This is a genomic window from Rathayibacter sp. VKM Ac-2835 (assembly GCF_013266705.1).
Taxonomy (GTDB): Bacteria; Actinomycetota; Actinomycetes; order Actinomycetales; family Microbacteriaceae; genus Rathayibacter.
Genome location: NZ_JABSNQ010000002.1, coordinates 55,512 through 113,182 on the forward strand (window position 1 = coordinate 55,512; position 57,671 = coordinate 113,182).

Sequence of the window (57,671 nt, forward strand, 5' to 3'; positions counted from 1 at the left end):
CTGCTTCGCGATCACCGCCGGCGCCTACGGGTTCTCCGCGCTCCTCCTGCTCGGCCTGCCCGCGGTCCGCGGCGCCAGGCGCAGCACTGCGGCCGAGCGCGAGGCCGGACGCCGCGGAGGAGCGGCCCGGTTCGCCCGCGACGTCCGCGAGGTCGCCGCCTTCTGCCGCTCCGACCGGCGGATCCCGGCCCTCCTGCTGGCCAAGCCCGGCAGCCATCTCGGCAACGGCGCCATCGCGCTCTTCCCCGCACTGGCACTGACGATGGCGGCCGACCCCGCCGTCGCCGCGAGCCTCCTCTTCGCGGCGCGCGGCGCCGGCGCCGTGATCGGCCCCCGCGTCGCCCGGTTCGCGGCGGAGCGCTCGGGCGACCTGAGGGGCGGGATCGTCGTCGCCGTGCTCCTCTTCGGCGTCGCCTACGCGCTGGTGTCGATCAGCACGTCGGTCGTCCTCGCGGTCGCCCTCGTCCTGCTCGCCCACCTCGGCGGCAGCATGAACGCGAGCCTCAGCGGCTGCGGCCTGCAGTCGATCACCGCGAACGATCTGCGCGGCCGCGTCTTCGCCGTCGACAACATGATCGCGATGCTCGCCATCGCCCTCAGCCAGGCCCTGGTCGCGCTCGGGATCCTGCTCCTCGAGCCCCGCACGGTCATGGCCCTGTGCAGCGCCGCGGTCCTCGGCTCCGCGGCGCTCTGGTGGTCGGCGACCCGCCGCACGCCCCTGCGCACCGGCTGACGCCCCGACGGCCGGATCGGCCCTCCAGAAGTCGTCGCGCCCGAGCTCCCGCTGCGACGACTCTCGAGGAGCCGCCCGCCTAGCAGGCCCGGAGCCTGCCGACCGCGGCCGACAGCGTCGGAGTCCCGCCGAGGATCGTCACGTAGTCGAGATCCTGCCTCCGCATCGCCGTCTTCGTCGCGCCGGGAAGGCAGGTCGGCTCGCTGAGGTAGAGCGGCGCCCCGCGCTCCGCCGCCGCGGGACCGGCGGCCAGGGCGTCGGCGAAGCTCGTCGCCGAGGCGACGAAGGCCTCGTCGATCAGCTCCGACGGCGGATAGAGGGCGTTGAGCAGACGACTGGTGTCGTGCCGATCCGTCCCCGCCACCCGGTGGACGGACTCGACGAGGGTCGACGCGCGCAGGGCCGACTCGATGCCGGCGCTGATCGACGGGGTTCCGCCGAGCAGCTCGCCCGACTGCGCCGAGAGGCGGCGGATCGCGTTCCGCGTCGCGTTGTCCAGATCGCTCCGGGCGCCGTCGACGAGGAGGACGGGCTCCAGCCGACGCCCGGCGATCGGCGCGGCCGACAGGGCGTCGGGGAAGTCCGTGCCGGTCGCGAGGAAGACCGTCGAGTAGTCGGAGCCGAAGGCGTCGGCGACGATCCGCCGCGACGTCTCGTAGCGGTCCCGGCCTGCGATCCGCACGACCGGAGCGTCGGTCAGGTCGTCCAGGCTCCGCAGGACGGCGTCGCTGACCGAGAGGGCGCTCCCGACCACCACGATCCGGCTCGGCCGCAGGTCCTCGACCTGGCGGGCGACGGTCTCGGGGAGCACCAGCGGGTCGGTCAGGAGGAGGCTGCCGCGCTGGAGCGACGCGGCCGGGCCGGCGGACAGGGCGTCGGGCCAGTTCGCTCCGCTCGCGACGTACAGCGGAGAGCCCTGGTACACGTATCCGGCTCGGGAGACCAGGGTCGCGGTCTCGTAGCGGTCCGCTCCCGCCACGCGCTCGACGTCCGAGTCGTACGCAGTCGGGGTGAAGTCGATGTCCGTGAGGCCCTCGGGTTCGAGTGACTGGTACGCGTACTTGCCGAGGCGCGCCGTCTCCTCGAAGTACTCGTCGTCGTAGTCGGGCACGCCCGCCTCGGCGAGCCGGAAGACGTAGACGCCCGTGGGCAGGCGGTCCGCGCCGCTGAACGAGTAGCGGTCCTCCGCGCCCGGCGTGCCGCTGGTGGACAGCGAGGCGAGCTTGACCAGATCGCCGGACTCGCTCGTGTACCAGGCCTGGATCTCGAAGTCCGTCGTCGTGACCCCCGGCGCCTCCGCCGGTGTCACCCGGCCTGACACGGTGCCGGCGGCGAACAGCAGGATGTCGACGCCCTCGTTCGACGCGGTGAAGCGCTCCGCCTCGCTCTCGACAGGACTGCCGAAGAGGCCGCCCAGAGGGTTGCCGGCGTTCCACGTCGGGTACCAGGTGTCGTCGTCGATCACCTCCGCGCGCACGGCATAGCTCCCGCCCCCGGGAAGGGTGAGCGAGTAGGTCTCGTCCGTGACGATCTCCTCGACCACGGCGCCGGCCGCGTCCACCGCCCGGACCCGGTACGCCTCGCCGACCGGGGCCGGAGTGGCGGCGTCGACGTCCGCGGTTCGGAGGAGTCCCGACACCACGAAGGTCCCGGCCGCCGAGGCCTGCGCCGGCGACCCGGCCGCGACGGCTCCCGCGAGCAGCGACAGGACCGCCCCCGCGGTGGCCAGGAGACGGACGCGGGACCGGGAGCGGGATGCAGGGGACAACGGTGGCCTTCCGGTGCGGCGGAGGCGGCTCGATCGAGACGACGGCTGCCGGGTGCGCCACACGCTAGCGACGACCGCCGACCCGCGCGCCGCAGCGAGACACGGCGTCCCACGGGGGTGATGAGGCGGAGGCGCCGGCCGGGGCCTCCGTGCTAGTGCCCGGCGACCCGCAGCGCGATGTCGCGGCGGTACTGGCCGCCGTCGAGCGTGATCAGGTCGAGGGCGCGGTACGCGCGCTCGCGGGCCTCGGCGAAGTCGGCGCCGCGGGCGACGACGTTGAGCACCCGGCCGCCGGTGGCGACGAAGCGGCCGTCGACCAGCTGCGTCGCGGCGTGCGCGATCGTGACGCCGGGAACCTCGGCCGCCGCCTCCATGCCGCCGAGGACGCGGCCGGTGGCGGCGTTCTCGGGGTAGCCCTCGCTGGCGAGGACGACGGTCACGGCGACCTCCTCCGAGAAGGCCGGCCACGGCACGGAGGCGAGCGCGCCGGTCGCCGCGGCGAAGAGCAGTGCCGAGAGGGGCGAGACCAGGCGCGGCAGCACGACCTGGGTCTCCGGGTCGCCGAAGCGCGCGTTGAACTCGATCACGCGGATGCCGGCGTCGGTCACGATGAGTCCGCAGTAGAGGAGCCCGACGAACGGGGTGCGCTCGCGCTCGAGCTGGCGGACGGTCGGGATCGCGACGGTGTCGATGACCTCGTCGACGAAGGCGCGCTCGCTTTCCCAGCGATCGACGAGCCAGGGGAGCGGGGAGTAGGCGCCCATCCCGCCGGTGTTCGGCCCCTCGTCGCCGTCGGCGAGGCGCTTGTAGTCCTGGGCGGGCGAGAGCGGGACGACGTCGTGACCGTCGGAGAGGAGGAAGAGCGAGACCTCCTGGCCGGCCAGGAACTCCTCGATCAGCACGTCGCCCGACTGCAGCCAGAACTCGGCGTGCGCGACGGCGGCGGTGCGCGACTCGGTCACGAGCACGCCCTTGCCCGCGGCGAGGCCGTCGGCCTTGACGACGTAGGGGGCGCCGAACTCGTCGATGACGCGCGTCGCGTCGACGAGGGTCGAGACGCGGGTCGCCCGGCCGGTGGGGACGCGGGCCATGTCCATCACGCGCTTGGCGAAGGTCTTCGAGCCCTCGAGGGCGGCGGCCGCGCGGTCCGGGCCGAAGGTGGGGATGCGGCGGCGGCGCAGGGCGTCGGCGACTCCTGCGACGAGAGGGGCCTCGGGGCCGATGACGACGAGCTCGATGCCCTGCTCGACCGCGAAGTCGCTGACCAGGCGCGGGCTGTTGGTGTCGAAGTGGATGACCTCGACGTCGCGCGCGATGCCCGCGTTGCCGGGGGCGGCGATGATCTCGTGCGCCTCCTCCTCCGCGAGCAGAGCGGTGATGATGGCGTGCTCACGGGCACCCGAGCCGAGGACGAGGATCTTCACCCTGACAGGATAGGCCCGCCCCGGAGCGGCCCCGCCCGGCCCGCGCCCCGTCGCCGTGCGAACCGCCTCCCCCTCGCGAGATGCCACTTGTGCGCGCTTTCTGCGGCGTGTCGCGCTCACAAGTGGCATCTCGCGGCGGAGCCGGGCGCCGGGAGACGCCGGGCGGCACGGCAGACTGAGGGCATGGCCAAGGGGAAGATCGACGAGGCGACCGGGCAGGACGCTGTGCGGGCGGCGCTCGCCGGCGGGGCCGACCGGAACACGACCGCGACCGCCGTGCGCTTCCTCCTGCAGATCATCGAGACGAACGTCCCCGGCCGGAGCGTCGAGGTCCGCGTGCCGCCGTTCGGTGCGGCCCAGTGCGTCGAGGGCCCGGGCCACACCCGCGGCACGCCCCCGAACGTGATCGAGATGGACGCCGCCACCTGGCTGCCGCTCGCCACCGGCTCCCTCCCCTGGTCGGACGGACTCGCGAGCGGCCGGATCCACGCCTCGGGCGTCCGCGCCGACCTCTCGCCGTTCCTCCCCCTCCTGCACGTCCGCTGACCGACGGCGAGTTAACTTCTCGTAAACGCACCGCCGCCGCCCCGATCGACGTTTGACGGGCAGGCCCGCGTCGGGTTGTCTGGGAAAGTTCCCCCACTGCGGCAGGAGTTCTCTCCGAATCGCCGCTCGATGCTTGGAGACCTCCCACAGATGCGAAGCGATACCCCGGGCCGTCGCGGCCTGACCAGACTCCTCTCCGTCACCGCCGTCAGCGCGGTCGCCGGAGCGGCCCTCCTCGGAGCGGCCCCCGCGAGCGCCGCAGAGGGCGACGTCGCGATCGACATCCTCTCGATCAACGACTTCCACGGCCGGATCGAGGCCGACGGCACGACCGCCGGCGCCGCGGTCCTCGCCGGAGCGGTCGACTCCTACCGCGCCGCCAACCCGAACACGCTGTTCGTCTCGGCCGGCGACAACATCGGCGCGTCCACCTTCACCTCCAAGGTGCAGGACGACCAGCCGACCCTCGACGTGCTCAACGAGATGGGCCTGGACGTCAGCACTCTCGGCAACCACGAGTTCGACAAGGGCCGCTCGGACGTCGACGGCCGCGTGACCGACGAGTCCGACTTCCCGTACGTCAACGCGAATCTCTTCGACACGACGACCGGCGAGCGCGCCTACGACCCGTACTTCATCGCCGACCAGGGCGGCGTCTCGGTCGCCTTCATCGGCGCGATCACCGAGGACCTCGGCACGCTGGTCAGCCCCGGCGGCATCTCGACCCTCTCGATCGAGCCGATCGTCGAGAACGTCAACGAGGTCGCGACCGAGCTCCAGGACGGGGACGCCGCGAACGGCGAGGCGGACGTCGTCGTCCTTCTTCTCCACGAGGGCGCCGACGCCGACGCCGCCGAGACCAACACCCCCGCGGCAGACCCCAAGTTCGGCGCGATCGTCAACGCGGTCGCTCCGAACGTCGACGCCATCGTCTCCGGCCACAGCCACCAGGAGTACAACGCGACGATCGACGCCGGCCGGGCCTTCCCGACCGTCGTCTCGCAGACCGGCAGCTACGCCGAGAACCTCGGCCACATGGCCCTCACCGTCGACCCGGCGACCAAGCAGCTCACCTCGCTCACCAGCGAGGTCGTCCCGCTGACCGTCGTCGCCGACGACCCCGAGTCCGAGGACCCGGCCGACACCATCGACGTCGGCGCGTACCCGGCCGACCCCGAGGTCGCCGCCATCGTCGAGGCCGCTGCCGCGGTCGCCGTCGAGGAGGGCAGCGTCCAGGTCGGCACCATCACCGACGACATCTCGCGCGCCTACCGCGAGGACGGCATCACCACGAACCGCGGGTCGGAGTCGACGCTGGGCAACCTCGTCGCCGACGCGCAGCTGTGGGCGACGAGCGAGCTCGGCACCCAGATCGCCTTCACCAACGCGGGCGGCCTGCGCGACGACCTCGACTTCGCCGCCAGCGCGGAGACCCCGGGCGACGCCGACGGCGTCGTCACCTACGCGGAGGCGTCCGACGCGCAGCCGTTCGCGAACACCCTCGTGACGCTCCAGCTCACCGGCGCTCAGATCAAGGACCTCCTCGAGGAGCAGTGGGTCGGCAGCTCGAGCCACCCGCAGCTGAAGCTCGCGACCTCGGCCGCGCTGACCTACGTCTTCGACCCGGCCGCCGCCACCGGCTCGCACATCTCGGAGGTCTTCTTCGAGAACGAGCCGATCGACCCGGCCGCGACCTTCACGATCGTGACGAACAACTTCCTCTCGACCGGTGGTGACGGCTTCAGCACCTTCACCGAGGGCGTCGGGACGGCCGACTCCGGCCGCATCGACCTCGACGCGTTCGTGTCCTACATCCAGGACCGCGGCACCGTCAGCCCCGACCCGGTCCAGCGCTCCATCGGACTCACCGCGAACCTGCCCGAGTCGGGCGAGTACGCGGTCGGCGACACCATGACCGTCGACCTCTCCTCGCTGCTCTTCAGCACGGGAGCGCCCACCGACACGGTCGTGACCGTCTCGGTCGACGACGCGGTCGTCACCACCGCCGAGATCGACCCGACGCGAGCCGTGACCGACGACTCGACGGGACGCGCCTCCGTGGCCGTGCCGATCGGCGAGAGCCTCGCGGGCGGCACCCACACCGCGAGCTTCGCCCTGGGCGACGCGACCGGCACGACGATCAGCCTCGACTTCGCCGTCGCAGCCGTCGCCACCACGCCCGCCCCGACCCCGGAGCCCACCGAGACCGTCATCCCGACGACCCCGGCGACGACCGCTCCCGCCGTTCCCGGCGCCTCGGGTGGACCGACGAAGCACCTCGCCGCGACCGGCGTCGACGCGACCCCGGCCTTCGCGGCCGGTGCCGCGGCGCTGCTGCTCGGACTCGGCATGACCGTGGCGCGCCTGCGCCGCCGCATCGCCGCGAAGTAGCACGCGCACAGGAGAGGCCCCGCGGTTCGCGCCGCGGGGCCTCTTCTGCGTCTCCCGGGGTGCGCGACCCGGGGGAACGCGAGAACGCCGCCTCCCGCAGGGGGAGACGGCGTTCGGAACGCGATGAGGTGCTGTCGCGGAGCGCGAGGCTCAGTGGCGGACGGGGACCTGACGGTATCCGTCGCGGCTGGCGACGAGCACCGTCGACACCGTGCCCCATGCGGCGACGGCACCGAGGACGACGAGGATTGCGATGCTCATGAGTGTTCTGCCTTTCGTTGCTCCGACGTGTCTGCCAGGTTGGCGATCCATCCGCCGGGATGCTCTGTACAACGTCCACTCTCGGGCTTTGTGTTCCTTAGGACAATCGCACTGTTCTTGGCCTGACGTGTAGCGTTCCTTCATGGACGTGCGACGGCTGGAACTGCTCAGGGAGCTCTCGATGCGGCGCTCGATCACCGCGGTGGCGGCGGCGACGCACCGCACCCCGTCCGCGGTGTCGCAGCAGCTGAAGGTGCTCGAGCGGGAGGCGGGAGTGCCGCTGATCGAGCGCTCGGGGCGCGGCGTCGTCCTCACCGCGGCCGGCCGCGAGCTGGCCCGCAGCGCCACCGAGATCGCGACCGCGCTCGAGCGCGCCGACGCGGTCTGGCAGACCTTCAAGAACAACCCGATCGGCGAGGTGACGATCGCGACCTTCCCGACGGCCGGGCAGATGCTGCTGCCGGATGCGCTGGTCGCGCTGCGCAGCGTCGAGGGGCTCGTCGTGCACTGCGAGGACGCGGATCCCGGGACCGACGAGTTCCTCGACCTCACCGCCGACTTCGACATCGTGCTCGCGCACTCGCCCACCGGCCGCAGCGCCTGGGCCGGGCACGGGCTCGCAATGGCCGAGCTGATGGTGGAGCCGCTCGACATCGCCCTGCCGCTCGGCCACCGGCTCGCCGACCGCGCGACCGTGACGGCGGGCGACCTGGTCGGCGAGACCTGGATCGGCGTGCCCGACGGGTTCCCGTTCGAGCGGATCATGCAGGAGATCGAGACGACCTCGGGCGAGCCGGTGCGGGTCGAGCAGCGCTTCGCCTCGACCCGCGTGACGGAGGCGTTCGTCGCGGCCGGCCTCGGCATCGCGGTGGTCCCGCGCTACACCGCGGGCACGGCCGGCATCGTCGTGAAGCCCCTGCGCGGCGTGAACTCCGTGCGCCACATCGTCGCGCTCATGCGCCCCGACCGCGCGGAGCGGCTCTCCGTGCGGACCGTCGTCCGCGAGCTCCGCGCCCAGGCCGGCCGCCTCCTCCACTCCGTCTGACCGCCGCCGCGGAGCCGCGAGGCGGCGCCCCTTCATGACCGGCCGCGGAGCCGCGAGATGGCGCCCTCTCATGACGGGCCGTGGAGCCGCGAGGCGGCGGCCCCTGCATGCTGGTCGAGCAGCCGCGCAGCGGCGTATCGAGACCCGCCTCTCGATCACGCGCTACCCGATCCGCCGCCCCGTCGCCACTCGGCCCGCGCCCGGCCGCGCACAGGGGACAATGGAGGCATGACCGATCCGCTCGACTCCTCGCCGCGCCCCGACGACGTCGAGATCACCCGCGAGGAGGTCGACGTCCGCCGCTCGCCGCGGGTCTGGCGGATCCTCGCGCTCGGGGCCGGCCTCGGCGCGATCGTCGCATTCGTGCTCACCTTCGCGCTGCCCGAGACGGAGGGCTTCAGCCAGGCCCAGGTCTTCGGCTTCAGCCTGCTGCTGTTCGTGACGATCTTCGGCGGCCTCGCCGCCCTCCTCGTCGTCCTCCTCGATCGGGTCGTCGGCCGCCGCGTCGTCCGCGCCACGGCCGAGCGCACCGTCGCCCGAGAGGCCGACGGCGACGACGAGCCCGCGGACGAGCCGGACGCCGCCCCGGACGAGAACGAGGCGCCCGGCACGGAGCCGGACGCCTCGACGCGCTAGGGACGACGCTCTACACGCTCAGTGGTCAGCGGCGCTTGCGGCTGCTGCGGCTCGTCGAGCGCGCCGCGTTCTGCGTGGCGCGCTTGGCCTTCTGCGACTTCTTCAGGCGACCCGCGATGAACGTCAGGAGCAGGGGCAGCAGGCGGTAGATCACGGGGACTCCTCGTCTCGGGCGCACGGAGCGGCGCCCCACGATCATGGACGCTCCGCCGCCCGCTAGGCACCCGGTTGCGCGCATCCGGGCGCTGTGCCTGCCCGGTGCGCGTGCTCCCAGCGTCAGCTCAGCTGCGTGCGCTCCACCCAGTCGAGGTACTCGGGCGTGACGGTGCCGGTGACGTACTCGCCGGTGAAGCAGCTGGTCTCGAGGTCGGTGACGTCCGAGCCCTCCAGGATCGCCGCCTTCATGTCGGCGACCTCCTGGTAGATCAGGTAGTCGGCGCCGATCGCCTCCGAGATCTCCGGGATGCGGCGGTTGTGCGCGACGAGCTCCTGCCGAGACGGCATGTTGATGCCGTACACGTGCGGGTAGCGCACCGGCGGGGCCGCGGACGCGAAGGTGACGCTGTTCGCGCCGGCCGTGCGGGCCATGTCGACGATCTCCTTCGAGGTCGTGCCGCGCACGATCGAGTCGTCGACGATCAGCACGTTCTTGCCCTTGAACTCGCTCGACATCGCGTTGAGCTTCTGCCGCACGGACTTCTTGCGCACCGCCTGCCCGGGCATGATGAACGTCCGGCCGACGTAGCGGTTCTTGTAGAAGCCCTCGCGGTACGGGATGCCGAGCTTCTGCGCGACCTGCATCGCAGCGGGGCGCGAGGAGTCCGGGATCGGCATGACCACGTCGATCGCCCCACCCGGCGTGTACGCGGCGATGGTGTCGGCGAGGCGGTCGCCGAGGCGCAGCCGGGCCTCGTAGACCGAGATCCCGGAGAGGATCGAGTCGGGGCGGGCGAGGTAGACGTACTCGAACGAGCACGGGATGAGACGCGGGTTCTTCGCGCACTGGCGGCTGGTCATCCGGCCGTCGGGCGTGATGAAGATCGCCTCGCCGGGAGCGACGTCCCGGACGATCTCGAAGCCCTGCGCCTCGAGGACGAGCGACTCGGAGGCGACCACCCAGTCGTCCGGCCCGTTCACGTTGAAGCGGCGGCCGACGATCAGCGGCCGGATGCCGAACGGGTCGCGGAACGCGAGCAGCCCGTGGCCGGCGATCAGCGCGATGGTGGCGTACGAGCCCTCGACGCGCTCGTGCACGCGGGAGACCGCGTCGAACACCTCGTCCGCGTCGAGGTCGCGGCCGGAGATCGAGGCCTGCAGCTCGTTCGCGAGCACGTTGACCAGCAGCTCGGTGTCGGAGGTGGTGTTGAGGTGGCGGCGATCGACGGTGAAGAGCTCCTCGGTGAGCTCGCGCGTGTTCGTCAGGTTGCCGTTGTGGATGAGGATGATGCCGTAGGGCGCGTTCACGTAGAACGGCTGCGCCTCCTCCTCGCGCTCCGCGTTGCCCTTGGTGGCGTAGCGGACGTGCCCGAGGCCCATCGTGCCGAGCAGCGAGCGCATGTCGCGGGTGCGGAACGCCTCGCGGACCTGCCCCGCCGCCTTCTTGATGTGCAGCGTGCTGCCGTCGGCGGTCGCGATGCCGGTCGAGTCCTGGCCGCGGTGCTGCAGGAGGGAGAGGCTGTCGTAGATGGACTGGTTGACCGGTCCGGAGGACACGATCCCAACGATTCCGCACATGCCGGAGGGGCTCCCAAGGGGATAGCAGGGGGGATTGACGGTCCATCCTGGCACGCGGAGGACGCATCCCCTAACGGTTCGCTCCCGGCGGATCCGCCCGGGCGGGGACGTGCGCGGGTCGCGAGGCGGGCGGATCGGCCGGGCGGCGGTCCGGCTCACCGGACGCACGCTCAGCCGCGGCCAGCTGCTCGACGGCCGGATCGGGCCGGCCGAAGATCTCGGCGATCGCGGCGCTCACCTCGACGGCCGTGAAGCCCGTCGTGAAGTGCAGCTCCGGCCAGCGGTGATGGAGGACCGTCGCGCGGAGCAGTCGGCGGACGATTCTCGCGGCAGCCGGGGGCAGCGTCGTGCGGAGACGGCGTCCACCGTGTTGATCCTGTTGGATCTCAACCGGCGTGCTCGGCTCGCTGGGTCCGTCGGTGATCGTCACTTCGACGACGTCGTCGTTCTTGAAATGCGCCTGCTCGCTTCGCGTCAGCATCATCAGCGCGAGCAGTGAGCGCTTCCTCTCGCCGGAGAACTGCAGCTCGTCACGTTGCCACTCGGGCAAGCGCGTCGCTTGAAGGACGATGCCGGCCGCGACGTCGAACGTCTTCCACGAGACGACGACGGTCCGGCCGGTCGTGCAGTCAGCCTCAGTCATCGGGTCCTTCTCTGTGTGCGAAGAGTCGTCCCGAAGGCTCGCTGGAGTCCGAAGGCGGATCTGCAGAATCGGCCGACGAATGGTCGCGTCTACCTTCGCTGGTCAGGTTCACCCCATGATCGCGCGCGATTGCGAAGGAATGGACGATCTCGTTGCTCATGTTCGCACCTCTATTCCTTCTTTTCTGTCGAACGATGCCCTGCTCCGAATGCGCGTTATGCCCCACGATGCCCTGGCTTCAGCAGTGAGTTCAGCTCAACGCTCGAGCAGGACGGTGGTGAAGCTGTACGACCTCACCGGAGAGTTCTCCCAGGCCTGCCCGATCATGCTTGATATTCGTCGGAACGTCTCGCGTTCTCCCGGGTCGTCCGCCAACAGCTCGCTCGATCCGCGAATGAGAATCAGAAAAGAGAAGGCCTGGTACCAGGACAGGTCTCTCATCTGCTCCGCGAACGAGGGCCAGTTCTCGACCCTCCACGGGAACTCCAGCGCACGTCCATAGCAGTCCCAGAGCTGCTCGACGGTCCGCATCCCGCTCGCGTGAAGTTCAATCAGCCCGCCGTCGGTCTCTGTGGCGTCGATCAAGTCTGTCAACTGCAGATCCTCGGTCTCGACGTCGAACAGCCACGGCCTTCCGGTGTAGGGTCTCGGCTTCCTTGCTCCACTGGATGCACGTTCTCCGGCGACCATCATGTCGATCGACCCATCGCTCGGAGCCATATGGCTCGTGCCTCCCGAGGAGTTCGATGGCGACTCCTGGTGCTCGATGGTGTCCGTGAACGTTTCAGAGTTCCAAGAATGTCGGCTCCTCTTTTCCGAAGAGATCGAGGAAGGCCCGCGAGACCTCGTCCGGGCGGGCACCTGCCGTGTACCACAGTTCAGGCCAGCGGTGGTAGATAACGGTGGAGTACAGCAAGTCGTAGAGCTTCGCTGCGAGACCCGCGGGAACACGGACTCCAAGCGTGGTTGTCTCCTGCTCGACGGTGCTGTGCCAGATCTCCTCGCCCCGACTGACGAGCGCTGCCGGCGTATCGCCAACGATGGAGATGAGCACTTCAGATACGTCCCCGACCTCATCGGCGAAACTCCTTGCTCGTTTCACCAAGCTGTAGAAAAATGCGACTTCCTCGTCCTCGATTCCGATCCGTTCGAGAGTCGAATCGGGAAGTTGCCGGGAGTCGGCGAACAGGCTCAACGCCAGGTCGAGCGATCTATACGAAATGTGCTTCACGTCGCCAACTTCGACGCTGGCGCAGATTGTTTCAGAAATAGGATTCTCCATCGCTGGGTTTGAACACCGGTCCACGGTCTCCGTGGTGGATGACTACCATGGTCCTCTCGGCGTCCCAGTGTGCGACCCGCCCCTGGTTGAGATAGTGGGATTCCATTGGGATTTCTCCGTTATGAACGTCGTCAACGTATCGGACGTGACCTGGAAGCCAGAATCCTCGATGTGATGATCGGATTTCCCTCCGATCGCTGCCTCGCAGGCATGTTCTGCAATATTTCGAGCCCACTCGGAGATAGCCTCGCTTGCGCCGTCTTTCTCTTCCATTCTCCGATGACCAGTTCGCTAGAAACGATGCCACTGGCCTTTTAATTCAAGTAGGACTCGCTTGTCTTCCGAGCCCGGATCGATCTCGAGCGCCGACCGAAGGCGCCGAACGATGGTGTCGAAGTAGAACCCTTCCTCCTCTCCGTCTTGCGCAGACAGCTCGCTCGCGTCGGTAGGCCAGATGGACTCCTTTCCGCTTGCCAACTGGACTCGGTACTCCTTTCCCTTTACGCGAACGTTTGTAATGAAGCTCTCGTCCAGTTCCGTCATGTCGTAGTCGTACCCAGCCGCATGCCAGAGGCAGTGCAGCCAGTCCAGCCAGAGGCCGATGTCGTCGGGAACGCCGTTTGCGCGGATGTCTCTCTGCATGCTGAGCAGCAACGTCCAAGTGTCTAGCCCTGCAAACCCGATCATCTTCTCCACGAACTCCGTTAGCGCGATGTCCGCAATCTCGGTTGAGTATTTCATATTTATGCCTGCCATTGATTCAACCCTCCAAATCAGTTTTCGTACGGTAACAAGTTGGCGCCGCCATTCGTGATGATACCGTCCTTTACCTTTGCCCAGAACTGCGGTTGTCCCTGGATGGCTGGGCCGCGATAAAAGGCGACGTCACCGTCCTTTCCCTCCCAATACCGAAAGTTGCTCGGGTCTCGTGTCACGCTTTGAATTGCTTCGCGATTCGCAGGAGTATCTTCGGTAAAATGCCCGCCAGTTCCCTTTCGGAAGATGTGGCTTGTATCCTCTCGAAATCGAGGGTCCTCCTTTGCGGCCGCGTCTTCGGCATTCGAGGACTCTTTCGCTGGAGCCGAGCACTCGACTTCGACTGGTGGACAATCCGAGTGAGAGGCGGGACTGGAGGTAGCTGCTCCGTCCGGATGTCGTTCTGCTCCAGTCGAGTCTCCGGACATCGACAGCACGAGGCCGACGGCGCCCGCTGCGCCGAAGAATCGCCCGGCTGCGGCCCACGGAACGGCAGGGATCTCGACGTCCCATCCGGGCGCCTGCCACGTGGGCGCCATCGGGGGAGCGAGCGTCGTCGCCTTCCCCGCAGGGCCGGAGCGCCGCGCGAGGGAGTCGTCGCGTCGCTGGTCGACGCTCGGGCGGCCCGCGGGCGCGGGAGCTGCGCTCCCCGATTTGGGCTTGGGCTTCGGGGCCGCATTCGGTGCGTTCCCGTAGCCGTTGGCGTTGTCGAACGTGCCGAGGGGTCGCAGGCCGGACGCGTCGGACAGTGTCACGGGCGAGTTCGACGAGTACGAGTATCCGTTGTTCTGCTGCGGTTCGAACGGCGAGAGGACCGGGTCGACGCTGACGAACTTCCCGAGGCCCGGGTCGTACTCCCGCGCCCCGAGATGCGTCAGGCCGCTGGCGGTCGACCTCGGCGCGTTCAGGTACGCGTTGCTCGACGTCCATTCGGATCCGGGCCCTCGGCTGTTGCCGTAGGGGTCCATGAATCGCCGGCGGACGGATCCGGTGGCCTGGTCGACGGAGACGGACGCCGTTCCCACCGTGTCGGTCGCGAGCCAGACGACGGTGCTCACTGCGGGTGCGGCGGCGGTCGTGGTCCGCTCCGCGACGGCGGCGCCGTTGAAGCCGTAGGTGCGGGTCCCGGAGGTGGTCGATGAGCCGGGCTTCCGCTGCAGCACGGTGTCGCCCAGGAAGAGGCGCGCCCCTTCGCCGGAGTCGACGCGCAGCAGGAGGTCGCCCGACGCGTCGTAGACGTTCGTCTGCGTGGCCGGACCCGCCACCACGCCGCTCAGCTTCCCGCGCGCGTCCCAGCTCAAAGTCTGGCCGGGCCGGCTCACCGTGTTTCCCGCGCCGTCGTAGGCGTAGCTGCTCGTCGCCGGCGCTCCGGCTCCGGTGGTCTGCGCCGTCGCGCTCACCGCGTGGGTGTGACCGGCCGTACCGTAGCTGTAGTCGGTGGTCGAGGCGACTCCGCCGCCCGCCGCCGCTGCGGTCGTCTGCTTCGTCCGATTCCCGGTGACCGGATCGACCGTGTAGGTCGTGCGGTAAGCGGCCGACCCGCCGAGAGCGACGCCCTCGCCGCTGTCGCCACACGTCCATGTCCCGTCGGTCGACGCCGGGGTCCACGCGTCCTTCAGGTTCTGCAGGGCGTCGTACGCGAAGCACTGCATCTCCTGCGCGGCCGTGTCCGCGGGGGACGGCGTGACGGTGTCGATGCCGGGATCGCCGATCCTGGTGCGGATCGACGTGATGCCGCCCGCGGGGTTGCGGCCGATCGTGCGGTCCGCGACCGTGAACGCCCCCCGCGTGCCGATGGTGAGGTTGCGGATCGCGGTGATCCGCCCGGTCGCGCCGTCGTGGTCGGTGGTGGTGAACATCTTCGTGTGCCCGGCCGCGCCCGGGTCCGGGTCGCTCTGGAACTGGGCGACGTCGCCGGTGTTGGTGAGGACGACCTTGCTCACGTAGTCGCGGAGTCCGGTCGAGCCGGCGACGAGCCCGAGGGAGTCGTAGCGGGTCTCCACCGTCTCCGCCGGGAGGCCCGGCTGTCCGGGCAGCCCGGCGACGGCCGGGAGGATCGACTTCTTCAGCGCCCCGTCCGGGTAGTACTCGGACCCTTGCGTGTAGCGGAAGCCGGAGAAGGCCGGCGCGCCCTCGGGGATCGAGGTCGTGACGCTGGTCGGCCGGTACCCGGCGTCGATCGCGTCGATGCTCTTCAGGTAGGTCTTGCCGTCGACCGTGCTCGACGAGGCGGCGAGCTGCCCCTTGGCGCGGAGGTCGTAGGTCCAGCCGGCGAGCTGGGCGCCGGCGCCGTCGAGCTGCGCCACCTTCCGGTCGAGCTCGTCGTAGCGGTACGCGAGAGCGACTCCGCGTCCGTCCACCGAGGTGAGCACGTTGCCGGCGTCGTCGTAGGTGAAGCTCGAGGACCCGGTGTCGGGATCGCTGGAGCCGGTCTTGCGTCCGCGGACGTCGTAGCTCCAGGACCAGGTGCTGCCGTTCTGATCCTTCGTGGTCGCCATCCGGCCCTGGGCGGTGTAGCTGTAGGCGGTGGTGATCGGCGAGCCGGAGTCGACGGCTCCCCGCCACTGGACGAGCCGGCTGGTGAGGCCCCGAGCGTCGGTGTAGGTCGTCTGCGCGGTGGCGCCGGCGGGCGGAGTGACGTCGACGCGGTCGACTCCGGAGTACCTGGTCGTGGTCGTCGAGCGGAGGTGGTTGCCGACCTCGTAGAGCGAGCTGGCGGTGATCCTGCCCGCCGAGTCGTAGGAGTGGACGGTGCGGGTCGGGATGTTGTTGGACGAGGAGGCCTGCAGCACCACGGCGCTGCTCGAGTACTCCTTGTTCGCGCCGTACGGACCGTTGGTGGCGATGATCTGCCCGAGGCTGTCGTACTGGCTGTCCGCCACGATCGTGCTGTTCTCGGGCCCCGGGGTCCGGGACTGCACCACCCGGCCGAGGCCGTCGTAGACGTCGAGCTTCTTCAGGACCTGCCCGGCCGAGATCGTCGACGTCTCCACAGTGGAGATCCCGGTCGCGTTGATCGCGTAGCTGAAGCCGATGCTCGGGGAGTCCGGGTTCTCCGTCTTCAGCCGGCCGGGCCGCCAGACCGCCGTCAGCCGGCCGAGGGCGTCGTGGTCGGTCGAGGTGATCCGGCCGTTCGGATCGGTGCTCGTCGTGGCCTGACCGCGGGCGGGGTCGAGCGCGGTGACGGTCTGCCAGCCCTTCGGGTTGGTGACGACGATCTGCGTCGGGGCGCCGGAGCCTGCGGCCGCACCCGCGGCCGGGGTGTACGCGGTCGTCGTGGTGCGCTGCGCGACGTCGGAGACCGAGGTGACACGGCCGAGGGCGTCGTAGCCGGTGGTGCTGGTCCGCAGCCAGGTCGGCGTGTATCCGGAGTACGACGCGGCGACCCAGTTGCCGGTGGCGTCGCCTCGCGACGCTGCGGCGCCGGCCTCCGCTCCGTCGTACGCCGCCCGGGTCCGGACGATGACGTCGTCGGGGTAGCTCGCGTCGACGCCGCAGGCCTTGCCGAGCTTCAGGACCTCGCTGGAGAGCCCGATGATCCAGGCCGACGTGTTCGCGGCGGCGTAGCTCGTGATCGTGCAGCTGGAGAGCTCTCCAGCGGGGGCGACGACGCTGACCGCGGTCGGGTAGCCGTACGTCGGGTCGAAGGCGGTCGTCGTGGTGGTCACCCGGTCGCCGCCGGTGGAGAGGCGCTCCGTGACCTGCACGGTCCCGTCGCCGAGCTTCCGGGACTGCCGGGTGCCGTCGTCGGCGCCGACGGCGGAGGCCCACGGCGTCGTCACCGTGCCGGTGAGCACCGTGTCGTCGACGTACGTCTTCACCTCGCGCACCCGGCCGGCGAGCCACCGGTCGTCGGGTGCCTCGGTGCCGGGGACCATGCGCGTGCCCGGCTTGCCCCGGTCTCCGTTCAGTCCCCGGTAGAAGACGTAGTCGGTCCGGACCCGCTTGTCCGAGGTGCCCGGATCGCCGACCCGGACGCTCAGCTGCGCGTAGCCGGCGTACTCCGACCAGGTGCGCTTCGCTTCCGGCAGCAGGGGGTTCCGGTCGTAGCGCCAGGCCACTCCTCCGCTGTAGTCGTAGGTGGACACCTTCGTCGGATCGACGGCGCCGTCGGTCTGCGGGCTCTCGAGCATCGTGCCGACGACGTAGGCGTTGAAGAGGTCCAGGCGCGGCACCGCCCCGGTGACCTTCGGCGTCCACCACTGCGGGAAGCAGCGCTTCGTGTTCCCGGCGAGATCGCCGAGCACCGCGGACTGGACGGCAGGATCGTCGCACTCGGGAGCGAGGTAGGTGACGCTGATCCCGCCGCCGGTGGGCAGCCGGACCGCGTTCAGCCGCATCTTGTTGAGGAGCGCGTAGCCGATCGCGGCACGTGCCCGGTTCTGGAGCTGCCGGCCGGAGAAGGTCGTCGTCCCCTCCTGCAGCGTGCTCGCGCCACTCCCGCCGGCGTGCGCGATCGAGTCGAGCCAGAGGGCGGGGTCGGTGCCGTCGCCCGTCTCGGGGAAGGAGTGGCCGAGCGTCCAGGTGTCGACGGTGGCGTAGGCGGAGGGGGTGCGGACCTGGGTGGTGACGGTGTCCAGGCGCGCGGTCGTCCAGAAGGTGGGGGAGCGCTGGCCGTCGCAGCTGCCGGTCGTGCAGTTGAGGTCGAACGGGACGTCGGGGTAGACGCTCGCGCTTCCCGCGGCGCCGTCCACGCCCGGTGTCCGGACGTCGCCGCCGAGGGCCAGCGGGGCGCACGCACTCGCGTCGGAGGCGTTGCAGCGGCCGGTGGCGCTGTAGCCGAAGGTCACCCTCCCGGTCGCGGCGTTCGCGGCGTAGACGGTGCCCTCGGTCAGGCCGTAGTCGATGCTCGTCAGAGCCCCGCCGCGCACGTAGCTCGTCGGGCCGGTGCCGGCCGTGGACGTGAAGCGGTTGGTCTCCTGTGCGTAGGAGAAGACCTCGGCGTTGCCGTGCGTGTCGACGACGTAGTCGAGGTTCCAGCGCCACGCCTGCGCGCACGACGACGATGCGAAGGTCGAGCCGTGGCAGGGCTCGCCCGCGTCGTCGCCGAAGACGGGCGCGGTGAAGACCGACTTCGTCTCGGGACTGCCCGGCGACCAGCCCGGGAGGCGGTTCCGGCCGAAGAAGTACTGGGTGCCGTCGGTGGTGGTCATCCGCCAGCACTCGGCGTCCTTCGCGCCGTTGCCGGCGCACTCGGCGGATCCGGTGAGCTTCTCGATCCGGGATCCGTCGTCCTGCTCGAGCTTCCAGAGGTTCGTCGTCCCGTCGTGGACGAGCACGCCGGAGTGGCCGCCGAACGACAGGGTCGCGTTGTCGGTCTTCCAGCAGAGATCGCCGGACGCCTTCGCATCGCGGCCGGCGTCGTCCTCCAGCGCGCAGGGGAGGTAGCTGCGCTCGATGAAGCCGCTGCCGGCCAGGTCCCAGCCCTCGCCGACGACCGAGGTCTGATTGTTCGTGGACGCGGTGCGGCCGTCGACGCTCTGCGAGTCGTAGGCGAGAGCGAGCTCCGGCTGAGGGCCGCCCGCCGGAGGCGGGACGGTGAGCGGGTAGCTCCAGACGAAGGCGCCGGTCTGGGCGCTCACGTCCCAGGTGCTCGACGGCGCGAGCGAGGTCGCCCGGTAATCGCCGTTCCCCGCCGCCGAGCTCGCCGCCGCGGCCGCGGTCACCACGGTCGGCGTCGCGTCCGCCTGCACCCTCATGACGCTCGCTCCGTCGGTGCTCTTCGACACCACCGGTGTCGCCGCGGTTCTGCGGGGAGCGATCGCCGCCGCCGTCCTGATCGCCGACGCAGGCTCCGCTGTCGCCGTCGAGGGAGATTCCGGGATCTGCACCCAGGACACCCGCGAGGCGTAGTCACCGCCGTACAGGGCGGAGGTCAGCTCGTCCGGCACCGACAGCTCGACGACGCCCGCTGCGGTCGTCCCGTCCGTGCGGGACACCTCGAGGGTCAGCCCGGTCGCACCCTTCGCCGCCGCCTCCTCGGCGCTGAGGATCGAGACGGACACCGACTCGACGGCGGGAGAGCCCTCCGCCGGACTCGCCTGGACCGTGATGCCCGTGTCGCCGAGCTCCGTCGGGGACGTGTGCGCGTCTCCCTCCGGATCGTCTGCTGGCGGGAGCACCGCGAGGCGCACCGCCGTCGACGCCGCGGCAGCCGACCCGGCGTCCGGCGACGCGGCAGCGGGCGACGCGCCACCCGGCGATGAGGGAGAGGAGGTCTCCGCTGACAGATCGACGTCGAACGACTCCGGCACCGGCAGTGCTGCCGTGTCCACGAGTGGAGCGGGTGCCGCTTCCCCGTCGGACTCGCTTCCGGCGATCGCATCGACGTCGACGAGGACGCCGCGATCGACCGGGGGCACGACCTCGGCGGCATGGGCCGGCGTCGCGGAGAGGACCGTGACGACCAGCACGGCGCTGACCGTCGAGGCGAGGAGGCGCCGGAAGCGGGCGCGGCGGAGGAGGGAGTTCGGAGATACCACAGGAAGGCCCGTTTCTAGGGGATGTGCCGTCGGAGACGGACTAGTGGTCAAGCGGATGCGGGGCGACCGGGGCGGGGGTCTGCGGGCGGGTGGGGGTCGTCGGGTCGGCGGCGGCGGCGATCCTGAGCTGTGCCACGGTGGATCGAGTGCCGTCGGCGTTGCGGACGTTCGCCCAGCTGCCGACCTTGTCGACGCTCGTGACGACGAGCGTCGAGACCTCGGCGATCGGCGCGACCGTGATCGTCGCCGAGCGGCCGGAGGCGTCCGGGCAGACGACCTGGACCTCTCCGGTCCGGGTCCCGCAGGCGGGCAGCGCGTCGACCTCGGTCTTCAGGCTGTAATCGCTCGGCACCCCGTCGGTGGGGACCCAGCGGTAGAGGAACCTGTCCACCCCGTCCTCGGCCGGTGCCTCGAAGTGGACGGTGAACGGCCGGCCCACGGTGTAGCTCGCGGGGCCGGCGTCGTTCGTGATTGTCGGGAGGGTCGAGGGGCCGCTGTTGCGGACGGTGAAGTAGCACCACGGGGAGTCGTCCGACTGGAGACGATCGTCGTCCGCACGGGCCGACCAGGCGTAGCGACCGTCCGCCAGCGTTCCGGCGTCGAGCGTCATGGTGCGGTCCCAGCGGTCGGGCTCGACCGGCGTGGTGGCGAAGACGACCCTGGTCGAGCCCGGCGGGGCGTCGTGGCCGGTGCCGCCGCTGCTCGCGGTCACGACCTGGAAGCGCCCGTACATCGGATCGCCGTCGGGGTCGTGCATCGTCGCACGCAGGACGAGCGCGGTGCGGTTGGTCACCCAGGCGGGATCGGAGGCGACCCCGCAGCCGCGGTCGGGCGTCGACATCACCACGTTCGTCGGCGACTCCGGCCTGCGGTCGTAGGTGACGGTCATGGAGGCCGAGGGGTCGAACCGCTTCCACTGGCTGTGGTCGCCCTCGTCCGGCGCCCGCAGGCCGAAGGTGATGGTGTCGGCGTTCGCGCCCGCGGCGACCTTCGCTCCCTCGGTGGCGTTCCACCCGACGTTCTTCTCGGGGCAGTCCGCCGCGCCGCGCCGACCGGAGGCGTCGACGGTGTCGAGCTTCTGGATCCAGTTCCCGCCACCCGATTCGTTCCAGGTCGCGCCCTCGCGCATGCTGCCGGTCCACCAGAGCTCGACCGGTGTCGCGGTGCAGTTCCAGGACCAGATCTCATGCGCGCTGAAGCTCGCGCTGATGATCTCCGCACCCTTGGTGCCCTCGGTGGGCATCAGGAAGAAGGACCGGGCGTTGCGGATGTCCCCCGCCGGATCGTCGACCGAGCCGACGGACTGCCCGCGGCCGTCGTTGCCCTGCCCGTCGAGGAACGAGGCGTTCGGCAGGTTGGACGCCACCCACCACGAGTGAGCGCGAGTGCCGGAGAAGTCCGGGTCGATGAAGACGGGATAGTCGAGGCCGGGAGTCGCGAGAACGGAGTCGACGTCCAGAGACAGCGAATCTCCCGTCGTGCTCGTCGGGACCGTGCTCGACTCGGGAGCGTCGCCCGTCGGCCAACTCCCCGCGTCGACGGAGGACGAGTCCCACCAGGTCGGCGCGCTCGCGACGAGGGCGGAGTCCCTCCCGTCGATCTCCGCCGACAGGCCGCCGTCGGCCTCCCGAGAGACCTCGCCGCCGTCGAACTCGAAGCGGACGGTGCCGAGGTCCGGATTCGTCGCGGCCTCCGGCGTCTTGACGATCAGGACCTGCGACATCCCGACGTTGGTCGAGGCGACCCGGAGGTCCACCTCGGGGAAGACGTCCCGGTAGAGCGCCGTCGAGCCGTCCAGCACCGGAGCCGGCAGCACGCCGTGGTCCCAGTCCATCGACAGCCAGGCGCCCGTCGCCGTCCGGATCTGCGCCAGCTTCCGATCGCCGCCGCCCGAGAAGCGGACGGGCACCGTCGCGACTGCCGGCTCGATCGAGCCGTCGGCCGTCCGGGACATCGTGGTGTCCACGTCGATCCACGAGCCGTTCCGCTCGACGCGCTGCGGCTCGGTGCTCGCGACGTACCGCATCGTGCCGTCGGGCAGGGCCGTCGTGATCTCGCTCGCGGTCGTCCTGCTGCTGACCACGACGTCGTGGTCGAACGTCCTCGCGAGGGACGCGGCGTCGGCGTCGGTGGAGGCTTCAGCGGCATCGGCGGTCGCGGCTGCGACCCGCTCGACGGAGGGCGCTGTCGGAACCGCGCCGGCGACCGGTGCCAGGAGCGGGGCGACGAGGGCGGCGACGGCGAGGAGCGGCACGCGCCGGCCGCGGCTCCGCTCGCCGGTCGCGCTCCCGCGGAACATGGTGTGCAGCACTGCCCACTCCTGTCAGTCGACAGACAGGTGAGCGGACCTCACCTCGTCTCGGGTCGAGAGCCTGGCAGCCGGCGCGCGAATCGCCTCTGAGGATCTTCGAAGGCGATGGGATCGAGAGCCGGGCGGCTAGCTCCTGCAGAGGCTCGGGAGAGCGCGCTACGCCTGTGCGGCGGCGGACACGGTCTTTGAGTGGAGCGCTGTCGACCGTCACCGGGCCCGTCGAAGCTGACGCGTCGTGCGGGCCGCCGATGGCGCGTCCTGCGTCAGCAGCCGATCGAGGAGATGACGTACCCGCCGCCGACGTAGGACGGACCGTGGAAGCCCCAGGCGTTGAGGTCGGTGGCGTTCGCGACTCCGGCGACGAGGGCGGGCTGCGAGCGGCCGGAGTTGTCGAGGTTGCCGCCCCAGGCGTAGACGGTCGCGTTGGAGGCGAGTGCCAGATAGGTGCCGTCCGTGCTGAACACCTTCGTCAGGGTGACGCCCGCGGGGATCGTCCGCGCCTCGGTGCGGTAGGCGTTTCCGGCGGGCTGCGCGGCGAAGAACTGGGCGACCGCTCCCGCCGTGGTGACGTACACGCCGCCGGTGTAGCCGTCGACGGACCAGGCGTGGGACGTGGTGACGTTCTCGGCGCGCAGGATCCAGCCCGCGCCGCCGGGCGACGAGGTGAACGCGGCGCCCTGCGTCCACAGCTCGCCGGAGCCGGTGAGGGCGTAGACGGACAGCTGGCCGGTCTCGAGTTCGACGATGTCCGCCGGAGCGCCGACCAGGGCGGTGAGGGCGTGGCTGCCGTTCCAGACGCTGACGCCGCCGTCGGCGAGGAGGATCCCGCCGCCGAAGACCAGAACGCCGTTGGCTCGGCGGTAGCTCCAGGTGCTGATCGCCGACGCCCCGGCCGTGCCCGCGATGAGCGTGGCGGCGACCCGCTCGCCCGAGGTCGCGTCGGCCCACCAGTGCAGGCCCGCGTTCGTGAGGACGTAGCTGTAGCCGTCGTTCGACTCCGCGGCGAGGACCGAGCCGGTGATGCCGGTCACCGCCACGACCGTGAGGGGCCCGGTGCCGGTCCCCGTGCGGTACCACTGGCGGACGGAGTCCGCTCCGGCTCCCGCGGCGATGCCGCCGGCGGAGGTGTTGCCGGCCTGCACGCAGGTCCAGGTGTCGATGAACACCATGCCCGTCACCGCGGCTCCGGCGAACGTCAGGGTTCCGGGAGCCGTCACCGGGGCGCCGAGGTTCGCTCCCCAGTAGCGCACCCGGCCGTCGGCGGTCAGCACGGCGGCGTTCCGGCCGGCGCTGGCGGCGAGCTCGTCTCCGGAGATCGCGCCGTGGACGCCGTCGACGACTCCGGGCACGACGGCGGTGGAGAACGTCGGCTGCTGGTTCGCGCCGCCGGGGGAGCGCGTGAGCTCCACCACCTGGCCGGGGCTCGCGGTCACCGTCCCCGGCGCGTAGGCGATCGCCGTTCCGTAGGTGGCTGTGATCGTGTAGGAGCCCGCGGAGCCCGACGCCGCGAACGCCGGGACGGAGACGACGCCCTCCAGGCCGACCGCCACCACGGCGGAGCTCCCGCCGGCGGAGAAGCCGAGCCCGGACGGGAGTGTGACGGTCACCGAGGCGCCCCTCGCCGCGGGAGACGTCCCGTCGAGGGCGCGGAAGAGCACGGTGCCGGCGGGCACGACGTCGCAGCGGACCGCCTCGAAGCCGGTCACATCGAGCAGGTCGGGCGGCCCGACCGGCTCGGGCGGCGTCGAGGCGGCGGCCAGGGGTGCCGAGACGACCGCGGCGACCGTGGGGATCGTCCAGGCAGCGGCCGCCACGATCGAGCGGCGGCGGAGCGGGCTCCCGGACGGGAGGGGGGCGGCGGAGTCGGGCATCACGGGTTCCTCGAGGATGCGGAGGACGGGCCTCGGGCGCGAAGCCGATCCGGAGACGGAGACGGTCAGCGCCCACTATGACAACGCAACCATCTCCTCGTCTCGCCCGGCGCTCGGATCAGCCCCTGAAGGGGGTGCGGGCGGTCCGCGACCCGCCGCCGGACCGTCGGGCGCTCCTGATCGCAGCGTCTGCGTGGCGCGGCCCTTCGGTAGGGTCGTCGCGTGAGCAACGAGACGAGCAGCTACGCCCGCGCGGGAGTCGACACGGCGGCCGGGGACCTCGCCGTCGAGCTGATGAAGGCGGCGGTGTCCGCGACCCACGACCGCAACGTGCTCGGGGGAGTCGGCGGGTTCGCCGGCCTCTACGACGTCTCGTTCCTCAAGGACTTCCGAGCGCCGCTGCTCGCGACCTCGACCGACGGCGTCGGCACGAAGGTCGCCATCGCGCAGGCGATCGACAAGCACGACACGATCGGGCAGGACCTCGTCGGCATGGTCGTCGACGACATCGTCGTGGTCGGCGCCCGCCCGCTCTTCATGACCGACTACATCGCCTGCGGCAAGGTCGTCCCCGCGCGGATCGCGGACATCGTCGCGGGGATCGCCCGCGCCTGCTCGGCCACCGGGACCGCGCTCGTCGGCGGCGAGACCGCGGAGCACCCGGGGCTCCTCGGGCCGGACGACTACGACGTGGCCGGTGCCGCCGTCGGCGCGGTCGAGGCGGACGCGGTGCGCGGCGCCGACCGGGTCCGCGACGGCGACCTGGTGATCGCGATGGCCTCCTCCGGGCTGCACTCCAACGGCTACTCGCTCGTGCGCCACATCCTCGCCGAGAGGGGGATCCGCTTCACCGACACCTCCGCCGAGCTCGGGGGCGTCGTGGGCGAGGTGCTGCTCGAGCCGACCCGCCTCTACACGGCGCCGCTGCTCCGCGTTCTCGAGGACGAGGCGCTCGGCGCGGGCGTGCACTCGATCAGCCACGTGACCGGCGGCGGGATCGCGGCGAACCTGGCGCGCGTGCTGCCGCGCGGCTCCTGGGTCGAGGTGGAGCGCTCGAGCTGGAGCCCGGCCGACGTGTTCCGGGCGCTCGCCGCGATGTCGGGGGCGACGCTCGAGAGCACCGAGGGCACCTGGAACCTCGGCATCGGGATGTTCGCCGTGGTCGACGCCGACGCCGCGCCCGCGATCATCGCGGCGCTCGAGGCGTCGGGCGTGCCGTCCTGGGTCGCGGGGCGCGTGTCGCTGAGCGAGCGCGCGCTGGACGGCTTCGAGCAGGGCGCCAAGGGCGTCGACGGCGGCGCGGTGCGCCTGGTCGGCTCGTACGCGCGCTGACCGCGCGGCCGACTCGCGAGGGCGCTGAGGCGCGGGGGTCCGGCTCGACCTCGGGCTCGTCGATCGGGCTCCGGCTCGTGGGAACCGGCTGATTCGGCGTGCCAGGGGTGCCTCCGCGAGCCGGAGATACCGGTGGTGGATCTTCGGCACGTGAGACGGACCTCGGCTCGCGGGGATCGGCGGGTTCGGCGTGCCGGGGGTGGTTCCGCGGGCCGGAGGTCCAGCGGGAGGCGGGGCGCGTCAGGCCGGGCGGTGGCGGCTCGCCGGCGACGGAGCACCCGGGGCGGCGGGCTGCGCGGCAGGGCGCCGGTGCTCGGGGGCGTGCGCGCGCTCCCAGGAGTGCTCGTGGCGGGTCAGCAGCCAGGAGCCCCAGGCGCAGAGGAGGAAGGCCGCGGCCGTGGCGAGCAGGGCAGTGATCCAGGTGGCGGCGTCCCGGCTGACGAGGAGGTTCGCGGCGAGGATCAGCACGCCGAACGCGGCGCCGACGCTCGTGCCGGCGATGAAGGCGCCGCTCCGGCGGCTCACCGCGCGGACGGTGACCATGCCGGCGATCGCGCCGAGGCCACCCACCGCGCCGAGGCCGGCGCCGGAGGCGACGCCCATCAGCATCCCGAAGCCGACCAGCGCGGACGGGTCGAGCGCTCCGGCGGCAAGCGCGCTCGGGAGGTAGAGGGCCAGGGCGACCGCGGCTCCGACCGCGCCGCCGACGAGGACGGCGCCGATCAGCAGTGCGGCGGTCACGGACATGATCCGGGCGAGCGGGCGCGCGGATCCTTCGGGTTCGAACATCGCGGCTCCATCGACGCGGACCCGCGGGTCGTTCCGCGGGTGGACTTCGGACACTACGCCTCCGACGGGCCGCGCGGGGTCGGCGCGGCGGAGTCCTCGCCGTGCGGCCAGTCCTGCATCGGCGCGCGCAGAGCCGATGCAGGGAGACGGCCCCGCGGGATCGGCGGGGTGCAGTCGTCGCCCCTTGGCCGGCGCCGCAGCGCGGCCGCCGTAGCCTCAGCGCCGCAGCGTCTCGCTCGGCAGCTCGCCGAAGCGCTGCGTGTAGTGCTGGGCGAAGCGGCCGCCGCTGATGAAGCCCCAGTGCGCGGCGACCTCGCCGACGACGAGGGTCTGCGGCTGCCCGGCGAGAAGCTCGTCGCGGGCGAGGTCGAGGCGCACGCCGCGCAGGTACTGCCGCGGGGTCAGCGCGTAGGCGCGCTGGAAGGCGAGCTGGACGCCGCGCACGGTGAGCCCGGCGGCGTCGGCGATGTCGGCGACGCCGAGGGGGAGGTCGGCGTTCGCGTGCACGAACTCGACCGCCCGCCTCAGCCGCCGGGCGCTGACCGAGGGCGGCGCGGAGGGCAGCGGGACGGTCCGGTGCGCGAAGGCCTGGAGCACGGCCGCGGCGGCGACCTGCGACGCGGATTCGCGCTGCAGCGACGACGGCGCCCTCGGGCCGGTGAGCGTGTCGCGGAGCACCCGCACCGCCGCCCACCACGGAGCCGGGGAGTGCGCGAGCGGGGCGAAGCGGATCGGGCCGGGCTCGGTGCCGTGCAGCTCGGCGGCGGCGCGCTCGAGGTAGGCGGCGTCGAAGTGAACGAGCGCGTCGCGGTACTCGCTCGTCTCGAAGCCGAACGGGCGGCCGGAGGGGAACATCGCCGGGCGGCCGGCGACCAGGCGGTTCTCGTCGCGGCCGAGGTCGAGGCTGGCCCGGCCGTCGTTGAGCCAGAGCACCACGTAGACGCCGGTGGGCTCGACCGTGCCGCGGACCGAGCCGAGGAAGGAGGCGGCGTGCAGGCTCACCGGGCCGGGACCGGTCGACGCGTAGCGGTAGGCGAACGGGACGCGGGTGCGCTCGGCGCGGAAGCCCGACCCGTTGTAGCCGCGGGAGTAGAACGCGCGCGCCTCGTCGAGGTCGCGGCCGCGCGTCTCCGAGTGCCACACGGGCGACGGCGCGGCGAGAGGGCTCATCGCTGCATCCTCGCAGCGACCACCGACATCGCGCTCGCCGGGACGGACGGCGCGCTCAGGAGCCGAGCCCCCGGTCGAGCCAGAACAACCCGAGCGCGGCCACGTCGGAGGTGCCGACGATCGCCCCGGAGCGGACCATCGCGGCCACCTCGGCGTCGGAGAACCACTGCTGGCGCATGTCCTGCTCGGTCTCCTCGCGCTCCGGCTCGCCGTGCTCGAGGTCCTCGGCGAGGAAGACGTCGAACGACTGCGCGACGAAGCCGTCGGCCTCGCTGAGGCGGCCGAGCGGGCGGAGCCGCCCCGCGCGCAGGCCGGTCTCCTCGCGCAGCTCGGCGCGGGCGAGCGCCTCGGCGTCCCCGCCGGGCGCGCCGTGCGGCCAGCCTCCGGACGGGAACTCCCAGGTGCGGCGGCCGATCGGGTAGCGGTACTGCTCGACCAGCCAGAAGCCGTCGCGCTCCCGCGGGACGATCAGCGCGTAGTCGGCCCGCTCGACGACGGAGTAGACGCCCTCGACGCCGCCGGGCCAGCGCACCTCGTCCTCGCGGACGCGGATCCACGGGGTCTCGTAGGCGACCCGGGTCGACAGCTGCTCCACGCGGCCGTGCTGCACGGACGGCTCCGAGAGCAGGGACTGCTCCGCGAGGGCGGGCTCATCCGGCACGGACCGCTCCGGGAACGCAGAAGCCGCGGGGTCGCTCGACTCGAGCGCCCCCGCGGCGGAGGAGGGATCAGGCACGCTTCTGGTGCTGCTCCTCGACGAGGTCGGTGTCGTCGCCCTCGTCCTCGTCGTCGATCCACTTCGAGTAGTCCGGCTCGTCCGGGTGGCTGAGCTCGCGCTCGAGCGCACTGTAATCGACCGTTGGGCTGAACGACTTCAGCTCCCGAGCGATCTTGGTGTTCTTTGCCTTCTGACGGCCGCGCCCCATGGGTGACCCCCTCACGATGACAGGCCAGACGGGCAAGAGCCGGCTGGAGAAAAAGAAGCAGACAGGAAGTATGAAATCTAGCCGGTAGTTTAGCAGACGAGGCACCGGCCCCCCTGTGCGCGAGCAGCGGAGCAGGCGGCGCCTCCTTACCGCGTGGGGAGCACCGTGGACAGTGCGCTCGATCCGCGGCCCGTCGTCGTGATCGGCGCCGGTCAGGCGGGACTCTCGGTCGCCTACTACCTCCGCCGTCTGGGCCTGCGCCCGGGGCTCGACTTCGCTCTCCTGGACCGCGGGCCGCGCGCCGGCGGTGCGTGGCAGTTCCGCTGGGAGGCGCTCCGGCTCGGCTCGGCGCACCGGGTGCACGACCTTCCCGGGATGGACCGGATCGGCCTGTCCTTCGCGACCGCCGACCGCCGCCGGCCCGCGCGCGACGTCGTCACCGAGTACTACCAGGCTTACGAGAGCGCCTACGAGCTCGCGGTGCGGCGGCCCGAGGCGGTGCGCAGCGTCAGCAGTGCGACGACGGGCGACCGGAGCGCGCCGCTCGTCGTCGAGACGGACCACGGCGTCGAGCGCGCCCGGATCCTGGTCAACGCCACCGGGACCTGGGGCTCGCCGTTCCTGCCCTACTACCCGGGCCGCGACCGCTTCGAGGGCGTGCAGATCGACACGACCGAGTACCTGCGAGCCGCCGACTTCGCCGGGCAGCAGGTGGTCGTGGTGGGCGGCGGGACGTCCGCGATCGGCTTCCTGCTCGAGCTGGAGCGGGTCGCCCGCTCGCTCACCTGGGCGACGCGCCGCCCGGTGGTCTACCAGGACGGGGAGCAGCTCGCGCTGGAGTCCGCGGTGGAGGCGGTCGCCGAGCAGGACCGCGCGGCGCGGGCCGGCCGCGCGCTGCCGAGCATCGTCGGCGGCACGGGGGTGCAGCGCACGCGACGGGTCGTGGCGGGGATCGAGCGCGGCGTGCTGCACGAGCGCGGCATGTTCTCCTCGATCGAGCCGCACGGGGTGCGCTGGCCCGACGGGTCCTACACCCGCGCCGATGCGATCATCTGGGCCACCGGGTTCCGCCCGGAGCTGCGGCACCTCGCGCCGCTCGGCCTGCGCGAGCGCGAGGGCGGGGTCGCGGTCGCGGACGGCGCGTCGCTCACCGACCCCCGGGTGTTCTTCGCGGGCTACGGGCCGACGGCGTCGACGATCGGCGCCAACCGCTCGGGGCGCCGCATCGCGCGGGCGGTCGTCGCGCGGCTGTCCTGACGGCGGGCGGATCTCGATAGGGCCGCCGCATGCTGGTCGAGCAGCCCCGCAGGGGCGTATCGAGACCCGGCGTGACCGGGAGGGTGGTCTGCAGGCCCCGCGTCCTGGCGACGGTGGATCTCGATACGCCCGCTGCGCGGGCTACTCGATCAGCATGAGGCGGGGGCGGGCTGCACGATCAGCATGATCGGGGGCGGGCTCCTCGCCTCAGAGCGCGCCGTCCCAGTCGATGGGGACGACGGAGCCGCGGTAGCGGATCCCGTCGACCCGGATCGAGCCGGCGAGGGCCGGCGTGATCGGCGCGACGACGAGCGTTCCGCCGCCGGGAGCGAGGCCGAGTGCCGCGGTCAGCACCGCGATCGAGGCGGCCGCCGACCACGCCTGCGGGCGGCAGGCCGCCGGGTACGGCACGGGCGCCGCCACCTCGACCGCGGCGTCGCCGGAGTGCAGCTCGGGCATCCGGTAGCCGAAGCCTTCGGCCGCGGCGAGCAGTCCGCGGGACAGCGCGGTCGCCTCCGCGCCGAAGCCCTCGCGGGCGAGCCCGGTCACGGCGATCGCGGTGTCGTGGGCCCAGACCGAGCCGCCGTGGTACGAGAGCGGCCAGTAGCCGCCGGAGTCCGTCGACAGGGTCCGCAGCCCGTAGCCCGAGTCGAGCTCGGGCGAGCCGAGCAGCTGCGCCACGCGCGCCGCCTGCTCCGGCTGCAGGATCCCGGTGCCGAGCAGGTGCCCGATGTTGCTGGTGACGGTGTCGACCGGGCGCTTGGCCGCGTCCAGTGCGATCGCAGGGTGCCCGCCGTCGGCGTCGTCGATCCAGAAGGCGCCGGTGAAGCGGTCCTTGAGGGCGGCGGCGTACGCGCGCCACTCCGCTCCGTCGCGGCCGAAGTGCTCGAGCAGCGCTGCGCCCCCGACCGCCGCCTCGTGGGCGTAGGCCTGGACCTCGCAGAGCGCGATCGGCCCCTCGGCGAGGCTGCCGTCGATCCACTGGATCGAGTCGCCCGAGTCCTTCCAGCCCTGGTTCGCGAGTCCGTGGCCGGTGGTGTCGACGTACTCGAGGAACCCGTCGCCGTCGGAGTCGCCCTCGTCGCGGAGCCAGCGCAGCGCGGCCTCGAGTGCCGGCAGCAGCGCCTCGACCTCGTCGTCGGCGAGCCCCCAGCGCCAGGCGTCGTGCAGCAGGCAGATCCAGAGCGCGGTCGCGTCGACGGTGCCGAAGTAGAGCGGCGGCAGCGAGACGCCCTCGCCCGGGATCTCGAGGGTCGTCGAGCGCAGCTCGTGCATGATCTTGCCCGGCTGCTCGGCCGTCTCGGCGACGTGCTCGGTGCCCTGGAGCCCCGCCAGGACCCGCAGGGTGGAGCCGGCCAGCTCGGTGCCGAGCGGGAGGAGCATCCGCGCCGCCCAGATCGAGTCGCGGCCGAAGAGAGTGAAGAACCAGGGCGCGCCGGCCGCGAGGAACGGCTCGCCGGGCCGCTCGAGGGTCACCATCCGCAGGGCGTCCAGATCGTCGAGGGCCGCGCGGCACCAGGCGGCGAGCCGGGAGTCGCCGGCCTCGACGACGGCGCCCGACCACTCGGCGGGGTCGGGGGCGGCGCCGACCACGGCTGCGGAGTCGGTCATCGCGATGCTCCAGGAGACCTCGACCGACCCGCGGGCGGGGACGACCACGTCCCAGGAGAGCGTCGCTCCGGAGGAGAGCGCGGCCCCGTCTGCGCGCACCTCGGCGCGGGCGCCCGCGTGCGTCCAGACGAGGGAGGAGCCGTCGACGGCGGTCTCGACGGCCGTCTCGTCGCGCAGCCCGGCCTTCACCACGTGGACGAGGGAGAAGTCGGGGTCGAGGGCGAGCTCGACGGTGGTGGCGACGGGATCGGGCAGCGCCGATTCGAGGCGGATCCGCTCCTCGAGGCCGCCGGCGGTGACCGTGCGGAGACGCACCACGCGCAGGCGCGGGTCGGCGGCGTCGTCGTCGAGGTGCCGCGCGAGGGCGGTGAAGCGGGCGGAGGAGGCTCCGTCGCGGCCGACCGCGATCGACTCGAGCGGCTCTCCGCCGACGAGCAGGCGCAGGCCCGCGAGGACGCGGACGTCGCCGTGGTAGAGCCCGTGCGCGGGCAGTGCGCCGAGCTCGCCGGCGTCGTCGCTCCAGAGCTGGGTGGGCGCCCGGAGCAGGACGACGGCGTCGTTCAGCAGGGGCTGCCGGGGCGGGCGGGGGCGGTCGTCGTGGTCGGTCGTCACGGTCGACTCCTCACTGGATCGTCGGTACAGGAGCGTACGGCCGGTTGACAGCGCCGTCGCCGCAGGTAACATTACCCAGGAATTTGATCGATCAAATAACGCAGGCCGCGGGATTTGAACGATCAAGCGGCCAGCACCGCACACCGCACACCCGTCGAGGAGGACGCATGGCACTGCCGACCGTCGAGGACGTCGCGCGCGCAGCGGGTGTCTCGCGCCAGACCGTCTCGAACGTGCTGAACAGTCCGCAGATCGTGCGGGAGAGCACCCGCGAGCGGGTCGAGAAGGCGATCGGCGATCTCAACTACCGGCCGCACGCCTCCGCCCGGCGCCTGCGCACCCGCAAGTCGGGGACGATCGGCGTCCGGATGGACCGCGTGCTCGACGGGATCTCCGGCAGCCTGCTCGACCGCTTCCTGCACGCCGTGACCGAGCAGGCCGACGCCCGCGGCATGCGGATCCTGCTCTACACGGCGGCGAGCCCCGAGGAGGAGATCGAGCGCATCGGCAAGCTCCGCGACGGCGCCGACGTCGACGCCTTCGTGCTCACCTCGACCTTCTACGGCGACCGGCGCACGGCCTGGCTGATCGAGCAGGGCGTGCCGTTCGTCACCTTCGGCCGCCCCTGGGGGCTCGACGACCAGGGCGATCCGCAGCACCTCTGGGTCGACGTCGACGGCGCCGCGGGTGTCGCGCAGGCCGCCGGCCATCTCGCCGAGTCGGGCTGCTCGCGGATCGCGTTCTTCGGCTGGCCGGCCGGCTCGGCGACCGGCGACGACCGCCGCAGCGGCTGGGAGCGGGTGATGGCGGAGCGCTTCGCCGGTGTGCCGCTGCTCGTGGCGGAGGCCGAGGACGACGTCCAGCGCGCGCGCTCCGCCGCGATCGCCTTCCTCGAGGCGAACCCCGGCGTCGACGGGCTGGTCTGCGTCTCCGACTCCCTCGCCCTCGGCGCCTCGATGGCGGCGATCGCCGTCGGGCGGCCCGGCCTCGCGATCGTCGGCTTCGACAACACCCCGGTCGCCGGCGCCGTCGGCCTCTCCAGCGTCGAGCAGGACCTCGGCGCGGTCGCAGCCGGCGCCCTCGAGCTCCTCCTCGGCGAGCAGGGCGACGACGTCGTCCACCGCCCCCTCGCACCCGGTGAGGCCCACCGCCTCATCACGCCGCACCTCGTCGTGCGCACCCCGCTCCACCACTCCGAGAGCTGACGCCCGCCCGGCGGGCGCCCCGTTCCCCACGACTCCCTCCCGAAACCCACGAAAGGTCAGAACATGACACACAGCACCAGAACGGCACGCTGGGGTGCCGCGGTCCTCGCCGGCGGCCTCGCCCTCTCGCTCGGCGCCTGCTCGAGCGGCGGCGGCGGTGGCGGATCGGACGACTCCGCCGGTCTCACCGTGATGATCGGCTCGTCCGGCGACGCCGAGACCACCGCCGTCACCGACGCCGTGACCGCCTGGGGCGAGGCGAACGACACCGCCGTCGACGTCGTCGCGGCCAGCGACCTCACCCAGCAGCTCGGCCAGGGCTTCTCGGGCGGCAACCCGCCCGACCTCTTCTACATGAGCTGGGACCAGTTCCAGACCTACGCCAGCAACCGCTACCTCGAGCCCTACGCGCAGGACGCGGACGACGCCGACGCCTTCTACCCGGCGCTGCGCGACGCCTTCACCTACGACGACCAGTTCTACTGCGAGCCCAAGGACTTCTCGACGCTGGGCCTCGTCATCAACACCGACCTCTGGGCAGCCGCGGGCCTCACCGACGCCGACATCCCGACCGACTGGGCCTCGCTCCGGTCCGCGGCGCAGAAGCTGACCGCGAACGGCGTGACCGGCCTCTCCTTCGGCGCCGAGTACGCCCGCATCGGCACCTTCATGAACCAGGCCGGCGGCTCGCTGCTCTCCGAGGACGGCACGACCGTCACCGCGGACACCCCCGAGAACGTCGCGGGTCTCACCGAGGTGAAGACCCTGCTGAGCGACGGCATGCTGAAGTTCCCGGCCGACCTCGACTCCGGCTGGTCGGGTGAGGCGTTCGGCAAGGGCGCGGCCGCGATGGTGATCGAGGGCCCCTGGATCAACGGCGCGCTCGAGGCCGACTACCCGGACGTGAACTACACGGTCGCCGAGCTGCCCGCGGGCCCCGGCGGGAAGTCGACCTTCACCTTCAGCAACTGCTGGGGCATCCCGGCCGGCAGCACCACCGCCGACCAGGCCGAGTCGCTCGTGTCGACGCTCACCTCGGACGAGCAGCAGCTCGCCTTCTCGGACGCGTTCGGCGTGATCCCCTCGACCGAGTCGGGCGCGGCGGAGTACGCGAGCAAGTACCCGGAGAACGCGGCCTTCGTGACCGGGAACGACTACGCCGTCAGCCCGGTCGCCTTCGCCGGCGCCGCCACCGTGATCACCGACTTCAACTCGGCCCTCGAGGGCCTGGCGTCGGGCGACCCGGAGGCGATCCTCGCGGACCTGCAGACCAACCTGCAGGACGCGCTCGACACCGCGAACGCGAAGTAGCGCGGGAATGCGCCGATGAGCACCGCCACCGCCGCGCGGAGCCGCCGCTCCGGCATCCGCGGCAACGAGGCCCGCTACGGCTGGCTCTTCACCCTCCCCGCGATCCTGGTCGTCGGCGTCTTCCTGGTCGTCCCGATCGCCCTCGCGCTCTGGGTGAGCGTCAGCAACTGGAACGGCCTGGGATCGCCGCTGGGCCCGACCGCGCAGTTCGTCGGGACCGACAACTACCGGGCGGTGCTCGTCGACTCCGGTCTGGCGCAGAAGGACTTCGGGACGGCGATCCGCAACAACGTCTACTACGTGCTGCTCGTCGTACCGCTGCAGACCGCGCTCGCGCTGTTCCTGGCGGTGCAGGTCAACCGCCGGGTGCTGCGCGGTCGCGGCTTCTTCCGCACCGCGTTCTACTTCCCGTCGGTGACCTCGTCGATCGCGATCACCGTGATCTTCCTGTTCCTCTTCTCGGCGTCCGGGGTCGTCAACGCGGTGCTCGGCTGGTTCGGCGCCGACGGCCCGACCTGGATGGCGGATCCGACCGGGGTCCTGCACAGCCTGCTCGGCCTCGTCGGCGTCGACGGCAGCTGGTTCGCCGGCGGGGCCCCGCTGGGGCTGACCTGGTGGGACTGGCTGGCCGGCCCGTCGGTGGCGATGTGCGTGCTGATCACCATGGCGATCTTCACCACCTCGGGCACCTTCATGCTGCTGTTCCTCGCGGCGCTGCAGAACATCGGCGCCGAGATCGACGAGGCGGCGCTGATGGACGGCGCGGGGCCGCTGCGGAAGTTCTTCTCGGTGACGCTGCCGATGCTCAAGCCGACGCTGTTCACCGTGCTCACCCTCGGGCTGATCGGCACCTGGCAGGTGTTCGACCAGATCTACCTGACCGGGGGCGGCGCGCCCGGCAAGACGCTGCTCACCCCGGCGTACCTCGCCTACGAGACCTCGTTCACGGACCTCCGCTGGGGGCAGGGCGCGGCGATCGCCTTCATCCTGTTCTTCATCATCGTCGTCCTGACGCTGCTGCAGCGCGCGATCCTCCGCGAGAAGGGCGAGCCGAGCGCCCGCCGTACCCGCCGGGCCGCCCGCGCGGACGCCGCGACGACTCTCACGACGGGAGGAGTGCGATGAGCACCCTGGTCGACCCCGAGCCGCGCACCGAGGCGGAGCCGCCGCCGCAGGCGCCGCTGCCGCACCGCCGCGTGCAGCTCGGTGCCCGGGGCCGCGCCTCGCTGATCGGCGGCTACCTGCTGCTGATCGGCCTCGCGCTGGTCTACATCTACCTGTTCCTGATCTCGGTGGCGTCGTCCTTCAAGACCGACGCCGACGCGACCTCGAACCCGCTGTCGCTGCTGCCGGCGACCTGGTCGTTCGCCTCGTACGAGCGGCTGTTCACCGACGTGCCGTTGCCGCTCTGGACGCTGAACTCGGTGATCGTCACCCTCTTCGTCACGGTCGGGCGGGTGTTCTTCGACTCGCTCGCCGGCTACGCGCTCTCGCGGCTGCGCTTCCGCGGCCGCGGGCTGCTCTTCGCGCTGTTCATCGGCGTGATGAGCGTGCCGGGCGTGGTGCTGCTGATCCCGCGGTTCCTCATCCTCAAGCAGCTCGGGCTCTACGACAGCTACGCGGGGATGATCGTGCCGCTGATCGTGGACGCTGCGGGCATCTTCATCATGAAGCAGTTCTTCGACTCGATCCCCGCCTCGATCGAGGAGGCCGCCCGGATCGACGGGGCCGGCGTCTTCCGGACCTTCCGCTCGATCGTGGTGCCGATGGCGCGGCCGGCGATCGTGACGCTGTTCATCCTGTCGTTCCAGGGGTCGTGGAACGAGTTCTCGCACTTCGTCGTCTCGCGGCAGTCGCCGGAGCTGAACACGCTGACGACCGGAGTCGCCTCGCTGGTCTCGGGTCAGCTGGGTACCGGCAATCAGTACCCGCTGCAGCTCGCGGCGGCCGTGCTGATGTCCATCCCGGTCGCGGTGCTGTTCTTCGTCTTCCAGCGGCGGATCATGAACACCACGGAGGGCGCGGAGAAGGGCTGAGCGGAAGGGTCTCGATACGCCGCTGCGCGGCTACTCGACCAGCATGGAAGGGCGCGCGAGATCCGGGAACGCAGAAGGGGCGCCCCGCCGCAGCGGAGCGCCCCTTCCGTCGTGCTACTTCTTCAGGAACTCGAGGACGACGCGGTTCCACTCCTCGGCGTGGCTGACGTTGACGCCGTGCGGGGCGCCGGCGACGACGTACAGCTCGGAGCCGGGGATGGCGGCGTGCGTGCGCGCGCCGGAGCCCTCGAAGGGGACGGTGCCGTCGCCGTCGCCGTGGATGACGAGCGTCGGGACGGTGACCTTCGGCAGGTCCTCGCGGAAGTCGGTGCCGGCGAACGCGGCCATGCAGGCCAGCGCGGCGTGCTTGGACGACTGCTTCGCGAGCGCGAGCGCGTCCTGGCGCTGCGCCTCGGTGACCTTGAGCTCGCCGTTCACCGAGAAGAACTCGGTCGTGAACTGCTCGTAGAACGAGTCCTCGTCCTTGGTCAGGCCGGCGGTCATCTCGGCCGCGGCCGACTTCTCGAGCGGTCCGTCCGGGTTGTCGTCGGTCTTCATCAGGTACGGCGGCACGGCCGACGCGAAGACGACGCTGTGCAGGCGCTCGGTGCCGTACTTCGAGAAGTAGCGGGCGACCTCGCCGCCGCCCATCGAGAAGCCGACGAGGGTGACGTCCTGCAGGTCGAGCTCGGTGAGCAGCGTGTGCAGGTCCTCGGTGAGGGTGTCGTAGGTGTAGCCGGTGAGCGGCTTGTCGCTGCGGCCGAAGCCGCGGCGGTCGTAGGTGATGACGCGGAAGCCGGCCGCCGCGAACGCGGGGACCTGCTCGCTCCAGGACTCGCCCGACAGGGGCCAGCCGTGGATCAGGACGACGGGGCGACCCGAGCCGCCGGTGTCGTCGACGTGGAGGTCCGTGTCCTTGAAGAGGCCGTGGTGGGCGGTGATCTCTGCCATGAGTCGTGCTCCTTCCGGCGCCGCGGATCGGCGTCGATTGTCTGTTCGAAGGAGTCTGCTCACACGGATGGGGAGGACGCCCTGAGGGGAGGGGCCCTTGACAGCCCCTCCCGACGGGCCTAGGGACGGGCCTCAGCCGAGCGCGTCGACGGCGGCGAGGATCTCGTCGGTCTCGGTGCGCGTCGTGTAGTCGACGTGCACGTCGGCGAAGCGGACCACGCCGGCGGCGTCGAGCACCAGGACGGTCGGGAACGGGATCGCCGGGGTGTCGTCCGCGTTCGAGTCCTTCACCGCGAAGCCGAGGGCGGTGTGCGCCTCGATCGCCGCGTCGCTGGGCGCGGTGACGATGCCGAGCTCGGTCGCAAGTGCGTTGCCCGGGTCGGTGACGACGGTGAAGCCGAGCTCGCCGCCCAGCGCGGCCGAGGCGTCGGGCGTCTCCGGGCTCACTGCGACGAAGGCGACGCCGCGGCTCGCCAGCTCGGGGGCGAGGGTCGCGTCGTAGTGGCGCAGCGTGATGTTGCAGTACGGGCACCAGGCGCCGCGGTAGAAGACGAGGACGGCCGGGCCGTCGCCGAGGAAGGAGGCGAGCTCGACGCTCTCGCCGTCCTCGGTGCGGACGCTCGCGCCCGGCAGGCGGTCGCCCGCCGCGACGGCGCCGGCGGGGACGCCGCTCTCGACGAGGTCGGCCTGCTCGCCCGCGAAGACCGCGGCGAGCTCGTCGCCGATCGTCTCGGTGAAGCCGGTGGTGAAGTCGGCGGTCTGCGCGCCGATCGTCGCGGTGGTCTGCTCGGTGGGCATCGTCGTCTCCGTCCGGGCGGCCGGGGGTCGGACGCTCCGGCGCGATCGTAGGGGCGCGGACTCCGAGCGGACCTGGGCGACGTCACGGTTCGTCATGGAGAGTCCCGGGCACAGAGGAAGACGCCGCCCCGGATCGCGAATCGCGACCGGGACGGCGTCCGTGCTCCCACGAGAGAGCGGGGGAGGTGCTGCTGCGGACTACTGGAATCCGCCGCCGCGGTCCTCCGGGTCCTCGACGGGGTCGGAGTCGGGGGCGTCGAGCGCGTAGGTCACATGGACCGACTCGCCGACCTCCTTGGCCGAGACGGACGTGTAGACGAGGTGCGTCTCCTGGCCGTCGACGGCGGCGTAGACGTCGACCGACTTCTCGTAGCCGCCCTCGGTGCTGACACGGGTCTCGGTCTGGCCGTCGAACGGCCCGCCCTGGAAGAAGGCGAGGTAGCTCTCGCCCTCGGAGAGTTCGCGGATGTCGTTGCTCATGGGACAGGTCTACCACTCGGCGTCGGGCGTCCGCCGGGCGGCCCTCTGTTCGCGGCCCCCGCGGGGCGGCGAGAACGTAGGATGACGGGGATGACGATCGGACGCCGCCTCTTCCTCTCGGGAGCCGCCTCGGGCGCCGGTCTCCTGGCCCTCGCGGCCTGCACTCCACCGCGGCCGACCCCGACCCGCACCGTCACCGAGGCGCCGGTGCCCACGCCGAGCACCACCGCCGTGCCGACGCCGGCCGCCTTCGTCCGCTCGGACTGGGCCGCCGATCCGTACGCGCTCGGCGCCGTCTCCTACCTCGCCGTCGGGGCGACCCCCGAGCACCGGGACGACCTGGCCGAGAACGTCCTCGACCGCCTGTTCTTCGCCGGCGAGGCCACCGACTCCGACGAGCCGGGGACTCTGCAGGGCGCCTGGAACTCGGGCGTCCGCGCGGCCGGCGAGATCGCCGCGATCGCCGAGGAGGGCGAGCGCATCGCGATCATCGGCGCCGGGCTCGCGGGGGCCGTCGCCGCCCGCCGGCTCGTCGACGCCGGCTACGATGTCGCCCTGGTCGAGGCGCGGGACCGCGTCGGCGGCCGCATCGCCACGAGCACCCCCGACGGCTGGCCGATCGCGGTCGACACCGGCGCCTGGGCGCTCACGGGCGCCGGCCCGGCCCTGCGCGAGAGCGTCCTCGACGCCGGGATCACCACCTCCGTCGTCGATCTCGCCACGATCCGCTCGAGCACCGACGCCGGCGAGCAGCCGGACGTCGGGGACACCGCCGCGAACGCGCTCACCCGCGCCCTCGAGTGGGCGGCCGAGCAGCCGACCGACGTGTCGCTCGCGGACGCTCTCGCCGGCTCGGGTGCTCCCGACCCGGCGGCTGTGGAGCCCGGCAGCGGGGACGGAGACGCCGCCCGCGTCGCCGCGTTCCTCGCGGGCGGCCCCGCGCTGCGCACCGGCGCCGCGCCCGCCGAGCTCTCGGCCTGGTACGGGCTGGGCGACGCCTCGGCCGCCAGCACCGCCGAGGACGTCGCCGACGCGACCGACGAGGCGTCGGCGGTCGTCACCGACGGCCTGGCGCCCCTCGTCGAGACGCTGCTGACCGACGTCGAGGTCTCGCTCCGCGCGGCCGTCAGCGGCATCGGCTACACCGAGACCGGTGCGAGCATCCGCCTCGCGACGGGGGAGTCGTTCACCGCCGACCGCGTCCTGGTCACCGTGCCGATCGGGGTGCTGCAGAGCGAGGCGATCGCGTTCGACCCGCCGCTGCCGTTCGCGCACCGCACGGCGATCGCGTCGCTCGGCTCCGGTGTCGTCGACACGCTCTGGCTCCGCTTCGACGAGCCCTTCTGGGACACGGACGCGGCCCTGCCCGCGCGCTGGTCGCTGGTCGGCTCCGTGGCGGGCATCACCGAGTGGCTGAACCTCGAGCCGACGACCGGCGAGCCGGTGCTCGTCGGGCTGGTCGGCGCCGATCAGGCGCTGTCGCTGCAGTCGCTCAGCGACGACGAGCTGCTCGTCGTCGCGCAGGCGGCGCTCACGCCGTTCGCCGTCGCCGCCGGCTGAGCCGCTCGCGCAGCCGGGCGAGCGGGCCGCGCCACTCCGCCGCCCGCGCGGCCCCGAGCGGCCGGACGCGGCTGAGCGCGAGCAGGAAGGCGGCGATGCCCGAGATCAGGCCGAGCACGATCACGTCGTAGACGACGAACATGACCGGGCCGTCGACCTGGGCCGGATCGAGGAAGAAGTAGGGGTACCAGCCGATCAGCGCGCCGCGCACCAGCGTGATCACGCCCCAGACGATCGGGAAGCCGAGGACGGTGAGCGTCCCGCGCCAGGCGACGGGACGGCGGCCGGGGGCGAGGAGCCAGTCGAGCAGCGCGAGCGTCGGGATGACGAAGTGCAGCAGCGCGCTCGACCACGGCACGTCGACGCGGACGCCGCGGTTGTTCGCCTCCACGGCGATCAGCCCGAAGACGATCCCGGAGACGACCATGTAGGTGAGGACGAGCGCGCGCAGCGTGCTGAGCCAGCGCGGCTCGCGCTCGCGGGCGAGGGCGACGATCCCGGACAGGCCCAGGACGACGACGCCGGCCATGTTCGACTGCGTGGTGAAGTACGCGAAGAAGTTGTCGATCTGGAACAGCCGGAAGCCGAGGGTGTAGAGGAAGTCGCCGACGAGCCCGACGGCCCCCAGCCCCGCGAGCGCGAGACGGAGGATCGCGAACGCCTTCCGCACACCCGCTCCGATCCGTCGCCATGACCGGCCCGGAGGGCCGGACGTCCGGACGATTCTACGGTCGCGGCGCTCGGAGCTCCCCGGGGGCGGACGGGACGCCGGGCGCCCGCGCTCGCCGGAGCGGCCTGCGCACGGGATACCGTGCACTATGCCGTTCACGCCGAGCCACGCCGTCGTCGCTCTGGCGTTCACCAACAGCCGCATCCCCGCCGCCGCGGTCGCGATCGGCGCGATGGCTCCGGACATCGGCCTCTACCTCCCGCTGCGCTGGGCTCGCGACGCGACGCACTCGATGCCGGGGGTCGTGACGGTCGACCTCGCCGTCGGCGCCGTCGGCCTCCTGCTCTGGCTGGTGCTGCTCCAGCCCGCCTGGCGCGACCTCGCGCCGTGGATCGTGCGCGTGCGTCTCCGCCCGCCCGCCGCACCGCCGCGCTCGGCACGCGCCCGGACCGCGGCGATCGTGCTGGCGGCCGTCGGGCTCGTGATCGGCGCGGCGTCGCATGTGCTCTGGGACGCGTTCACCCACGACGGCGGCCCGTTCGTGGCGGCCCTGCCGTTCCTCCGCGACGAGTTCGGTCCGTTCCCGGGCTACAAGTGGGCGCAGTACGGGAGCGGGGTGCTCGGACTCGTCGGGCTCGGGATCGGCGCCGTCGTCTGGTACGTCGCGCGGCGCCCGCACCCCGTCGCCGACGACCACCGCGGGCCCGCCCGGGTCGCCGCGTGGACGGCCGTCCTCGCTGCGCTGGTCGTCCCGGCCGGCGTCGTGCTCGCGGGCTCCGGGCTCGACCCGCTCGAGGAGGCGTACCGCTCCTTCGTCGTCGACGCGGCGATCCTCGCCGTCGTCTGGACGACCGCCGCCGTGGTCGGGGTGGCCCTGCTCTGGCACCTCGCGCTCGGCGTCGCACCACGCCAGGGGGTGGATGCGGATCCGTCGTGAGGAGGATGCGCATCTGCATAGCCCGCCGATAGCGTCGGTGACGGCCCGTTGGGGCGGGCCGCCTTCGGGGGAAGGCACAAGGGGAAATCGAGGGCCCGCGGCGAGTCGCTGCGGGCCCTCTACCTGTCTTCGGACGCGGCCCTGGACGATCACGCCGCTTCGACGCGCCCGGCACATGCTGGTCGAGTAGTCCCGCAGGGGCGTATCGAGACCCACCGTCGTCGGAAGGGCGGGTCTGCAGACTCGACCTCTGACGCTGGTGGATCTCGATGCGCCCGCTGCGCGGGCTGCTCGATCAGCGTGGTGGCTAGCGGCGCTTGCCGCCGCCCTTGCCGGCGGGCCTCTTCGGGCGGGTGGCCGCCGCGGTGCGCGAGCCGCTGCGCGGGGCGCCCTCGCCGGCGGCGCCCTTGGGCAGGACGGAGGCGGGCGGGATGGGGCGGCGGGTGACGGGGCGCACGGGCTCGCCGCGGCGCGACTGGCCGGGGATCGGGCGCGAGCGGCGGCCGTAGATCAGCTCGGAGGAGTCGAGCAGCCACGGCACCAGCGCGACGGTGACGCCGTGCACGAGCAGCAGCTTCTGGCGGATCCGGCGCGACTTGTGGTTGTGCAGGAATCCCTCCCACCAGTGCCCGACGATGTACTGCGGCATGTAGACGGTGATGATCTCGGAGCCGTGCTCGAGGCGGTGCGCCTTGATGTACTTGATCAGCGGGTACGAGATGTCGCGGTACGGCGAGGCGATGCAGCGCAGCGGTATCTCGATGTCCATCCGGGCCCAGTCGGCCTTGAGCTGGGCGGTCTGCGCGTCGTCGATCGACGAGTGCACCGCCTCCAGCGACTCGTGCCGGGCGGCGATGGCGTAGTCGAGCGCCTTGAGGGTCGGCTTGTTCATCCGGCCGACGAGGACGACCGCGTGGTCGCCGTTGGCGCCGAAGGTCGTGGTCGGGTCGACCTCGATCTCCTTCTCGACGTCGCGGTAGTAGCGGTAGACGCCGGCCATCAGCACGCCGAGGATCGGCATCACCAGGTAGACGAGCCACGCGCCGTGGGTGAACTTCGTGATCGTGACGACGACGAGCACGGCGAAGGTGAGCGTGGCGCCGAAGAGGTTGATCGCGAGGCTGGTCTTGACGGTGCGCGAGCCCTCGCCGTTCTTGATCATCCGGATCCAGTGCTTCACCATGCCGGACTGCCCGAGGGTGAAGGAGACGAAGACGCCGATGATGTAGAGCTGCACGAGGCTCGTCAGCGACGCCTGGTAGACGAGCAGGATGATCGCCGCGACGAGCGCCAGGATGATGACGCCGTTGGAGTAGATGAGGCGGTCGCCGCGGGTGTTCAGCGACTTGGGCGCGTAGCCGTCCCGGGCGAGGACCGAGCCCAGCAGCGGGAAGCCGTTGAACGCCGTGTTGGCCGCGAGGAGCAGGACGGCGGCGGTGGCGGCCTGGATCACGAAGAAGAGGATCGTGTTGTTGCCGAAGGTGGCGGCCGCGACCTGCGCGATCACGGAGCGCTGCGGCGTCGTCGCGCAGTCGGCGAAGCCGACGAGGTGGCAGGCGTTCTCGGCGTAGTGCACGTTCGAGAGCAGGGCGAGGGCGGTGAGTCCGACGAAGAGGACGATCGCGATCGTGCCCATCGCGACGAGCGTGCGCTGCGCGTTCTTGACCTTCGGGACGCGGAAGGCGGGCACGCCGTTCGAGATCGCCTCGACGCCGGTGAGGGCGGCGCAGCCGCTCGCGAACGAGCGCAGCAGCAGGAGGACGACCGCGGCCTGGGTGAGCTGCTCGCCCTGCACGGTGAAGCCGGCCGACTCCGCCACGGGAGCGTCGCCGAACGCCGCGCGGCCGAGCCCGACGACGACCATCACGAAGACGCTCGCGACGAAGAGGTAGGTGGGGACGGCGAAGGCCTTGCTCGACTCCGAGACGCCGCGGAGGTTCACGGCGGCCAGGAGGATCACGAAGAGGATCGCGAGCTCGACCCGGAGCGGCGCGAGCGCGGGGATCGCCGAGATGATGTTGTCGACGCCGGAGGCGACCGAGACCGCGACGGTGAGCACGTAGTCGACCAGGAGGGCCGCGGCGACCGTCAGCCCGGCCGTCTCGCCGAGGTTGGTGCGGGCGACCTCGTAGTCGCCGCCGCCCGAGGGGTAGGCCTTGATCAGCTGGCGGTAGCTGAGGACGACGACGACCAGCAGCACGACGACGCAGCCGGCCACCCAGGGCGCGAAGGTGAGGAAGGAGAGCCCGCCGAGCAGCAGGATCATCAGCAGCTCCTGCGGCGCGTAGGCCACGGAGGAGAGCGGGTCGCTGGCGAAGATCGGGAGGGCGAGGCGCTTCTGCAGCAGCTGGCCCTCGAGCTTGTCGCTGGAGAGCGGTTCGCCGATGAAGAAGTGCTTCGCAGTGCGGAGCTCGTTGGCGTCGGCGTCGTCCGCACCGGCGGGGGACGCCTTCGCGCCCGAAGGGGGGCCCTCGTGTGTCACGAGCGACGACACTACTCCGAGACCGGGGGCAGTCAAGCCACCGGGACGTCGGCCGCGAGAGCGCTGAACCCGCGCTGTGACCGGGCATTTCCGCACCTGTCGGGCAAGGCCTCCACGAGAGGTCACCATCTGTGGGACAGGGGGTCAAATCACCCTCGAACTGGGGCCACTCTCGACGCTGTGAAATCACCCGAAGTCTGTTGAAGTCGAAGACAGGTCACTCCGATGGGGGGAGCCGACGGGTTCTGCCCGCCGACGCTCGGAGGGACCTGCACCGTTCCGCCGCCTCCCGGCCTCTGACCCGAGCCCCGCTGCAGCGGCGCGGGCGCTCGCTCGGAGTGCCTGCGTCGACCCGCCCGCACCACGACAGGTCGGCCGAGACGCCGACAGAATCGACGGAACCCGTGTCCACTTCCCGCACCGCCGCGCCGCCGGCCCGCTCGCGCCTCTGGCGCGCAGCCGGCCTGGCCACCGCGCTCGCCGTGACCGCCGGCATCGCCCTCGCGGGCTCCGCCCCCGCCCAGGCCGCCACCACCGGCCGCTACCTCGTGTCGGTCGACTCGAGCTCGATCTCGGAGCAGGTCGTCGCTGCGCTCGGCGTCGCCGACGACGTGCAGTTCGAGGGCGGCGTCGCGGGCTTCACCGCCGACCTGACCGACCGCCAGAAGGCCGTGCTCGAGGCCGACTCGCGCGTCCTCGGCGTCGTCTCCGCCGACCAGGTCGTCGACGGCCAGGCGCAGACCACCCCCTCGCACGTGCTCACCGCGGAGGCCGACAAGGCCCCGGTGCGCGCGGGCGACGGAGTGACGAACTACACCGGCCCGGCCGTCGCGGTCATCGACTCCGGCGTCAGCTCGCACCCCGACTACAACCTGAAGGAGCAGATCAACTGCTTCGGCTCGGGCACCGCCGCCGACGCCAACGGCCACGGCACCGGCGTCTCGGGCTACATGGCCGCGCTCGACAACGGCTCCGGCTCGGTCGGCATCGCCCCCGGCGCTCCGATCTACTCAGTCCGCGCGCTCGACGCGAACAACCGCGGCACCACCGGCACCCTGATGTGCGCCCTCGACTGGGTGTCCGCGAACGCGGCGAAGTACAACATCAAGGTCGTCAACATGTCGCTCGCCACCTACGGCACCGACGACGGCAACTGCGGCCGCTCGAACGGCGACGTGATCCACCAGGCGATCTGCGACCTCGAGGCCAAGGGCATCGTCTCCGTCGGCTCCGCGGGCAACACCTCCGAGGACCTCGCAGGCTGGATCCCGGCCGCCTACGACGAGGTGCTCGCCGTGACCAACATGGCCAACTACGACGGCAAGCCCGGCGGACTCGGCACGGCGCCCTGCGGCGTCCAGACCAAGGACGACGCGGTCTCGACCAACAGCAACTTCGCCGTCTCGGCCGCCGACCAGAAGCACACCATCGCCGCCCCCGGCATGTGCCCGTACACCACCAAGAAGGGTGGGGCGTACGCCTACATCCAGTCGGGCACCAGCATGGCGGCCGCCGGCACCAGCGGCGTCGTCCTCGACTGCATGAGCTCCGGTGGATCCTGCGCGGGCAAGAGCCCGGCCCAGGTCCGCGCCCAGGTCATCGCCCAGGCGAAGGCGGCGACCGAGCGCGGCCGCACCTTCCAGGGCGACCCGACCCGCCCCGTCGCCGGCCGCTACTTCGGCTACGCCGTGAGCACCATCCCCGTCGGCACCGTTCCGACGCCGGACCCGACGCCCACCGCCACGCCGACCGCGACGCCCACGGCCACCCCGACGGCGACGCCGACCGCGACTCCGACGGCCACGCCCACGGCGACCCCCACGTCGACTCCGAAGCCGACCGCCACGCCGACGCCCACCGCGACGCCGACCACCCCTCCGGCGGCCGACACGCAGAAGCCGACGGTGAGCATCACCTCGCCCTCGACCAACACCACGGTCGTCGGCTCGATCCGGCTCGTGGCCTCGGCCAGCGACAACGTCGGAGTGACGGCCGTCGCGTTCTACGCCGGCGGCACGAAGCTCGGCAACGGCGTGAAGCAGTCGAACGGGACGTGGACGCTGTCCGCCAACTCGACGTCCTACCCGAACGCCAGCTACCAGGTGACGGCCAAGGCCCAGGACAAGGCCGGCAACGTGACCACCAGCTCGGCGATCACGCTGCGCGTCGCGAACTGAGCTCCGCGCACTGAAGGAGGGGGTCCCGCCTGACGGCGGGGCCCCTTCGTCGTTCCCGGGGCATCCCTGCTGATCGAACGGCCCGCTGGGCGGCGCACCCCTGCTGATCGAGCAGCCCGCAGGGCGTATCGAGGTCCCGGGTCAGGGGCCGGTGGCGGCGCCGATCAGGCGGGTGAGGGCGTCGCGGACGGCGGTCAGCTCGTCGAGAGGGAGGTCGAGGCGCTCGACGATCCGCGGGGGGACCTGGAGTGCGCGCTCGCGGAGCGCGGCTCCGGACGGGGTGAGTGCGACGTCGAGGCGGCGCTCGTCCTCGGTGCTGCGGGCGCGCGTGACGCAGCCGGTCGCCTCGAGGCGCTTCACCAGGGGGCTGAGGGTGGCCGGCTCGAGGTGCAGGGCGGCGCCGAGGTCGGCGAGCGAGCGGGGGGCGCGCTCCCAGAGCGCGAGCATCACCAGGTACTGCGAATGGGTGAGCCCGAGCGGCTCGAGGACGGGGCGGTAGAGGCCGATGACGGTCCGCGCGGCCACGGCGAGCGAGAAGCAGACCTGGTTCTGCAGGGCGAGCGGATCGATGTCCTGAGGATCGCTGTCCACGGAGTCGGCCTCCCTTTTCCCTCGCGCACTGATGATTAGTACACTAAGCATATGGCGAAGCCGACCCGATCCCTCTACCAGCGCTTCAACGCGCGGCTCTTCCCCTGGCTCGGCCCGCCGCCGCTCGGGCCCTACGACCAGCCCGAGCCCGAGGCTCCCGCCGGCCGGGCCTGCCCGCTCTGCGGCCGCCTGATGTCGGAGCACGTGATCGACCGCAGCGGCCCGCGCACGCAGCTCTACTGCCCGGACGCCGTCGCCAAGGGGGACGCCGGCACCGTCGCCTGACGGCCCGATCGGCCCCTTCGGAGTCGCATGTCCCCTTTCGGGGGCCACGGGGTCGCGCCGCCGGGGGCGGATGATGAGCGCATGTCCCGTCTGCGCTCCGACTCCGCCCGTGCCGTCCAGTTCTCCCGCTTCGGCGGCGTGGACGTGCTCGAGATCGCGGACATCGCGCGACCTCAGCCCGGGCCGGGGGAGGTGCTGGTCGAGGTCCTCGCGGCCGGTGTGAACCACATGGAGGCGTTCATCCGGCAGGGGATGTTCGACTCCGACCACTCCGCCGCCTTCCCGATGCGCCAGGGCACCGACTTCTCCGGCATCGTCGTCGGCCTCGGCGAGGGTGTGCGCGACATCAAGCTGCGCACCGACGTCGTCGGGCACGCGCTGGTCGGCTCGCACGCCACGCACATCGTCGTCCCGCGCCAGAACCTCGTCGCCAAGCCCGCCTCGGTGAGCTGGGAGGTCGGGGGCGCGCTGTTCCTCGCCGGCGTCACCGCCTGGCGCGCGATCGAGGCCATGCACATCGGGCCGGACGACACCGTCGTCGTCTCGGCGGCGGCGGGCGGCGTCGGGAGCATGGAGATCCAGCTGGCGAAGCTGCGCGGCGCGACCGTGCTCGGCACCTGCGGCGAGCGCAACTTCGACTACCTCCGCCAGATCGGGGTGAAGCCGATCGTCTACGGCGACGGCATCGTCGACCGCATCCGCGCGGCCGCTCCGAACGGCGTGACCGTCTTCCTCGACAACTTCGGCGGCGACAACGCGGAGCTCGCCGCGGACCTCGGCATCGAGCCGGGCCGCTTCCACTCCAGCGACGACCGCAAGGAGATCGAGCTGCGCGCCGTGTGGCCCGACGCCGAGACCGCGCGCCGGGACACCGAGATCCTCGGCGAGCTGGTCGCGCTCGTCCGCGACCAGAAGCTGCGGGTGCTGGTCTCGGGCTTCTACCCCTACGGCTTCGTGCAGGACGCCTTCGACGACCTGGAGAAGCGGCACTCGCGCGGCAAGATCGTGCTCGGGATGAACCCGGTCGACGCGGGGCGCGTGACCAAGGCCCGCGACATCCACGAGGCCGGTGCCTAGGGTCGGCACTCGGGCCTAGGCTCGGCTCTCGGGAGGGAGCCGCGTGGAGGAACCGGTCGTCGCCATCATCTGGATCGTCTCGTTCGTGGTCGTCACCGTGCTGGTGACGGGGCTGTCGGGCAGGGCGGGCTGGTCGGCTCCCGTGGCGCTGGTCGCCGTCGGCGCGCTGGCCTCCTTCGTCCCCGGGATCCCCGAGGTCGTGGTCGAGCCGGACGTCGTCCTCTACGGCATCCTGCCGCCGCTGCTCTACGCGGCGGCGATCCGCACCTCGGTGCTGGACGTCCGCGCCCGCGGCGACAGCATCCTGCTGCTCTCGGTCGGGCTCGTGGTCTTCACGGTGCTGGTGGTCGGCGCGGTCGCCTGGGCGGTGGTGCCCGCGATCTCGATCGCCGCGGCCCTCGCCTTCGGCGCGATCGTGGCGCCGACCGACGCCGTGGCGGTGACGGCCATCGCCGGGCGGCTGCGGCTGCCGCGGCGGATGCTGACGGTGCTCGAGGGCGAGAGCCTGCTCAACGACGCGACCGCGCTGGTGGCGCTGAACGCGTCGCTGCTCGCGATCGTCAGCACGGTGACACCGGGCGGGATCGCGCTCGACTTCGTGCTGGCGGTGGTGGTCGGCGCGGGCGTCGGCCTGCTGGTGGCGTTCGTGCTGGGCGTCGTGCGCAAGCAGGTGTCCTCCTCCGTGCTCGACACGAGCCTCTCGCTGGTGACGCCGTACGTCGCGTTCATCCCGGCGCAGCTGCTGCACGGCTCGGGGGTGCTCGCGGTGGTGGTCGCGGGGCTGTTCCTCGGCTTCCGCGCGCCGGTGATCCAGTCGGCCCAGGCGCGGATCGCGGAGTCGCTGAACTGGCGCACGATCCAGTTCCTGCTCGAGAACGCGGTCTTCCTCTTCATCGGGCTCAGCCTGTCCTCGGTGGTCGCGGCGACCGCCGACTCGGACATCGGCGTCTGGCAGGGGATCGGCATCAGCGCGGCGCTGCTCGCGGCGCTGATCGTCAGCCGGGTGCTCTGGATGTGCATGACCACCGTGCTCTTCCGGCACGGTCCGCGACGGCTGCAGCAGCGCGGCTGGACCTGGCCGACGGCGCTCGGGGTGTCGTTCGCGGGGATCCGCGGGGTCGTCACGCTCGCCGCGGCGTTCCTGCTGCCGGAGGAGACGCCGCAGCGGGCGTTCCTGCAGTTCCTGGCGTTCGTGGTGGTGGCGGGGACGCTCGTCGAGGGGCTCGCGCTGCCGCGGGTGGTGCGGCTGCTCAGGCTGCCGCCGCCGAACGAGCAGCAGGAGCACGTGGAGAAGCAGATGCTGCTGGCCGAGGCGCAGACGGCCGGCCTCGCCCGGCTCGACCAGGAGCCGCAGGACGGCGTCGAGGAGCGGGTGCTCGACCGGCTGCGGCGGAACGCGGTGTTCCTCGCGGATGCGCTGGAGAATCCGCCGGCGGGGGAGGACGCGGAGCCGCTCACCCACTCCTACAACCGGCTGCGCCGCGTGATGATCGCGGCCGAGCGCGAGGCGGTGCTGAAGGCGCGCGCCGAGGGGCGCTACCAGGAGCCGGCGGTGCGCAGCGCGCTGGCGTTCCTCGACGTCGAGGAGGAGGCGCTGGCGGTGGGGCGGCAGTAGCCGCCCGCGTCGCCTGGAGGACGGGGTGGAAATCCTATAGGATCGATGGGTCCGGCCGGAGGGCCGGCGCACTCGATGATGAGGAGCCGACGAGCATGACCCGTCTCTGGAACGAACCCGCCGCTTTCGCCGACGACATGGTCGACGGCTTCGTCCGCGCCAACGGCCGCTGGGTCCGCAAGGTCGTCGGCGGCGTGTCCCGCTCGACCCGCTCCGAGGAGCCCGAGGTCGCGGTCGTCATCGGCGGCGGCTCCGGGCACTACCCCGCCTTCGCCGGACTGGTCGGCCCCGGCCTCGCCCACGGCGCCGCGATGGGCAACCTCTTCGCCTCGCCCTCGGCGCACCAGGTCGAGTCGGTGATCCGTGCGAGCGAGCAGGGCCGCGGCGTGCTGCTCAGCTACGGCAACTACGCCGGCGACGTGCTGCACTTCACCGCCGCGCAGGACGCGGTGCGGGCCGACGGCATCGACTGCCGCACCGTCACCGTGACCGACGACGTCTTCAGCGCGAAGCCCGAGGAGGCGCACAAGCGCCGCGGGATCGCGGGCGACCTCACCGTCTTCAAGGTGGCGGGAGCGGCCGCCGCCGCGGGCTACTCGATCGACGACGTGGAGCGCGTGGCCGTGCTGGGCAACGCGCGCACCCGCTCCCTCGGCGTCGCCTTCACCGGCTGCACGCTGCCCGGCGCGGAGGAGCCGCTGTTCTCGGTCCCCGAGGGCCGGATGGCGGTCGGGCTCGGCATCCACGGCGAGCCCGGGATCGACGAGGTCGAGATCCCCAGTGCCGCGGAGCTCGCCGAGCTGTTCGTCACGCACCTGCTCGCCGACGCCGAGATCCCCGAGGGCGTCGGCGTCGACGGCGCCCGCGTGGTCCCCGTGCTGAACGGCCTCGGCTCGGTGAAGAGCGAGGAGCTGTTCGTCGTCTTCAGCACGATCGCGGACCTGCTCGAGGCGCGCGGGATCACCCTCGTCGACCCGCAGGTGGGCGAGTTCTGCACCAGCTTCGACATGGCCGGCGTCTCGCTGACGCTGTTCTGGGTCGACGAGGAGCTCGAGACGCTCTGGTCGGCGCCGAGCGACACCCCGGCCTTCCGCACCGGCGCGGTCGACGGCGGCGCACTGGTGACCGTGACCGCGACGCAGGCCGAGGAGGTCGCGGAGGAGATCGGCGAGTCCTCCGAGGAGTCGCGTGCCGCCGCCGTGCGGGTGTCCGACGCGCTGGGCGCGATCCGCGACGTGATCGACGCGAACGCCGACGAGCTCGGCCGCCTCGACGCGATCGCGGGCGACGGCGACCACGGCATCGGCATGCAGCGCGGGGCGCGGGCCGCCGCGCAGGAGGCGGCCGGCGTGCTCGAGCGCGGAGCGGGGGCGCAGACGCTGCTCACCCGGGCCGGCGACGCCTGGTCGGACCGGGCGGGCGGGACCTCCGGAGCGCTCTGGGGCGTCATCCTCCGCAGCGTCGGCGGGGCGCTCGGCGACGACCGCGCCGTGAGCGCGCGCGAGGTGAGCGCGGGAGTGACCGCCGCCTCCGACGCCGTCCGCGGCTACGGGAAGGCGAGCGTCGGCGACAAGACGATGGTCGACGCGCTGGTGCCGTTCGCCGAGACGCTCGCGGAGCGGGCCGGCGCGGGCGACGCGCTGGCGGACGCCTGGGGCGCCGCGGCCATCGCCGCGCGCTCGGCCGCCGACGCCACCTCGGACCTGATGCCCGGCCTCGGCCGCGCGCGCTCGCACGGCGAGAAGTCGCTCGGCACGCCCGACCCCGGTGCGGTCTCGTTCGCGCTGATCGTCGAGGCGATCGCACCGCAGCTCGGTGCCGCATCCGGCACCGCATCGTCCACGACCGCACCGTCCAGCAACGAAGGAGAGACAGCATGAGCACCACCTGGAGGATCGTCGTCGGATCGGACGACGCCGGCTACGACTACAAGGAGATCCTGAAGCGCGACCTCGAGGCCGACGACCGGGTGGTCTCGGTCGTCGACGTCGGCGTGGACGCGGAGTCGCACACGCCGTACCCGAGCGTCGCGATCGCGGCGGCCGAGCTGGTCGCCCGCGGCGAGGCCGACCGGGCGCTGCTGATCTGCGGCACCGGCCTGGGCGTCGCGATCGCGGCGAACAAGGTCGAGGGGATCCGCGCCGTGACGGCGCACGACTCCTTCTCGGTGGAGCGCGGCGTGCTCTCGAACGACGCGCAGGTGCTCTGCATGGGGCAGCGCGTCGTCGGCATCGAGGTCGCCCGGCGGAACGTGCGCGAGTGGCTCGGCTACGTCTTCGACGAGTCGAGCGCCTCGGCAGCGAAGGTGGAGGAGATCGTCGCGTACGAGCGCTCGGGAGCGACTGCGTAAGCTGAGCCGACCCCTTCACCGAGCGGCACCGGACCGGTGCCGCACCGATCCGCGAGGCTGTGATGACCGACCCCGTGTTCCGCCTCACCGGCGCGGAGTCGATCGAGCGGCGCGGGCTGCGCGACCACGTCTACGACCGCGTTCTCGACGTGCTGCTCGGCCCGGACATCGAGCCGGGCATGCGCCTCTCGATCGACGCGGTGGCGCGCGAGCTCGGCGTCTCGCCGACGCCGGTGCGCGAGGCGCTCGTGCAGCTCGAGCGCACGGGCCTCGTCACCCGGGTGGCCAACAAGGGCTACCGGGTGGCGCCGCCGCTCGCCGACGACCAGCTGGACGCGCTCTTCGACGCGCGGCTGGTGCTCGAGAGCGGCGCGGCCGCCCTCGCCTCGGCGCACGAGGCGGCGCTGGTGCCGCGGCTGCAGGAGGCGCTCGCCGCGCACGAGGCGATGACCGTCGTCGTGCGCGCGGCCTCGACCGAGGGCGAGCTGCCGGTGGCGCTGCTGCGCGAGTACTTCGCGGTGGATTGGAACTTCCACCACCTGATCTTCGAGGGCACGCACAACCCGTTCCTGATCGACATGTCCGAGGCGATCTCGACGCGCGTGCACCGCATGCGCCAGACCGTGCAGACGGGCGTCAGCGACGCGGACGACGCCGTGGTGGAGCACCGGGCGATCGTCGACGCGTTCGCGGCCGGCCCCGAAGCGGCTGCGGCGGCGATGCGCGTGCACATCGAGCGGGTGCGCGAGCGCTCGCGCCGCGACTCCGTCCGCGCGCGCTAGCCGGCGCGCGGCCGAGCTCCGGCTCGCGGAACCGGCCCCGGCCCGCGGAATCCGCCTCGGCTCGCGGAACCGGGCGATCCCCGCGTGCCGGAGGTCGTCTCGCGTGCCGAAGTCGGCCCGACGGTGCGCTGTCAGAGCGCGAGGTGTGCGCGAGTGCGGCGACCCGTGCTGGTCGAGCAGCCGCGGAGCGGCGTATCGAGACCCGGCGTCTGCAGGGGGTGGATCTCGATGTGCCCGCTGCGCGGGCTGCTCGATCAGCATGGATGGCCGCTGCGCCGGTCGCTCGATCAGCATGGGTGCCCGCTGCGCGGGCTGCGCGGGCTGCTCGGGCGGCGGACGACGGAGGGCCCGGCCGCGCGGTGCGGTCGGGCCCTCCGAGCGGGCGGCTGCGGGTCAGTGGCCCGCCTGGACGCTCGTGGTCTCGAGCAGCTCGTCCGCCTTGGAGCCGCGGAAGAACTTGGTGCAGAACATCATGGCGGCCGCGAGGAACGCGAAGACGCCGAGGGAGACGACTCCCCACACGCCGCTCTCGGTGGGCACGGCCTCGTTGAAGCCGTTGCGCATCAGCGGGGCGACGAAGCCGCCCAGGTTGCCGAGCGAGTTGATCAGGCCGATGCCGGCCGCGGCCGCCGCTCCGGTGAGGAACGCGGTCGGGTAGGCCCAGGTGATCGGTCCGACGGAGAGGAAGCTCGCCACCGCGAGGGTGATGAACAGCAGGCCGAGGATCGGCTGTCCGGCCGATCCCGCCCAGGCCGAGCCGAAGATCGACAGGCCGGTGAAGATGTAGAACATCGCGCCCCAGGAGCGGCGGCGGCGGATGGTGTTGGCGTGCTGGCCCACGTAGTAGCAGGCGAACAGGCCCACCAGCCACGGGATGGCCGAGACGAGGCCGACCTGGAAGCCGACGTCCTGCCCGATCAGGTTCGCGACCTGCTGCGGGAGGTAGAAGGTGGTGCCGTAGACCGCGATCTGCAGGCAGAAGTAGATGATCGTGAAGTACCAGACCTTCCAGCTGGCCATCGCCTTCCAGATGCCGGTCGGGCCGTCGGCCTGGCGCACGGTGTCCTCGCGCTCCATCGCCGCCGTCAACGAGTCCTTCTCGCCCTGCGTCAGCCACTTCGCCTTCTGCGGATGGTTCGTCAGGAACTTCAGCGCCGCGAAGCCGGCGATCACCGCGAGCACGCCCTCGGTGAAGAACATCACCTGCCAGCCCTCCCACGGGGTGATCTGGTTGCCGACGCTGATCAGTCCGCCGCTGAGCGGGGCGCCGAGCATCTGCGAGAAGGGCTGCGCCAGGTAGAAGATCGCGAACATCTGCACGCGCACCTTGTTGGGGAACCACTCCGACAGGAACATGATCACGCCGGGGAAGAGGCCGGCCTCGGTCACGCCGAGCAGGAAGCGCAGGATGATGAACATCGTGTCGCCGGTGGTGAAGGCGAACGCCGCGGCCACGATGCCCCAGGTGACCGCGATGCGGGCCAGCCAGAACCGGGCGCCGAAGCGCTTGAGCAGCAGGTTGCTCGGGATCTCGAAGATCGCGTAGCCGATGAAGAAGATGCCGGCGCCGAGCGCGAACGCTCCGTCCGAGATGCCCCGGTCGACCGAGAGCGCCTCCTCGGCGAAGCCGACGTTGGTGCGGTCGAGGAACGCGACGAAGTAGAGGATGACGAGCATCGGCATCAGATGCCGCGACGCCTTCGAGATGGCGGATTTCAGCGCGGGATCACGGGTGGATCCGAGGGCTGGGGACGAGGTGGTCAAGGCGCTCTCCTTTGAGTCGGCCGAATGCGGTGAGGGGTGGGAGGGGTCAGGAGCCGAGCGCGGGCAGGATCTGCGCCATGCCGACGGCGACGAGGATCACGCCGACGCCGAGGAAGATCCAGCGGCCGAGCGACCAGGTTCCGGTGAGCTTGTTCATGGGGTGTCCGTTCGAGTGAGGGCCGGAGGCGATCAGTGCATGTAGAGGCCGCCGTCGACGTTCAGGGTCTGACCCGTCACGAAGCCGGAGTCCTCGCTGATGAGGTACGCGATCGCCGCGGCGATGTCGCGGGGCGTGCCTATGCGGGGGAGGACGCCGTCGGCGGCCATGGCCGTCTTGCGCTCCTCAGTGAGGGTGCCGCCCATGATGTCGGTGTCGATCGGGCCGGGGGAGATCGCGTTGACCGTGATCCCCTGCCCGCCCAGCTCGCGGGCGACGCTGCGGGTGAAGCCGATGACGCCGGCCTTCGCCGCCGAGTACGCGGTCTTGCTGAAGGTGCCGCCGCCGCGCTGCGCGGAGACGGAGGAGAGGCTGACGACGCGGCCGACGCCGCGGGTGATCATCGACTCCACCGCGCGGCGGGTGCTGAAGTGCACGCCGTTGAGGTTGACGTCGATCACCCGCTGCCACTCCTCGGGGGTGACCTCGAGGTAGGAGACGGGGGAGGCGATCCCGGCCAGGTTGACCAGCGCCACGACGGGCGGGAGGGCGGCCTCGAGCGCGTCGAAGGCGGCGCGGACCTGCGCGTCGTCGGCGACGTTCGCGCCGGCTCCCGCGGCCTGGACGCCGTGCTGCTCGGCGATCTCGGCGGCCACCTCCTGCGCGGCCTCGGCGTGGAGGTCGATGATCCCGACGTTCCAGCCCTGCTCGGCGAGGTGGTGGGCGGAGTAGCGGCCGATGCCGCGCGGGGACGCGGCGCCGGTGAGGACGACGGTCCGGGACTCGGGGAATGCGGTCATGAGGGTGCTCCTTCTCGGTCGGCGCGTCAGGCGATCGGCGCGGGGCCGAGCTCGTCCATCAGCTTCTTGATGGCGACGTAGGCGCGGTTGCGGTACGCGATCAGCTCGGCCGTGCGCTCGGCGGGCACGTCGAGGTAGCCGGCGCCGGACTTGGTGCCGAACTTCCCGGCGTCGACCAGCGCGGCCAGCGACTCCGGGGTGGCGAAGCGCTCGGGCCAGCGGGTCTGCAGCGAGGCGTAGCAGAAGGCGTAGACGTCGAGGCCGGCCATGTCGGCGATCGCGAACGGGCCGAAGACGGGGAGGCGGAAGCCGAAGGTGGTGCGGACGATCGTGTCGATGTCCTCCGGGGTGGCGATGCCCTCCTCGACGATCTGCGTCGCCTCGTGGAAGAGCGCGTACTGCAGGCGGTTGAGCACGAAGCCGGTGGAGTCCTTGACCCGCGCGGTCTCCTTGCCGGTCGCCGCGACGATCTCCTCCGCCAGCGCGATCGCGCTCTCGGCGGTGCCCTCGTGCGGGATCAGCTCGACGCCGGGGATGAACGGCGCGGGGTTGGAGAAGTGCACGCCGAGGAAGCGCTCGGGGTTCGTGACGGCCTCGGCCAGCGAGCCGATCAGGATCGTCGAGGTGTTCGAGCCGATCACGGCGTCGGGGCGCGCGGCGGCGCTGATCCGGCGGAGGGTCTCGTGCTTGATCTCGATCTTCTCGGGCACCGCCTCCTCGATGAAGTCGGCGGTCGCGACGGCCTCCTCGATCGACGCGGCGGGGGAGAGATTCTGCCGGATGCGCTCGACCGCGTCCTCGGGGAAGAGGCCGTCGGCGACGAACTGCGCGGTCTCGGTGAGCAGGCGCTCGTAGTTGCTGCGGGCGATCTCCTCGGAGATGTCGGCGATGACGACGGTGGCGCCGGAGAGCGCGAGGACCTGGGCCATGCCTCCGCCCATGTAGCCGGAGCCGACGACGGCGATGGTGCGCGCGGTCGGGGCGGTGGTGCCGGTGGTGCCGGTGGTGTCTGCGGTGTCTGCGGTGTCGCTCATGGTGGTGCGTTCCTTACTGCGAGGCCCGGGCCGCGCGGGGCAGCAGCGAGCGGATGTAGGTCTGGTTGGTCGAGCACATGCCGAGGCTGTCGCCGCCGTAGTGCTCGGCGAGGAGGATGCCGCGGAAGCCGCCCTCGATCGCGTCGCGCAGGACCTGGCGGTAGTTGATGAGACCGGCCTCCATGGTCGAGGGGACCGAGGTGGCCCAGGAGCCGTCGGCCGACTCGTCGCGGGTGTAGTTCTTCACGTGCATGTAGTTGGCGTAGGGGAGGGTCTTCGCGAACAGCTCGCGCCAGTCCTCGACCGGGCGGTGCAGGCGGATCAGGTTCGCGACATCGGGGTTGAGGCCGACGTTGTCCAGGCCCACCTCCTCGACGAAGCGGACGGCGCTGTCGGCGGTGCCGAGGTAGGTGTCCTCGTAGAGCTCGAGCGCGAGCGGGAGGCCCACGTCGGCCGCGTGCGTGCCGAGCTCGCGGATGCGGCTGACGGCGGCGTCCCAGACGTCGCGGTCGTCGGGGTCCTTCGGGCCCTGCGCGGTCCAGAACCACAGGGCGCGCTTCTGCGCGTCGCTGAACGGCTGGTGCAGACCGGTCGAGAAGACCTGCATGCCCCACTCGGCGGCGGCGTCGATGGTGCGGTGCGCGTAGGCGAGGTTCTTCTCCTCGTGCCCGGGCATGATCACGCTCTGGCGCTGCAGGTGCACGGAGGGGATGCCGATGCCGTGCGACCTCGCGATGCTGAGGAACTCGTCTCGGCGCGAGGGCTCGAGGTCGGCGGGGCGGACGTGGCTGTCGGCGAGCTCGGCGAGGGTGAAGCCGACCTGCTCGACCTGGGCGAACATGTCGTCCCAGACCTCGGGGGCCGCGTCGTGCAGGGCGACGCCGTCGCGGCCGACGGGCGGGATGCCGTGCAGGCAGGTGGCGATCGGCCAGGTCTCGGCGGTCCAGGTGTCCGGGTTCCAGTCGACGCCGTCCCAGGACTGCGCCCCCTGGAGGTTCGGCGTGGGAGTGCTCTCGCTCATCAGTGCTC

At 72.0% G+C, this 57,671-nt stretch carries 46 protein-coding genes (1 of these 46 only partly in view); 20 read left to right on the forward strand and 26 right to left on the reverse strand.

Annotation, left to right across the window (positions count from 1 at the left end; all coding sequences use genetic code 11):
• On the forward strand, window positions 1-733 hold the 3' portion of the coding sequence (locus tag HRK28_RS08255; RefSeq protein ID WP_173251066.1) for an MFS transporter. The gene continues 521 nt to the left of window position 1, outside the view; the window shows 733 of its 1,254 coding nt (coding positions 522-1,254); the start codon falls outside the window, past its left edge; it ends in the stop codon at window positions 731-733.
• 79 nt (window positions 734-812) lie between these two features.
• Here the strand turns inward: HRK28_RS08255 and HRK28_RS08260 are convergent, their stop codons facing one another.
• Window positions 813-2,501 (reverse strand): cell wall-binding repeat-containing protein, encoded by a 1,689-nt coding sequence (locus tag HRK28_RS08260; RefSeq protein WP_173251067.1) that lies wholly within the window; start codon window positions 2,499-2,501, stop codon window positions 813-815.
• Between the two features lie 152 nt (window positions 2,502-2,653).
• Window positions 2,654-3,925, reverse strand: coding sequence for a phosphoribosylamine--glycine ligase (gene purD / locus HRK28_RS08265; RefSeq protein ID WP_173251068.1), 1,272 nt, complete (start codon window positions 3,923-3,925; stop codon window positions 2,654-2,656).
• Window positions 3,926-4,108: 183 nt separating this feature from the next.
• Between purD and HRK28_RS08270 the strand changes: the two genes are divergently transcribed.
• The 4 genes from HRK28_RS08270 (at window position 4,109) to HRK28_RS08285 (ending at window position 8,804) form a co-directional block, all read left to right on the forward strand.
• A complete protein-coding gene (locus tag HRK28_RS08270; protein ID WP_173251069.1) occupies window positions 4,109-4,471 on the forward strand; it encodes a sterol carrier family protein in 363 nt (120 codons plus the stop codon).
• Window positions 4,472-4,621: 150 nt separating this feature from the next.
• Complete coding sequence (locus tag HRK28_RS08275) at window positions 4,622-6,862, forward strand: bifunctional UDP-sugar hydrolase/5'-nucleotidase (protein WP_173251070.1); 2,241 nt, start codon at window positions 4,622-4,624, stop codon at window positions 6,860-6,862.
• Window positions 6,863-7,265: 403 nt separating this feature from the next.
• Window positions 7,266-8,168: a LysR family transcriptional regulator gene (locus tag HRK28_RS08280; protein ID WP_160091115.1), complete on the forward strand. Its 903-nt coding sequence runs from the start codon at window positions 7,266-7,268 to the stop codon at window positions 8,166-8,168.
• Window positions 8,169-8,396: 228 nt separating this feature from the next.
• Entirely contained in the window at window positions 8,397-8,804 is a 408-nt protein-coding gene (locus tag HRK28_RS08285; RefSeq protein ID WP_173251071.1) for a hypothetical protein, read from the forward strand.
• 25 nt (window positions 8,805-8,829) lie between these two features.
• Here the strand turns inward: HRK28_RS08285 and HRK28_RS20490 are convergent, their stop codons facing one another.
• From HRK28_RS20490 to HRK28_RS08325, 9 genes are all read right to left on the reverse strand, one after another.
• Window positions 8,830-8,958 (reverse strand): hypothetical protein, encoded by a 129-nt coding sequence (locus HRK28_RS20490; protein WP_260303555.1) that lies wholly within the window; start codon window positions 8,956-8,958, stop codon window positions 8,830-8,832.
• Window positions 8,959-9,080: 122 nt separating this feature from the next.
• A complete protein-coding gene (gene purF / locus HRK28_RS08290) occupies window positions 9,081-10,538 on the reverse strand; it encodes an amidophosphoribosyltransferase (RefSeq protein ID WP_160091113.1) in 1,458 nt (485 codons plus the stop codon).
• A gap of 70 nt (window positions 10,539-10,608) precedes the next feature.
• Entirely contained in the window at window positions 10,609-11,181 is a 573-nt protein-coding gene (locus HRK28_RS08295; RefSeq protein WP_173251072.1) for a hypothetical protein, read from the reverse strand.
• Window positions 11,182-11,436: 255 nt separating this feature from the next.
• Window positions 11,437-11,901: a barstar family protein gene (locus HRK28_RS08300; protein WP_173251073.1), complete on the reverse strand. Its 465-nt coding sequence runs from the start codon at window positions 11,899-11,901 to the stop codon at window positions 11,437-11,439.
• A 64-nt stretch (window positions 11,902-11,965) separates the two neighbouring features.
• Complete coding sequence (locus HRK28_RS08305; protein WP_173251074.1) at window positions 11,966-12,463, reverse strand: hypothetical protein; 498 nt, start codon at window positions 12,461-12,463, stop codon at window positions 11,966-11,968.
• A 291-nt stretch (window positions 12,464-12,754) separates the two neighbouring features.
• Window positions 12,755-13,219: a hypothetical protein gene (locus HRK28_RS08310; RefSeq protein ID WP_173251075.1), complete on the reverse strand. Its 465-nt coding sequence runs from the start codon at window positions 13,217-13,219 to the stop codon at window positions 12,755-12,757.
• 17 nt (window positions 13,220-13,236) lie between these two features.
• On the reverse strand, window positions 13,237-19,701 hold the full coding sequence (locus HRK28_RS20760) for an RHS repeat-associated core domain-containing protein (RefSeq protein ID WP_173251076.1): 6,465 nt from the start codon (window positions 19,699-19,701) through the stop codon (window positions 13,237-13,239).
• Window positions 19,702-19,741: 40 nt separating this feature from the next.
• Window positions 19,742-22,012: a hypothetical protein gene (locus HRK28_RS08320; protein ID WP_173251077.1), complete on the reverse strand. Its 2,271-nt coding sequence runs from the start codon at window positions 22,010-22,012 to the stop codon at window positions 19,742-19,744.
• Window positions 22,013-22,275: 263 nt separating this feature from the next.
• Window positions 22,276-23,883, reverse strand: a complete 1,608-nt coding sequence (locus HRK28_RS08325) for a hypothetical protein (RefSeq protein WP_173251078.1) — start codon at window positions 23,881-23,883, stop codon at window positions 22,276-22,278.
• A 222-nt stretch (window positions 23,884-24,105) separates the two neighbouring features.
• On the opposite strand from HRK28_RS08325, the gene purM reads away from it, so the two are divergent.
• The gene (gene purM / locus HRK28_RS08330; RefSeq protein WP_173251079.1) at window positions 24,106-25,215 is read left to right on the forward strand and encodes a phosphoribosylformylglycinamidine cyclo-ligase; all 1,110 of its coding nucleotides are present in this window, start codon (window positions 24,106-24,108) and stop codon (window positions 25,213-25,215) included.
• A 240-nt stretch (window positions 25,216-25,455) separates the two neighbouring features.
• Here purM and HRK28_RS08335 read toward each other — a convergent pair whose 3' ends face one another.
• From HRK28_RS08335 to HRK28_RS08350, 4 genes are all read right to left on the reverse strand, one after another.
• Complete coding sequence (locus HRK28_RS08335; protein ID WP_173251080.1) at window positions 25,456-26,004, reverse strand: hypothetical protein; 549 nt, start codon at window positions 26,002-26,004, stop codon at window positions 25,456-25,458.
• A gap of 216 nt (window positions 26,005-26,220) precedes the next feature.
• Window positions 26,221-27,174 carry an AraC family transcriptional regulator gene (locus HRK28_RS08340; protein WP_173251081.1) on the reverse strand — a complete coding sequence of 318 codons (954 nt, stop codon included), beginning with the start codon at window positions 27,172-27,174 and terminating at the stop codon, window positions 26,221-26,223.
• 55 nt (window positions 27,175-27,229) lie between these two features.
• Window positions 27,230-27,910, reverse strand: a complete 681-nt coding sequence (locus HRK28_RS08345) for an NUDIX domain-containing protein (RefSeq protein WP_367948373.1) — start codon at window positions 27,908-27,910, stop codon at window positions 27,230-27,232.
• Window positions 27,903-28,100 carry a DUF3073 domain-containing protein gene (locus HRK28_RS08350; protein ID WP_123448069.1) on the reverse strand — a complete coding sequence of 66 codons (198 nt, stop codon included), beginning with the start codon at window positions 28,098-28,100 and terminating at the stop codon, window positions 27,903-27,905. The genes HRK28_RS08345 and HRK28_RS08350 overlap by 8 nt, the downstream gene beginning before the upstream one ends.
• Window positions 28,101-28,253: 153 nt before the next feature.
• Here HRK28_RS08350 and HRK28_RS08355 point away from each other — a divergent pair, with 153 nt between their 5' ends.
• Entirely contained in the window at window positions 28,254-29,357 is a 1,104-nt protein-coding gene (locus HRK28_RS08355; RefSeq protein ID WP_173251082.1) for an NAD(P)/FAD-dependent oxidoreductase, read from the forward strand.
• 207 nt (window positions 29,358-29,564) lie between these two features.
• On the opposite strand, the gene HRK28_RS08360 is transcribed toward HRK28_RS08355, so the two are convergent.
• Entirely contained in the window at window positions 29,565-31,580 is a 2,016-nt protein-coding gene (locus HRK28_RS08360) for a glycogen debranching N-terminal domain-containing protein (protein WP_367948374.1), read from the reverse strand.
• Between the two features lie 167 nt (window positions 31,581-31,747).
• Here HRK28_RS08360 and HRK28_RS08365 point away from each other — a divergent pair, with 167 nt between their 5' ends.
• The 4 genes from HRK28_RS08365 (at window position 31,748) to HRK28_RS08380 (ending at window position 36,132) form a co-directional block, all read left to right on the forward strand.
• Window positions 31,748-32,785, forward strand: a complete 1,038-nt coding sequence (locus HRK28_RS08365; protein WP_173251084.1) for a LacI family DNA-binding transcriptional regulator — start codon at window positions 31,748-31,750, stop codon at window positions 32,783-32,785.
• 63 nt (window positions 32,786-32,848) lie between these two features.
• A complete protein-coding gene (locus tag HRK28_RS08370; RefSeq protein WP_173251085.1) occupies window positions 32,849-34,096 on the forward strand; it encodes an extracellular solute-binding protein in 1,248 nt (415 codons plus the stop codon).
• Between the two features lie 15 nt (window positions 34,097-34,111).
• Entirely contained in the window at window positions 34,112-35,221 is a 1,110-nt protein-coding gene (locus HRK28_RS08375) for a carbohydrate ABC transporter permease (protein WP_160091104.1), read from the forward strand.
• Window positions 35,218-36,132, forward strand: coding sequence for a carbohydrate ABC transporter permease (locus HRK28_RS08380; RefSeq protein WP_173251086.1), 915 nt, complete (start codon window positions 35,218-35,220; stop codon window positions 36,130-36,132). Before HRK28_RS08375 ends, HRK28_RS08380 begins: the two co-directional genes overlap by 4 nt.
• 114 nt (window positions 36,133-36,246) lie before the next feature.
• Here HRK28_RS08380 and HRK28_RS08385 read toward each other — a convergent pair whose 3' ends face one another.
• The 3 genes from HRK28_RS08385 to HRK28_RS08395 all read right to left on the reverse strand — a co-directional run bounded on the left by HRK28_RS08385 (window position 36,247) and on the right by HRK28_RS08395 (window position 38,361).
• A complete protein-coding gene (locus HRK28_RS08385) occupies window positions 36,247-37,083 on the reverse strand; it encodes an alpha/beta fold hydrolase (protein WP_173251087.1) in 837 nt (278 codons plus the stop codon).
• A 132-nt stretch (window positions 37,084-37,215) separates the two neighbouring features.
• The gene (locus HRK28_RS08390) at window positions 37,216-37,881 is read right to left on the reverse strand and encodes a peroxiredoxin-like family protein (protein WP_173251088.1); all 666 of its coding nucleotides are present in this window, start codon (window positions 37,879-37,881) and stop codon (window positions 37,216-37,218) included.
• 198 nt (window positions 37,882-38,079) lie between these two features.
• Complete coding sequence (locus HRK28_RS08395) at window positions 38,080-38,361, reverse strand: oligoribonuclease (protein WP_123448078.1); 282 nt, start codon at window positions 38,359-38,361, stop codon at window positions 38,080-38,082.
• A gap of 90 nt (window positions 38,362-38,451) precedes the next feature.
• On the opposite strand from HRK28_RS08395, the gene HRK28_RS08400 reads away from it, so the two are divergent.
• Window positions 38,452-39,921, forward strand: a complete 1,470-nt coding sequence (locus HRK28_RS08400) for an NAD(P)/FAD-dependent oxidoreductase (protein WP_173251089.1) — start codon at window positions 38,452-38,454, stop codon at window positions 39,919-39,921.
• On the opposite strand, the gene HRK28_RS20500 is transcribed toward HRK28_RS08400, so the two are convergent.
• Window positions 39,893-40,591 carry a Pr6Pr family membrane protein gene (locus HRK28_RS20500; RefSeq protein ID WP_160091099.1) on the reverse strand — a complete coding sequence of 233 codons (699 nt, stop codon included), beginning with the start codon at window positions 40,589-40,591 and terminating at the stop codon, window positions 39,893-39,895. The genes HRK28_RS08400 and HRK28_RS20500 overlap by 29 nt on opposite strands.
• A gap of 148 nt (window positions 40,592-40,739) precedes the next feature.
• On the opposite strand from HRK28_RS20500, the gene HRK28_RS08410 reads away from it, so the two are divergent.
• Window positions 40,740-41,528 carry a DUF4184 family protein gene (locus HRK28_RS08410; RefSeq protein WP_160091098.1) on the forward strand — a complete coding sequence of 263 codons (789 nt, stop codon included), beginning with the start codon at window positions 40,740-40,742 and terminating at the stop codon, window positions 41,526-41,528.
• 307 nt (window positions 41,529-41,835) lie between these two features.
• Here the strand turns inward: HRK28_RS08410 and HRK28_RS08415 are convergent, their stop codons facing one another.
• Complete coding sequence (locus tag HRK28_RS08415; RefSeq protein ID WP_244231879.1) at window positions 41,836-43,914, reverse strand: APC family permease; 2,079 nt, start codon at window positions 43,912-43,914, stop codon at window positions 41,836-41,838.
• A 500-nt stretch (window positions 43,915-44,414) separates the two neighbouring features.
• Between HRK28_RS08415 and HRK28_RS20765 the strand changes: the two genes are divergently transcribed.
• Window positions 44,415-46,187 (forward strand): Ig-like domain-containing protein, encoded by a 1,773-nt coding sequence (locus tag HRK28_RS20765; protein ID WP_160091096.1) that lies wholly within the window; start codon window positions 44,415-44,417, stop codon window positions 46,185-46,187.
• Window positions 46,188-46,328: 141 nt separating this feature from the next.
• On the opposite strand, the gene HRK28_RS08425 is transcribed toward HRK28_RS20765, so the two are convergent.
• Complete coding sequence (locus HRK28_RS08425) at window positions 46,329-46,778, reverse strand: MarR family winged helix-turn-helix transcriptional regulator (RefSeq protein ID WP_367948375.1); 450 nt, start codon at window positions 46,776-46,778, stop codon at window positions 46,329-46,331.
• A 51-nt stretch (window positions 46,779-46,829) separates the two neighbouring features.
• On the opposite strand from HRK28_RS08425, the gene HRK28_RS08430 reads away from it, so the two are divergent.
• The 6 genes from HRK28_RS08430 to HRK28_RS08455 all read left to right on the forward strand — a co-directional run bounded on the left by HRK28_RS08430 (window position 46,830) and on the right by HRK28_RS08455 (window position 52,887).
• The gene (locus tag HRK28_RS08430) at window positions 46,830-47,063 is read left to right on the forward strand and encodes a hypothetical protein (protein WP_173251091.1); all 234 of its coding nucleotides are present in this window, start codon (window positions 46,830-46,832) and stop codon (window positions 47,061-47,063) included.
• A gap of 81 nt (window positions 47,064-47,144) precedes the next feature.
• On the forward strand, window positions 47,145-48,140 hold the full coding sequence (locus tag HRK28_RS08435; RefSeq protein WP_160091093.1) for an NADP-dependent oxidoreductase: 996 nt from the start codon (window positions 47,145-47,147) through the stop codon (window positions 48,138-48,140).
• Between the two features lie 43 nt (window positions 48,141-48,183).
• Entirely contained in the window at window positions 48,184-49,755 is a 1,572-nt protein-coding gene (locus HRK28_RS08440) for a sodium:proton antiporter (RefSeq protein WP_160091092.1), read from the forward strand.
• Between the two features lie 95 nt (window positions 49,756-49,850).
• On the forward strand, window positions 49,851-51,635 hold the full coding sequence (locus HRK28_RS08445) for a dihydroxyacetone kinase family protein (protein ID WP_173251092.1): 1,785 nt from the start codon (window positions 49,851-49,853) through the stop codon (window positions 51,633-51,635).
• Complete coding sequence (locus HRK28_RS08450) at window positions 51,632-52,105, forward strand: ribose-5-phosphate isomerase (protein WP_123741040.1); 474 nt, start codon at window positions 51,632-51,634, stop codon at window positions 52,103-52,105. Before HRK28_RS08445 ends, HRK28_RS08450 begins: the two co-directional genes overlap by 4 nt.
• Before the next feature lie 62 nt (window positions 52,106-52,167).
• Window positions 52,168-52,887, forward strand: coding sequence for a GntR family transcriptional regulator (locus HRK28_RS08455; protein WP_173251093.1), 720 nt, complete (start codon window positions 52,168-52,170; stop codon window positions 52,885-52,887).
• Window positions 52,888-53,280: 393 nt separating this feature from the next.
• Here the strand turns inward: HRK28_RS08455 and HRK28_RS08460 are convergent, their stop codons facing one another.
• The 4 genes from HRK28_RS08460 to HRK28_RS08475 all read right to left on the reverse strand — a co-directional run bounded on the left by HRK28_RS08460 (window position 53,281) and on the right by HRK28_RS08475 (window position 57,663).
• On the reverse strand, window positions 53,281-54,651 hold the full coding sequence (locus HRK28_RS08460; protein WP_254304714.1) for an MFS transporter: 1,371 nt from the start codon (window positions 54,649-54,651) through the stop codon (window positions 53,281-53,283).
• A gap of 189 nt (window positions 54,652-54,840) precedes the next feature.
• On the reverse strand, window positions 54,841-55,608 hold the full coding sequence (locus HRK28_RS08465; RefSeq protein WP_173251094.1) for an SDR family NAD(P)-dependent oxidoreductase: 768 nt from the start codon (window positions 55,606-55,608) through the stop codon (window positions 54,841-54,843).
• Between the two features lie 26 nt (window positions 55,609-55,634).
• Window positions 55,635-56,642, reverse strand: a complete 1,008-nt coding sequence (locus HRK28_RS08470) for a 3-hydroxyacyl-CoA dehydrogenase family protein (RefSeq protein WP_173251095.1) — start codon at window positions 56,640-56,642, stop codon at window positions 55,635-55,637.
• 13 nt (window positions 56,643-56,655) lie between these two features.
• On the reverse strand, window positions 56,656-57,663 hold the full coding sequence (locus tag HRK28_RS08475) for a sugar phosphate isomerase/epimerase (protein ID WP_173251096.1): 1,008 nt from the start codon (window positions 57,661-57,663) through the stop codon (window positions 56,656-56,658).
• Window positions 57,664-57,671: the final 8 nt, after the last annotated feature.

Coding starts and splice junctions, on each gene's coding strand:
- HRK28_RS08430 (WP_173251091.1), top strand. CDS start 46,830: ATGGCGAAGCCGACCCGATCCCTCTACCAGCGCTTCAACGCGCGGCTC.
- HRK28_RS08280 (WP_160091115.1), top strand. CDS start 7,266: ATGGACGTGCGACGGCTGGAACTGCTCAGGGAGCTCTCGATGCGGCGC.
- HRK28_RS08470 (WP_173251095.1), bottom strand. CDS start 56,642: ATGAGCGACACCGCAGACACCGCAGACACCACCGGCACCACCGGCACC.
- HRK28_RS08410 (WP_160091098.1), top strand. CDS start 40,740: ATGCCGTTCACGCCGAGCCACGCCGTCGTCGCTCTGGCGTTCACCAAC.
- HRK28_RS08375 (WP_160091104.1), top strand. CDS start 34,112: ATGAGCACCGCCACCGCCGCGCGGAGCCGCCGCTCCGGCATCCGCGGC.
- HRK28_RS08435 (WP_160091093.1), top strand. CDS start 47,145: ATGTCCCGTCTGCGCTCCGACTCCGCCCGTGCCGTCCAGTTCTCCCGC.
- HRK28_RS08295 (WP_173251072.1), bottom strand. CDS start 11,181: ATGACTGAGGCTGACTGCACGACCGGCCGGACCGTCGTCGTCTCGTGG.
- HRK28_RS08455 (WP_173251093.1), top strand. CDS start 52,168: ATGACCGACCCCGTGTTCCGCCTCACCGGCGCGGAGTCGATCGAGCGG.
- HRK28_RS08275 (WP_173251070.1), top strand. CDS start 4,622: ATGCGAAGCGATACCCCGGGCCGTCGCGGCCTGACCAGACTCCTCTCC.
- HRK28_RS08365 (WP_173251084.1), top strand. CDS start 31,748: ATGGCACTGCCGACCGTCGAGGACGTCGCGCGCGCAGCGGGTGTCTCG.
- HRK28_RS08395 (WP_123448078.1), bottom strand. CDS start 38,361: ATGAGCAACGACATCCGCGAACTCTCCGAGGGCGAGAGCTACCTCGCC.
- HRK28_RS08300 (WP_173251073.1), bottom strand. CDS start 11,901: ATGGCTCCGAGCGATGGGTCGATCGACATGATGGTCGCCGGAGAACGT.
- HRK28_RS08325 (WP_173251078.1), bottom strand. CDS start 23,883: ATGCCCGACTCCGCCGCCCCCCTCCCGTCCGGGAGCCCGCTCCGCCGC.
- HRK28_RS08370 (WP_173251085.1), top strand. CDS start 32,849: ATGACACACAGCACCAGAACGGCACGCTGGGGTGCCGCGGTCCTCGCC.
- HRK28_RS08305 (WP_173251074.1), bottom strand. CDS start 12,463: ATGGAGAATCCTATTTCTGAAACAATCTGCGCCAGCGTCGAAGTTGGC.
- HRK28_RS08385 (WP_173251087.1), bottom strand. CDS start 37,083: ATGGCAGAGATCACCGCCCACCACGGCCTCTTCAAGGACACGGACCTC.
- HRK28_RS08285 (WP_173251071.1), top strand. CDS start 8,397: ATGACCGATCCGCTCGACTCCTCGCCGCGCCCCGACGACGTCGAGATC.
- HRK28_RS08335 (WP_173251080.1), bottom strand. CDS start 26,004: ATGTTCGAACCCGAAGGATCCGCGCGCCCGCTCGCCCGGATCATGTCC.
- HRK28_RS08310 (WP_173251075.1), bottom strand. CDS start 13,219: ATGGCAGGCATAAATATGAAATACTCAACCGAGATTGCGGACATCGCG.
- HRK28_RS08270 (WP_173251069.1), top strand. CDS start 4,109: ATGGCCAAGGGGAAGATCGACGAGGCGACCGGGCAGGACGCTGTGCGG.
- HRK28_RS08390 (WP_173251088.1), bottom strand. CDS start 37,881: ATGCCCACCGAGCAGACCACCGCGACGATCGGCGCGCAGACCGCCGAC.
- HRK28_RS08475 (WP_173251096.1), bottom strand. CDS start 57,663: ATGAGCGAGAGCACTCCCACGCCGAACCTCCAGGGGGCGCAGTCCTGG.
- HRK28_RS08350 (WP_123448069.1), bottom strand. CDS start 28,100: ATGGGGCGCGGCCGTCAGAAGGCAAAGAACACCAAGATCGCTCGGGAG.
- HRK28_RS08380 (WP_173251086.1), top strand. CDS start 35,218: ATGAGCACCCTGGTCGACCCCGAGCCGCGCACCGAGGCGGAGCCGCCG.
- purF (WP_160091113.1), bottom strand. CDS start 10,538: ATGTGCGGAATCGTTGGGATCGTGTCCTCCGGACCGGTCAACCAGTCC.
- HRK28_RS08465 (WP_173251094.1), bottom strand. CDS start 55,608: ATGACCGCATTCCCCGAGTCCCGGACCGTCGTCCTCACCGGCGCCGCG.
- HRK28_RS08340 (WP_173251081.1), bottom strand. CDS start 27,174: ATGAGCCCTCTCGCCGCGCCGTCGCCCGTGTGGCACTCGGAGACGCGC.
- HRK28_RS08450 (WP_123741040.1), top strand. CDS start 51,632: ATGAGCACCACCTGGAGGATCGTCGTCGGATCGGACGACGCCGGCTAC.
- HRK28_RS08400 (WP_173251089.1), top strand. CDS start 38,452: ATGACGATCGGACGCCGCCTCTTCCTCTCGGGAGCCGCCTCGGGCGCC.
- HRK28_RS08445 (WP_173251092.1), top strand. CDS start 49,851: ATGACCCGTCTCTGGAACGAACCCGCCGCTTTCGCCGACGACATGGTC.